Annotated in this window: 42 protein-coding genes and 5 pseudogenes; 18 read left to right on the top strand and 29 right to left on the bottom strand. The window is 59.7% G+C overall.

Going from position 1 to position 50155, the window contains the following annotated elements; genetic code table 11:
• On the bottom strand, window positions 1-344 hold a 344-nt coding region (locus tag FFR93_RS37825; RefSeq protein WP_171049331.1), incomplete at its 3' end, for a MobA/MobL family protein.
• Window positions 345-597: 253 nt separating this feature from the next.
• Here FFR93_RS37825 and traC point away from each other — a divergent pair.
• The 4 genes from traC to FFR93_RS37805 all read left to right on the top strand — a co-directional run bounded on the left by traC (window position 598) and on the right by FFR93_RS37805 (window position 3916).
• Window positions 598-891 (top strand): conjugal transfer protein TraC, encoded by a 294-nt coding sequence (gene traC, locus FFR93_RS37820; RefSeq protein ID WP_011654562.1) that lies wholly within the window; start codon window positions 598-600, stop codon window positions 889-891.
• A gap of 4 nt (window positions 892-895) precedes the next feature.
• Window positions 896-1111 carry a type IV conjugative transfer system coupling protein TraD gene (locus FFR93_RS37815; protein WP_011654561.1) on the top strand — a complete coding sequence of 72 codons (216 nt, stop codon included), beginning with the start codon at window positions 896-898 and terminating at the stop codon, window positions 1109-1111.
• Window positions 1098-3029 (top strand): Ti-type conjugative transfer system protein TraG, encoded by a 1932-nt coding sequence (traG, locus tag FFR93_RS37810; RefSeq protein WP_138396905.1) that lies wholly within the window; start codon window positions 1098-1100, stop codon window positions 3027-3029. The genes FFR93_RS37815 and traG overlap by 14 nt, the downstream gene beginning before the upstream one ends.
• Before the next feature lie 437 nt (window positions 3030-3466).
• Window positions 3467-3916: a thermonuclease family protein gene (locus tag FFR93_RS37805; protein WP_131714240.1), complete on the top strand. Its 450-nt coding sequence runs from the start codon at window positions 3467-3469 to the stop codon at window positions 3914-3916.
• Window positions 3917-4159: 243 nt separating this feature from the next.
• Here the strand turns inward: FFR93_RS37805 and FFR93_RS37800 are convergent, their stop codons facing one another.
• Entirely contained in the window at window positions 4160-4474 is a 315-nt protein-coding gene (locus FFR93_RS37800) for a hypothetical protein (RefSeq protein WP_131714241.1), read from the bottom strand.
• Window positions 4475-5255: 781 nt separating this feature from the next.
• On the opposite strand from FFR93_RS37800, the gene ltrA reads away from it, so the two are divergent.
• Both ltrA and FFR93_RS37790 read left to right on the top strand, forming a co-directional pair.
• The gene (gene ltrA / locus FFR93_RS37795) at window positions 5256-6749 is read left to right on the top strand and encodes a group II intron reverse transcriptase/maturase (RefSeq protein WP_138396904.1); all 1494 of its coding nucleotides are present in this window, start codon (window positions 5256-5258) and stop codon (window positions 6747-6749) included.
• A gap of 350 nt (window positions 6750-7099) precedes the next feature.
• The gene (locus FFR93_RS37790; RefSeq protein WP_018482047.1) at window positions 7100-7408 is read left to right on the top strand and encodes a WGR domain-containing protein; all 309 of its coding nucleotides are present in this window, start codon (window positions 7100-7102) and stop codon (window positions 7406-7408) included.
• A 62-nt stretch (window positions 7409-7470) separates the two neighbouring features.
• On the opposite strand, the gene FFR93_RS41195 is transcribed toward FFR93_RS37790, so the two are convergent.
• The 8 genes from FFR93_RS41195 to FFR93_RS37765 form a co-directional block, all read right to left on the bottom strand.
• On the bottom strand, window positions 7471-7644 hold the full coding sequence (locus FFR93_RS41195) for a hypothetical protein (RefSeq protein WP_018482048.1): 174 nt from the start codon (window positions 7642-7644) through the stop codon (window positions 7471-7473).
• Between the two features lie 292 nt (window positions 7645-7936).
• On the bottom strand, window positions 7937-8098 hold the full coding sequence (locus FFR93_RS41190) for a hypothetical protein (protein WP_018516739.1): 162 nt from the start codon (window positions 8096-8098) through the stop codon (window positions 7937-7939).
• A gap of 177 nt (window positions 8099-8275) precedes the next feature.
• Complete coding sequence (locus tag FFR93_RS41185; RefSeq protein ID WP_171049330.1) at window positions 8276-8449, bottom strand: hypothetical protein; 174 nt, start codon at window positions 8447-8449, stop codon at window positions 8276-8278.
• Between the two features lie 290 nt (window positions 8450-8739).
• Window positions 8740-9201, bottom strand: coding sequence for a hypothetical protein (locus FFR93_RS37785; RefSeq protein ID WP_138396903.1), 462 nt, complete (start codon window positions 9199-9201; stop codon window positions 8740-8742).
• A complete protein-coding gene (locus tag FFR93_RS41780; RefSeq protein ID WP_246661415.1) occupies window positions 9191-10330 on the bottom strand; it encodes a hypothetical protein in 1140 nt (379 codons plus the stop codon). Before FFR93_RS41780 ends, FFR93_RS37785 begins: the two co-directional genes overlap by 11 nt.
• Before the next feature lie 731 nt (window positions 10331-11061).
• Window positions 11062-12462 carry a site-specific integrase gene (locus FFR93_RS37775; protein ID WP_205910760.1) on the bottom strand — a complete coding sequence of 467 codons (1401 nt, stop codon included), beginning with the start codon at window positions 12460-12462 and terminating at the stop codon, window positions 11062-11064.
• A gap of 409 nt (window positions 12463-12871) precedes the next feature.
• Entirely contained in the window at window positions 12872-14029 is a 1158-nt protein-coding gene (locus tag FFR93_RS37770) for a tyrosine-type recombinase/integrase (RefSeq protein WP_138396901.1), read from the bottom strand.
• Between the two features lie 414 nt (window positions 14030-14443).
• A complete protein-coding gene (locus FFR93_RS37765) occupies window positions 14444-14755 on the bottom strand; it encodes a DUF736 domain-containing protein (RefSeq protein WP_018482050.1) in 312 nt (103 codons plus the stop codon).
• 452 nt (window positions 14756-15207) lie between these two features.
• Here FFR93_RS37765 and FFR93_RS41180 point away from each other — a divergent pair, with 452 nt between their 5' ends.
• Window positions 15208-15384 carry a hypothetical protein gene (locus FFR93_RS41180; protein ID WP_018482051.1) on the top strand — a complete coding sequence of 59 codons (177 nt, stop codon included), beginning with the start codon at window positions 15208-15210 and terminating at the stop codon, window positions 15382-15384.
• A 6-nt stretch (window positions 15385-15390) separates the two neighbouring features.
• Here FFR93_RS41180 and FFR93_RS37760 read toward each other — a convergent pair whose 3' ends face one another.
• From FFR93_RS37760 to FFR93_RS37725, 8 genes and pseudogenes are all read right to left on the bottom strand, one after another.
• Window positions 15391-16317 carry a zincin-like metallopeptidase domain-containing protein gene (locus FFR93_RS37760; protein WP_131714242.1) on the bottom strand — a complete coding sequence of 309 codons (927 nt, stop codon included), beginning with the start codon at window positions 16315-16317 and terminating at the stop codon, window positions 15391-15393.
• A gap of 291 nt (window positions 16318-16608) precedes the next feature.
• A complete protein-coding gene (locus FFR93_RS37755; protein WP_131714243.1) occupies window positions 16609-17193 on the bottom strand; it encodes a hypothetical protein in 585 nt (194 codons plus the stop codon).
• Between the two features lie 402 nt (window positions 17194-17595).
• Window positions 17596-17790, bottom strand: a pseudogene (locus FFR93_RS37750) (hypothetical protein); the annotation flags it as partial.
• A 135-nt stretch (window positions 17791-17925) separates the two neighbouring features.
• A complete protein-coding gene (locus FFR93_RS37745) occupies window positions 17926-19749 on the bottom strand; it encodes a ParB N-terminal domain-containing protein (protein ID WP_131714244.1) in 1824 nt (607 codons plus the stop codon).
• A 506-nt stretch (window positions 19750-20255) separates the two neighbouring features.
• Window positions 20256-25355, bottom strand: a complete 5100-nt coding sequence (locus FFR93_RS37740; RefSeq protein ID WP_138396900.1) for a DEAD/DEAH box helicase family protein — start codon at window positions 25353-25355, stop codon at window positions 20256-20258.
• A 116-nt stretch (window positions 25356-25471) separates the two neighbouring features.
• Window positions 25472-25852 (bottom strand): annotated as a pseudogene (locus FFR93_RS37735) (DUF3085 domain-containing protein).
• Window positions 25853-25862: 10 nt separating this feature from the next.
• Window positions 25863-26468 (bottom strand): DUF1419 domain-containing protein, encoded by a 606-nt coding sequence (locus FFR93_RS37730; protein WP_028755880.1) that lies wholly within the window; start codon window positions 26466-26468, stop codon window positions 25863-25865.
• A gap of 64 nt (window positions 26469-26532) precedes the next feature.
• Entirely contained in the window at window positions 26533-27561 is a 1029-nt protein-coding gene (locus FFR93_RS37725; RefSeq protein ID WP_245509809.1) for a DUF3991 and toprim domain-containing protein, read from the bottom strand.
• Between the two features lie 219 nt (window positions 27562-27780).
• Between FFR93_RS37725 and FFR93_RS41175 the strand changes: the two genes are divergently transcribed.
• Window positions 27781-27930, top strand: a complete 150-nt coding sequence (locus tag FFR93_RS41175) for a hypothetical protein (RefSeq protein ID WP_157633263.1) — start codon at window positions 27781-27783, stop codon at window positions 27928-27930.
• Window positions 27931-28281: 351 nt separating this feature from the next.
• Here FFR93_RS41175 and FFR93_RS37715 read toward each other — a convergent pair whose 3' ends face one another.
• The 4 genes and pseudogenes from FFR93_RS37715 to FFR93_RS37700 all read right to left on the bottom strand — a co-directional run bounded on the left by FFR93_RS37715 (window position 28282) and on the right by FFR93_RS37700 (window position 30705).
• Window positions 28282-28482 (bottom strand): hypothetical protein, encoded by a 201-nt coding sequence (locus FFR93_RS37715; RefSeq protein ID WP_138396899.1) that lies wholly within the window; start codon window positions 28480-28482, stop codon window positions 28282-28284.
• Between the two features lie 225 nt (window positions 28483-28707).
• Window positions 28708-29034 (bottom strand): annotated as a pseudogene (locus tag FFR93_RS37710) (aminotransferase); the annotation flags it as partial.
• Window positions 29035-29062: 28 nt separating this feature from the next.
• Window positions 29063-29827, bottom strand: coding sequence for a GntR family transcriptional regulator (locus FFR93_RS37705; protein ID WP_018482062.1), 765 nt, complete (start codon window positions 29825-29827; stop codon window positions 29063-29065).
• Window positions 29824-30705 carry an N-acetylglucosamine kinase gene (locus FFR93_RS37700; protein ID WP_138396898.1) on the bottom strand — a complete coding sequence of 294 codons (882 nt, stop codon included), beginning with the start codon at window positions 30703-30705 and terminating at the stop codon, window positions 29824-29826. The genes FFR93_RS37705 and FFR93_RS37700 overlap by 4 nt, the downstream gene beginning before the upstream one ends.
• Before the next feature lie 160 nt (window positions 30706-30865).
• Here FFR93_RS37700 and FFR93_RS37695 point away from each other — a divergent pair, with 160 nt between their 5' ends.
• Both FFR93_RS37695 and FFR93_RS37690 read left to right on the top strand, forming a co-directional pair.
• The gene (locus tag FFR93_RS37695) at window positions 30866-31066 is read left to right on the top strand and encodes a hypothetical protein (protein WP_018482064.1); all 201 of its coding nucleotides are present in this window, start codon (window positions 30866-30868) and stop codon (window positions 31064-31066) included.
• Window positions 31067-31223: 157 nt separating this feature from the next.
• Complete coding sequence (locus tag FFR93_RS37690; RefSeq protein ID WP_131613978.1) at window positions 31224-31946, top strand: Crp/Fnr family transcriptional regulator; 723 nt, start codon at window positions 31224-31226, stop codon at window positions 31944-31946.
• A 26-nt stretch (window positions 31947-31972) separates the two neighbouring features.
• Here the strand turns inward: FFR93_RS37690 and FFR93_RS37685 are convergent.
• From FFR93_RS37685 to FFR93_RS37665, 5 genes and pseudogenes are all read right to left on the bottom strand, one after another.
• A pseudogene (locus tag FFR93_RS37685) lies at window positions 31973-32127 on the bottom strand (L,D-transpeptidase); the annotation flags it as partial.
• A 322-nt stretch (window positions 32128-32449) separates the two neighbouring features.
• Complete coding sequence (locus FFR93_RS37680; RefSeq protein WP_138396897.1) at window positions 32450-33373, bottom strand: sugar phosphate isomerase/epimerase family protein; 924 nt, start codon at window positions 33371-33373, stop codon at window positions 32450-32452.
• Between the two features lie 17 nt (window positions 33374-33390).
• Complete coding sequence (locus FFR93_RS37675) at window positions 33391-35100, bottom strand: iron ABC transporter permease (RefSeq protein ID WP_138396896.1); 1710 nt, start codon at window positions 35098-35100, stop codon at window positions 33391-33393.
• Window positions 35097-36101 carry an ABC transporter ATP-binding protein gene (locus FFR93_RS37670; RefSeq protein WP_026236765.1) on the bottom strand — a complete coding sequence of 335 codons (1005 nt, stop codon included), beginning with the start codon at window positions 36099-36101 and terminating at the stop codon, window positions 35097-35099. The genes FFR93_RS37675 and FFR93_RS37670 overlap by 4 nt, the downstream gene beginning before the upstream one ends.
• A 50-nt stretch (window positions 36102-36151) precedes the next feature.
• A complete protein-coding gene (locus FFR93_RS37665) occupies window positions 36152-37156 on the bottom strand; it encodes an extracellular solute-binding protein (RefSeq protein WP_018482069.1) in 1005 nt (334 codons plus the stop codon).
• A 147-nt stretch (window positions 37157-37303) separates the two neighbouring features.
• On the opposite strand from FFR93_RS37665, the gene FFR93_RS37660 reads away from it, so the two are divergent.
• Complete coding sequence (locus FFR93_RS37660) at window positions 37304-38461, top strand: ROK family transcriptional regulator (RefSeq protein ID WP_018482070.1); 1158 nt, start codon at window positions 37304-37306, stop codon at window positions 38459-38461.
• Window positions 38462-38577: 116 nt separating this feature from the next.
• Here FFR93_RS37660 and FFR93_RS37655 read toward each other — a convergent pair whose 3' ends face one another.
• Entirely contained in the window at window positions 38578-39837 is a 1260-nt protein-coding gene (locus tag FFR93_RS37655) for an ROK family transcriptional regulator (RefSeq protein WP_018482071.1), read from the bottom strand.
• A 286-nt stretch (window positions 39838-40123) separates the two neighbouring features.
• Between FFR93_RS37655 and FFR93_RS37650 the strand changes: the two genes are divergently transcribed.
• The 6 genes from FFR93_RS37650 (at window position 40124) to FFR93_RS37625 (ending at window position 47827) form a co-directional block, all read left to right on the top strand.
• Entirely contained in the window at window positions 40124-41578 is a 1455-nt protein-coding gene (locus FFR93_RS37650) for a substrate-binding domain-containing protein (protein ID WP_131613974.1), read from the top strand.
• Between the two features lie 70 nt (window positions 41579-41648).
• Window positions 41649-42578 (top strand): sugar ABC transporter permease, encoded by a 930-nt coding sequence (locus FFR93_RS37645; protein ID WP_131613972.1) that lies wholly within the window; start codon window positions 41649-41651, stop codon window positions 42576-42578.
• Between the two features lies 1 nt (window position 42579).
• Window positions 42580-43413 carry a carbohydrate ABC transporter permease gene (locus tag FFR93_RS37640; protein WP_027681768.1) on the top strand — a complete coding sequence of 278 codons (834 nt, stop codon included), beginning with the start codon at window positions 42580-42582 and terminating at the stop codon, window positions 43411-43413.
• A 28-nt stretch (window positions 43414-43441) separates the two neighbouring features.
• On the top strand, window positions 43442-44467 hold the full coding sequence (locus FFR93_RS37635; protein ID WP_027667923.1) for a Gfo/Idh/MocA family oxidoreductase: 1026 nt from the start codon (window positions 43442-43444) through the stop codon (window positions 44465-44467).
• 79 nt (window positions 44468-44546) lie between these two features.
• A complete protein-coding gene (gene ugpC / locus FFR93_RS37630) occupies window positions 44547-45713 on the top strand; it encodes a sn-glycerol-3-phosphate ABC transporter ATP-binding protein UgpC (RefSeq protein ID WP_138396895.1) in 1167 nt (388 codons plus the stop codon).
• 182 nt (window positions 45714-45895) lie between these two features.
• On the top strand, window positions 45896-47827 hold the full coding sequence (locus FFR93_RS37625; RefSeq protein WP_138396894.1) for a HAMP domain-containing methyl-accepting chemotaxis protein: 1932 nt from the start codon (window positions 45896-45898) through the stop codon (window positions 47825-47827).
• Window positions 47828-47863: 36 nt separating this feature from the next.
• Here FFR93_RS37625 and FFR93_RS37620 read toward each other — a convergent pair whose 3' ends face one another.
• Window positions 47864-49138, bottom strand: a complete 1275-nt coding sequence (locus FFR93_RS37620) for an ROK family protein (protein ID WP_138396893.1) — start codon at window positions 49136-49138, stop codon at window positions 47864-47866.
• 458 nt (window positions 49139-49596) lie between these two features.
• On the opposite strand from FFR93_RS37620, the pseudogene FFR93_RS37615 reads away from it, so the two are divergent.
• A pseudogene (locus tag FFR93_RS37615) lies at window positions 49597-50076 on the top strand (DegT/DnrJ/EryC1/StrS family aminotransferase); the annotation flags it as partial.
• Between the last annotated feature and the right edge of the window lie 79 nt (window positions 50077-50155).

Raw genomic sequence — 50155 nt, 5'->3', positions numbered from 1 at the left:
ATGAGCGCGATGTTCTGCTCGGCCGTCAGCTCGAGCGGCAGGGCTATGGTGACGTCCTTGGCGAGCTGCGCGTCGGATCGCTTCTCGAAGCCCTCCACTTTGTTCCAGAAGGCCTCGGATGCGCCGGCGACCGACCGATCGGCGATCATTGCTCGCAGCCACGCCGGCGCATCGGCGGGGATGATGAACTCCTCGTGCAGAAGGCCTTGCTTTCGCGTGTAGTCGATCGTCCGGGCTTCTCGCTCAAACTCCATCTTGGTGCAGTGCCGGTAAGCGGCCGACAGGACGGCGCTGCGGCCGGAGCCACGGGCGACGACGCTGACGGAGAAGTGAGGGACGGCCACGGCGGAGTTCTCTCCCGGTTGCGAACGAAATCAAAGGGTTCGTGGGGAGCGGCGGCCACCAGGCTCTCTCAGCAACACGTCGCGCCAGCGACGTATAATTGCGCCCTTGGAAGCCGCTCCTTCGGAACGGCCGGGATCATTCCCGAAAGCATCGCCCTTGGCGATTGTAGGATTCACAGTAGTGCGTTCCGCACTCCGGTCCGAAAAACTGGGTTCGAAAGACAAGCTTTCGCACCCAGGGAGACAGACGGACATGAAGAAGCCATCCGCGAAACTTCGCGACGAAATCGCCAAGCTGCAGGAACAGCTCAAGATCGCCGAGACCCGGGAAGCGGAACGCATCGGACGGATCGCGCTCAAGGCGGGCCTTGGCGAGATCGAGATCGACGAGGCGGAGCTTCAGGCAGCGTTTGAGCAACTGACCAAGCGATTTCGCGGAGGGCAGGGCGCTACGGCCGGAAAAGAAAGGGGAGGGGCAGCCGTCGTCTCGCAGCAAACCGCGCCGGTCACGTCTGGCGCGGGCGCGGGCAGCGCTGGCGAGGCTTGAACGCATGGCGAGGACGATGACATCCGACGCCCGCAAGAAGGACACGCGAGAAAAGATCGAGCTCGGCGGACTGATCGTCAAGGCCGGTCTGCGCTACGAGAAGCGAGCACTGTTGCTGGGCGCGCTGGTCGATGCAGCGCGCCGCATCAAGAGTGACGATACCGAGCGGTCCAGGCTCACGGCAATCGGCGTGGAGGCCTTCGGCAATGACGATCAATAGGATTGCGCTCGTCGTCATGCCAGGGACGTTGATGATCCTGGTCGTCATCGGGATGACAGGGGTAGAGCAGTGGCTTTCCGGTTTTGGCAAGACCGAGGCCGCGCGACTGGCATGGGGGCGGGCGGGCATCGCATTGCCCTATGTGGCCAGTGCGGCGATCGGAATTCTGTTGCTGTTTTCGAGCGCCGGTTCGATCAATATCAAGCAGGCAGGTTGGGGCGTCGTCGCGGGATGCAGTGGGACGATCTTGATCGCAGCCATTCGCGAAACAATGCGCCTTTCCGCTTTCATGACAGTACCCGCCGACAAGACGGTCTGGGCCTTTCTCGATCCGGCGACGTCGATCGGCGCGAGTGCGGCGCTCTTATGTGCCGGCTTCGCGCTTCGCGTGGCGCTCATCGGCAATGCGGCATTCGCAAGGGCCGAGCCAAAACGCATTCAGGGCAAGCGGGCGCTCCATGGCGAAGCGGATTGGATGAAACTGACGGAGGCAGCAAAGCTGTTTCCCGATGCCGGTGGTATCGTCATCGGCGAGCGCTATCGGGTCGACAAGGACAGTGTCGGGAGCCAAGCGTTTCGCGCCGACAGCGCTGAGACGTGGGGCGCCGGCGGCAAGTCGCCGTTGCTGTGCTTCGATGGCTCGTTCGGCTCGTCGCACGGGATCGTCTTTGCCGGTTCCGGTGGCTTCAAGACGACGTCGGTGACGATCCCGACGGCACTGAAATGGGGCGGCACGCTGATCGTGCTCGATCCTTCGAACGAGGTCGCACCGATGGTCTCCGTGCATCGCGGCGGAGCCGGAAGGGATGTATTCGTCCTCGATCCAAGGAAGCCTGACATCGGTTTTAACGTGCTGGACTGGGTCGGTCGTTTCGGCGGGACGAAGGAAGAGGATATTGCCTCGGTCGCCTCCTGGATCATGAGCGACGGCGGAGGCGTGCGTGGTGTCCGTGACGACTTCTTTCGCGCATCGGCGCTGCAACTGCTGACGGCGCTGATCGCCGATGTCTGCCTGTCCGGCCGCACGGACGAGCACGACCAGACGCTTCGGCAGGTGCGCATGAACCTCTCGGAGCCGGAGCCGACATTGCGCAAACGGCTGCAAGACATCTACGACAATTCGGGCTCGGATTTTGTGAAGGAAAACGTCGCAGCCTTCGTCAACATGACGCCGGAAACTTTCTCCGGCGTCTACGCCAACGCGGTCAAGGAAACACACTGGCTTTCCTATCCGAACTACGCGGCGCTAGTATCGGGAAAGAAGTTCGCGACCAACGACATCGCGGCCGGCAATACGGACGTCTTCATCAACATAGACCTCAAGACCTTGGAGACCCATTCCGGTCTTGCCCGCGTCATCATCGGGTCCTTCCTGAACGCGATCTACAATCGTGATGGAGCGTTGAAGGGCAGGGCGCTGTTCCTTTTGGACGAGGTGGCACGCCTGGGCTACATGCGGATTCTCGAAACGGCTCGTGACGCCGGCCGAAAATACGGCATCACGCTGACAATGATCTACCAGTCGATCGGCCAGATGCGAGAAACCTATGGCGGCCGCGACGCGGCGAGCAAATGGTTTGAGAGTGCGAGCTGGATCTCGTTTGCTGCCATCAACGATCCGGAAACGGCCGACTACATCTCGCGACGCTGCGGCATGACAACGGTCGAGATCGACCAGGTGAGCCGGAGTTTCCAGGCAAAGGGATCATCGCGGACACGCTCGAAGCAGCTCGGCGCCAGACCACTCATCCAGCCGCATGAAGTTTTGCGCATGCGCGCCGACGAACAGATCGTCTTCACCGCAGGAAACGCGCCACTCCGATGCGGACGAGCCATCTGGTTCCGGCGCGACGACATGAAGGCATGCGTCGGCACAAACAGGTTTCACATGATCGGGGATACGCCAAAGCCTGCATGATCCAAGCCGGCGCGCGGTGCAACCGAGCAAGGCTGATCCAGGAAAAAGAAGAGTATCGGAGAAATCAGCATAGCGACGCCCGACGGGCGAGATTTCGGGAATTCTCGTTGCGTGACGGGAGGAAAACAGGGCAGCCGCAGGAGCCTCAACATAGTGGCCCGAAGGGGAGGCGGGATCGACTGCCCCCGCCCGTCGCGCACCATTTTGCCGGCCACACCGCAGCCCGGAGCCAAGCTCCTCCGTAAACGCAGATGAAACCGGGTCCGACATAGGTTGAGACGAAACGAGGGGATCGGAAAGTGGCGAAATCAAATGTGGTTCCGTTTAGAAAGCCGCCGAAGGCCGGAGGCGGTCGCGACCGGCAGCGCGCGGGTGGAGGACTGCTGAGATCTGGGCGGAACAGATGGCGTAAACGCTCGACGGCAGTTCTATGCACCGTGATCATTGCTGTTGGGGGTTGGCTTGCCTATGGCGGCGCCGACGTTCTCCCCGATCTCGCCACTTTGGCCAAGAAACCGATGACGGATTCATTGTCGACCGCATTTTCGATGTGCGACGGAAGCCATCGAGCGAACTGCGTCGTCGACGGCGACACATTCTGGTTCAACGGCGAGAAAATCCGCATCGCCGACATCGATACGCCTGAACTCAGCCCGCCCCGGTGCGAGGCGGAACGGATAAAGGGTGAGGCGGCAAAATCCCGCCTGCTGACGCTGCTCAACGCTGGAAAATTCTCGCTAGCGGCCGGGTTCCGTGACGAAGACAAATATGGACGCAAACTGCGAACCGTATTTCGTGCAGGCAATTCGCTGGGCAATGCCTTGATCAAGGAAGGGCTTGCCCGATCATGGGATGGTGCCCGACACGGCTGGTGCCAGGGCGGGTGACAGCCATCATCACCTTCCCTGCACGGGAGAGGGATAGGGGTTTGGGGAAAGGGAGGAGGGAACCGTCTCCCTTTCTCCCTGGGAGGAAGTTTGAAGGAGGGGCATTGCCCTTCCTTCATGGGGTGAGATCGAGAGGGGCGGCAGAGCCCCCCTTTCATAGCCGCTCCGCTCGGTCGATCCGGCTGGAGGGGCTCATGTGAATAGGCAAAGACCAGAGGCGACAAGCCGCCTCTGGTCTCGACCTCAGTCGCTCGGATCGAAAGGCTCTTTGTCCTCAAGGCCGGTGTGCCATCGTTTGTCGGACCACCGCGACGGGAGGTAGATCTCATCACCGCCGAAGTGCGCAATGATGATCTCGCTGGCCTCGTGGAACAAACCGAAATCGACCTTGTTGTCGACTGCCCAAAGCAGCGCTGCAGACAGAAACTCCCGCGAGATATCGGCGGGAAGATGCACTTCCGCATCGAAATTTCGGCGCAGCCGTTCAAGCCAATCCGGCTGTTGATCCGGCCGCTTCTGATCTTCTTCCACCACACGAGCGAATTGATGCTTTGTCATCAGAGTCTCCTTTTCGTTTTCTGACGAAAGGTGTCGGCACCGTAGTCCGTGAGGGGTCAGGGACCGCGGAACGCGGCCGCCCTGCGGCGAGCGGAGGAACCGATTTTCTCTGTGCCGCTTGCGGCGTTGGGAAAATTGGGGGGGCCGCGATGTCCTTGACGCCGGAGTGCGACCTGAAAGTCGCATGAATCTCTGTTTCGAGAGGAGAACACGTGATGTGAACTTTACGAAACCGACCGTTCCATCGGTCGTTCCCTACCCGAACATGCGAAGTTGGCAACGACTCCGTGTGGAGCTTCGGGGACAACGTAACCACCGGGTGACCGGTCCACCGAACCGTGAGGCGAAGTGGAAACTGCCAGCACAAAGGCGGTGAGGTGCAAGGGATGAGCAATGACGACCAACACAAGTGAACTTCCGATAAACGCCGTAACAAGGAACAAGCCAAATGTGCTGATAGGCTTGAACCAAAAGGTGTGCAGCAAGGTGTGGTCCTTTCCGGTTGGACCTCCATGGACGGAAAGCTGCCGGCGAAAAGGAAGGGTCCGACTGGCTCTGAGATTCATGCGGAACAGGGTAAGCCCATAGCGCTGCCGGTAACGGCAGGCGAACCGTAAGGAACGCTGTTGGTGTTGTGGGTAAAGGAAGGCGGAGAAAGCGAAGGCCCGGCTGTAATGGTCGGGATACGGGCTGCAACATCGCCCGACACGAAAGTGGGCAGACTTCCGCTCGGTCATTCATGGCGAGAGAACATGACTAATTGCTGGACGAGGAAAAGCAGATGACGGCAATCGGTGCGAAAGCAGCGAATGCTGGTGCGTCCTCGCACGGAGGGCAGATTTGGGATCAGACAGACTGGTCGCAGATTGAAGCAACCGTGAAGCGACTTCAAGTGCGTATCGCCAAGGCCACTCGCGAATGCCGATGGGGCAAGGTAAAAGCCTTGCAACGTCTGCTGACCCGCTCGCACAGCGGCAAGATGCTGGCTGTGAAGCGGGTGACGGAGAATCGCGGGAAGAAAACGCCGGGAGTGGACGGAGAAATCTGGACAACCCCGGTGGCCAGATGGAAGGGAGTAATGTCGCTGCGGCATCACGGCTACCGTACCATGCCGTTGCGACGCGTTTATATTCCCAAGAGTAACGGCAAGAAGCGCCCGCTCGGGATACCCCGTATGCTGTGCCGCGCAATGCAAGCCTTATGGAAGCTTGCGCTGGAACCAGTGACGGAGACCTTGGCGGACCCGAATTCCTATGGATTTCGGCCCAAACGCTCGACAGCCGACGCCATTGAGCAGTGCTTCATCACGTTGGCAAGACGGAAGTCCGCCACGTGGGTTCTAGAGGGCGATATCAAAAGCTGTTTCGATGAAATCAGCCATGATTACATCCTCGAGCATATGCCTATGGACAAGGCGATCCTGCGGAAGTGGCTTCAAGCCGGATATGTTGAAGAGGGAACTCTGTTCGAGACGCGGGCGGGAACCCCGCAAGGGGGCGTGATTTCGCCCACAATCGCTAACAGAGTGTTGGATGGGCTTGAGGCCGCAGTCGATGCAAGCGTGGGATCGTCGAAATCCACGTACCGAAAAGCCAAGCCCCACGTCATCCGTTATGCCGACGACTTTATCGTAACCAGTGCATCGAAAGAGGTGCTGGAACACAAGGTCTTGCCGGCGATCAGGAAATACCTGGCTGTTCGTGGACTGGAACTCTCGGACGAGAAAAGCAGAATCACGAACATTGCGGATGGTTTCGATTTTCTGGGCCAGAATGTGCGAAAGTACAACGGCAAACTTCTCATCACGCCGTCCAAACACAGCGTCAAGGCGCTGCTGGATAAGGTCCGGAGAATCATCAAAGGCAACGCCGCCATCGCGCAGGAAGGATTGATACAAATGCTGAACCCGATCATTCGGGGATGGGCGATGTATCACCGCCATGTCGTGGCGAAGGCGACCTTCTCTTCGATAGACTTCTACATCTGGCGCATGCTCTGGAGATGGGCGTGCCGACGACACCCTAACAAAGGAGCACGGTGGATCAGGAGAAGGTATTTCAGGGTCAACGGTAGCCAGTCATGGGATTTCAGCACGGAGGACGCCAAGTATGGGCTTGTCCGTGCAGCGGCTGTCCCAATCAAGAGACATGCCAAAATTCCGGCGCTGGCTAACCCGTTCGATCCCACATGGGATGACTACCTCGCCCGCCGTCAGGACGCGAAACATACCGCCGGGGAGCCCGGTGTCACAACGTGGCGCTGGAGAATGGCTTGAGCCGGGTGCGGAGTGATCCGCACGCCCGGTTCTTAGGGGGCGGCGGGGCAGCAATGCCCCGCTGCTACCCGACACGGCGGGTGCAAAATGGGACGTCAGAGAGAGATAGAACCGCGTCCTGAAGGGACGCGACCGCTTGCCATCTCCGATGGCGACGGGAGGCTCCGGCTGTCTCCGGACAATGAGATTTCGCAGAGGCATGCTTCTTGCTGCGAGAGGATCGTAACCCGGCGGGGCGGAGACCGCGTGCGGGCTCCGGTCGCGGTGCGACCACAGCCGTGCGCCATCGGCGCCTCGCCCAAGCCCCATTCTTCACGAAAATGAATCGGTCGCATCTGTAGGATTCACATATGTCGTTGGACGTAGCGGCGCCGTGTGACGATCATGCCGGCATGATTTCGCAACCATACCAGCTCTATGTCGAACGAACGGATCCAGCCAAGAACATGGCGCGGTATTATGCCATGGAGATCGAGCAGACGATGTTCGGAGAGGCCTGCCTGACCCGGCGATGGGGACGGATCGGCAAGCGTGGACAGGAAAAGCAGCATGTGTTCGAACGGGAGGAGGAAGCGGTTCGCTTGTTCCTTGAGCTGTTGAAGCAAAAACGTGGTCGCGGCTATCGGCCAAAAACAACCTGCCGATATTCGCCGAGCTGACGATGATTGTGTTCCGCGTTCCAGCTGGTAGAGGAGGGGCCGCTGAAGCGGCCCACGGCGTGTTATTCGCGCCGGTTCCAGTCGGTCTCGAACGACGCCTCGATCTCGACGAAGAACGGAATCTTGATGGCCAGTTTCAGGCCGAGTTTCCCCTTGCGGAAGTAGTGACAGATCACCTTGCCGAGGGTGCGGAGCCGACGGCCGGTGGCGGTGAGGAACTGAGCGAGCTGTTGCACGGTATTTTCTCCTTTCAAAATGCGGATATCGCGGGGATAGGCCGCATGGCGGACAAGGAGGGACGCACCTGAAAGGACGAAACGAGAGTGAAGGACCTGCCGGCGCCAAGAATTTGGCACGCGAGGAGCCGCAATACGGCGGGGAAAATTCTGGCGCCGGCAGGTTGCGGGCGACGGACGGGATGCAGCATCCCCGATGTCGATGACGGTAGATCGAAAGGAGAGTCGCAGCGGATCGCCCCTCTCGGGATCCTGGATGCCGCGGTCCCCCAATGCTGGTGGTATGCCGCCCTCAGAAGGGCGGCTCGGCGTCGATGGAACCATCCTGTTCGCCAAGCATCATGATCAGCTCGGCCTGGGCGATTTCGAGCTCGGCTTCGATCTCGCGACGCTCGGCGGGCTCGATGCAAGCGTTCAGCTCGGCGCGCAGTTCTTCGATTTGTTGTTCGATCATCGTCATCTCCTTGATGTTTGAGAAAGATGACGCCCGCCGGCGTGGCGGTGGGTCAGGGTCAAGGATCGCGCATGCGACCGCCAGCGGCGGTGAGTGGGGGAGCCGAAATGCGCCGGCATTTTGGGGGAACCGCTCTTAGGTCTTAGTCAAGTGTCCTGTTGAGAGAATAAGCGGCCCTCATTCGGGCGGCTCCTTCTCGGCGATCAGCGCGTCGAACTGGCGATCGATGACTGCCTGCTCTGCGAGAAGCTTTGCGAGCTCGGCTTGAGCTGCCTCGCGTTCGCTGGGCGAGAGGATGCAGGCGGCAAGCTCAATGCGCAGCTGCTGGATTTCGTCGTAGATAGTAAGCATGTGTCTCTCCTCTGTTTGAAGACGAGAGACGTGCACGATGCCGGAGCAGTTCGGGTCGAGGATCGCCACAGGCGACCGGCGGAGCCGGCGAGTGGGGGAGCCAAAATGCACAGCATTTTGGGGGTACCGCTCGTGCTCGAGGCGGGCTGTTCCGGCATGGTATGATGGTCCATCTGAAGTAACGGACTTTGGTTCCCACGGGCTCGGACATAAGAATGCCAACCGCGTGCTCAGAAGCAGAACGAGGGACTCGGTATTTCCGCATCGATCCCTCCCCCAGTACCCATTCCTCATGTCGAGCTTAGTCGATGAACCACGCGGATGTCCTGAACCAATTTCGCGTTCTGCTTTTCCAGTCGAGCCATGGCTCTCTCGGCGTCGATCGCCCGCTTGAGAAGCCCGGCATTCTCCGTTGCGAGCAAACGCTTTTGCTCCTGAAGCTGCCCGATCAACGCCCGGAGTTTGGCAGTCTCCGGCTTCGGAGCGGGCGAATGGGTTGCCGGACCAGGCGGATTTGCGGACGCCAATTCATCGAGGAACTCGCTGTGCTCGGCATAGATCGTGTTACGGCTGACTCGTGCCTCGCGTGCGAGCGCAGCGACGGTCAGCCGAGAGGGCCGCCCTTGTCGCGAGGAATCTTGCGGGTTTCCAGCGACAAGCCGATCAAATGCCTGTCGAAGACGCCGCGCCGTATTCCGACGACGCGTTTCATGCGATTTCGACTTCGCTGGGTTCGCGGGCTTATCCGTCATCGCTCTTCCGATCTTGCTGAAGTTCACCAAGAATGCGGTCGCACTCTTCGATCCGGGCTGCCGCCAGCGTACGGCTTTCGCCATCGAGCATCGGATGCGCGAGAAGCTCGGCATTTTGCTTCCGACGCTCTGCCCATACGGGTCGATGCCTTTGCGTCGCAGCAAAATTGCTGCAGGTGGCGCAAATGCTCTGTGTCCTGAACACCGGGTTCGGACCTCGATCATCACCCAGACAAGATGCGGTTTCGCGGCGATAGACGCAGTATCCCCAATCGCAACGACCGAGCCGCATGTCGGTCTCCTCCAGGATGTAGTCCACATATTCCGCGACGTCACCGTCGCGGGTACGACCGCGGAAACGACTGTGCGCGGCGATCATTCGCCCAGCTTTGCCGCCCACATTTACGGAGGTCAGCAGATCTTCAAGCGCCGCTCGCGTGTCGCGCGTCGCTTCCGCGTCAATCAGGTCCGTCAAGTCATGGTCCGTGCCGACATAACCGACATCAGTCATCGCCCGTGTGACGTGACCGAGATGGGCGGCAAGCGCATCCAGGCCGGTGCGATCTCGCCGACCAATAAACCGTGCAAAAGTCTTCCGTCCCTGATGAGTGCTCAGATGCCACGGAAGACCATCATGAAGCGGCAGGCCGATGAAGGAGGCAAACGGACCATTGAGGCGGTCGGTGAGACCCGCTGACCGCAGGATGCCTGTTCCATCGCGGTCAGCCGCCGGGGTCAGCCACAGTTCGTCCCGCAGCATCTGCTGACGGAGCGGTACCGAAAGCTGTTCCAACACAGCCACGGCCCGCACGACAGGCTCCGGCGCGCTCCATCGGTGCGGTTGGCCGCCTGGACCGATGGCTGTTTTGTAAATGCGGCCGTTTAGATAGGAGAAGGTCTCCGTCCCATCGGCTGAACCATGCCTCTCTATGCATCCGCTTCGCAGGCCGAGGATCTCCGACACCCGCGCGCCGACGAGATAGGCGATGACCACAAAGCAAGCGTCGTAAAGACGGCTAACCAGGAATTGAACGGCCTTCATGGTAAGAACAGGCTCCGTACGCCACGGGTCATCTTCGCCTGGTGGCGTCGAGAAGCGGAAGTTACCGAGCGCAGCGCGAAAGCGCATTCTGCGGGCTCGATGCCCGAGTCTGTTCGCGATGGCTTCCTTATGAGCATCCTGAGCACGGTCGCGGAGAGCGATTATGTCGTCGGCGGGGTTGCCGATCAGCCGCAACGCGGCGCAAACCAAGTGGACTGCGACCGCGTCCGGCGTGGCCGGAAGCGCGCCACGCACCTGTCGATGCCCCGATGGTCGATATCTTGTCGCCGACTCCACAAGACTCTCGGCAGGCATATCTGGCAGATGGTCCCCGTGCGATGACAGAATGTTCAAGAGGCCAGCATAGTTAGCGGCCGTGGTCTCAGCCAAGACACGGCCCTTTCGACCAGGACGCTTATCAATCTCACGGAGGAATCGCTGTGCTGCATCGCGATCAAGGTCTGCAAAGCGGTCATACCCTTCGGCGGCCATCCATCGGATCAACACCTTTAGGGTGCGGAATCTCTTTACGAGCGTGGCGTCCCCGGCGCGGCGTCGGCCGGGCGGCGGCGCCACGCGCAGTGACCAAAGAAAGCGCCGCGCTGACTCGCGCCAGGACGCCCATTTGGCATCGGTAAAGGAGCTCCCGTCCGCGAGAGCTATGCCCCAATCTATAGCGAGATCGCTTCGCACCGTGCCCGGCACGCTGACGTCCAACTGCCAGATACGATCCGACCAGACTGACCTCGTCGAGACGCGTATCTCGTGCTCAGAAGAAGCAATTGGCACCGGCGTTGCTGTTCCAACCGCCATCAGTATCACTCCGGATCAGGCAGGGGTGGAAGTGTTGCGACAATGTGCTCCGCTCTCGCATGCAGTTCTGCGGGAAAGTCCGGCAATATCTCTTCGCTCAGAATTCGATAGCTCGGCGCGTAGATTGATTGCCAGCGGTTCGCGTCGAGCCGTTCGCGCGCTGCTTCAAGCTTGCGCATAACCTGGAGAATCCGCGCCAAGTGCCTGTCGTCTATCGGGATAACGAGGCCAGGGCAGCTGAGGCAGCTCATAAAACTTGGACACAGACGACCTTGGATAGCCCCGAGCGCTTTGCCTTCCAACGGATTGATGCAGATATGACTGAAGGCTTCCGCTGGACCTGTCTTCGCGCGCTCAATCTGTCCATTACTACCGATAGCATCGTCAGCGGAATCCTGACGCGCCGTAATCCAACCAATCATCCGATGCTGGAGGCCAGCTATGGTCCTTTCAAACATTCGTTGCGTCTCAGGTCCTCGCACATAGAGGTCGGTCGTGCTGGCCCGGGCATGATTGAGCACCGCTTGCGCCGCGCGGATATCACCACCAGCGACATGATAGTGCTGGGTTGCCACACTGCCGCGGAACAGGACTGGGGCGAATGCAGGCATCGGCGAGCGAGGTTGCTCTGGATGCGCCGCATTCCAGGCAGCAATGCGTTGATTGGCTCGGGTGATGAAGCGACGGATGCCGGCATCCAGCGTTTGATTGCCGATCACCCCCACACCCGCCGGGCGATTGCCGCGGATTAGGAAGAGATGGTCGCGCTCACTCGGCGGCGCATGCGCAATGAGCGGCGCGGTCATCGCCAACACCTTCTCCACGAGGTTAGGCACGGCATATCGCCGCCGCTTATCGTAGGTTCGGCGTTGCGCACGTCGCACCGTGTTCCCGGCCCGTGGCTTTTCCCAATCGACTATGATGCGGTGCGGATCAAGCGGGTGCGGCGCCAGGCAATTGCGCATGATCAGTCGGAGCGAGTCCGGATTTGCAGCCGTCTGAACGGCGATGGCCAGGAAGAATGGCACCAATGTATCCACGGTCAGATGGAGATGTTGCGCGAGTATGCGGGCGCCACCATGTCGCTTGAGCAGGCGATCCACCGATCCTCGCGCCATGCCGGATCGGCCCCATGGCATCATGCCTTTGCCCGAGCGATGTATCTCATGAAGCAGTTGCTCAAGCTCGGAAAGACAGGGGTCGACAGCGTCAGATTGGCGAGCGAGGATTATTCGCCCCTCCTCGAAACGGGCCCAGGCTACGTCGATCTCTGCATAACAGGCACGGAGGATTCCTTTGAGTTCCGCCGCCGAAAGCCGCCGCGGCACAGGTGTGCGATGGCGGCCCGAGAAGGGATTACTCGGGAACTTCAGTTGCCTTGGCATTTGATCGGCGCGGTTCCGCATCGCCCACCCAAGCATGATCTTGATAGGAAGGTAGCGCCCGTGCCGGGTTGATATTGACCACGGCTTGCCCGTCGGCGACCGCTGTCGGTCGAGCCACACGAGATATCGACCGACGGTCTCGGTGGTGAGATCCGCAGGATCAGCGATCGCACGGTCCTCGAAGGCGAAGCGGGCAAAGGTGCGAAGCGCCTTCCAGCACATCTTTTGGGTCGCCTTAGCAGTGCCGGCATAAGACATACGAAAGGCGTCGGCGAGCAAAATGGTAAGCGAACTGGGAAGGCCAAGTCGGCCGAGGTCGAAGGTCTGTGCTATGCCACCCCATTCGTCACGGAAGGTGATTACCGCGCCGCCGGGCGACGGCAGCTCTGCAACCTGTGGAACCGAAAGGCGTCGGTCGATGCGTGCCCGCTCAGACCGCATCGGGAACCACCTCGCCGTAGAGATATTCGATGCTTTCGGCGATCTCCCGAGGATGCAACTCCATGCAGCGCAGATAAATGGCAGTGGTGTGGATCGAGCTGTGACCGAGGAGAACCTGCAGCACCTTGAGAGGGTTGATCTCCGGCTTCTCAACAGCGAGCGCCTGAAGTCGCGCGAGCATAGTCATGGCGAATGTGTGCCGGAGCCAGTGTAGGGTTCCATCCAGCTCCGCGGCAGCAAAAGCTGCAGCGAATACGGCGCTGAGGTGGGCGCGCGTCACAGCAGCGCCGTTCCTGTTAAGGAACAGTGTCGACGGTGACCGGTAATCCGAGCGCGTGCGATGCATACGCCGGACCAGTGCCGCTCTCTCCTCTCCGACATACCAGTGCGTGCGATCCACAAGCCGGATCGGAGGATAGACTGTCCGGGGCCGGTCGCCCTTGGTGATGGCAAGCGGGAGGCCGATGAGTGGATGATCCGCTGCATCGAGACCGACTGTCTCCGGCAATTGGGCAACCGTCAGCGCACACAGCTCCATCCGCCGCATACCGGTCGCGATCGCCCATTCGGCCGTCAGCCGATAAGGCATCGCGAGATGCGCGAACAGCCGCGCGAGTTGATCGACACGAAGCGGGCGAGGAAGCCTTTCGAATTCGGCGACGGTCAATACGTTGGCAGTGGTCACCATCGCGCGCGCATCCGCATGGGCGAGCAGGGACTGCTTACGGCCAGAGGTAATCCGTACATCGATCATATGGAATGAAAGCTCTGTCACCCAGCCACGCCGATGTGCCCAGTCATAAAAGCGACAGACGGAGCGGACACGATCGTTGATCGTGGAGCGCGCATAGGGTCGACCGGTGTGGGCGCTCGGCTGCTCCAGCATGCGGTTACGATAGGCCGCGACCATCGCCTCATCGGCGGCTTGCCAATCGAGATCCGACTGCTCCAAGCTGTCGAACCAATCGTATAGATGTTCCGCGTAAGTCCGCAGCGTCTCCAAGGAATGCGACCGGCCGGGGATCGTGGCCAGTTCCAGGAGAAAGGCGAAGGCCGGCTCGATAATCTCCATACGGTCTGTCAGCAAGATCGGAAAGCCGGCGGGGATACCAGGCTGCCCATCGGCCGCACGAATGATGCTTGCCATGCTCCTCTCCATTGCCGGCTCGGTTCATCCCTGTCTTCGAGTTGAAGGGAACTTTCCGTCGATTGTGCCAGCGGATGCCCACAGGGACCTCCCGCGCATCGCTGCGTCAGACTCGTGTGGTCACTCCGCGATGCGCGGGTCCCTCCTGTGGACACCGTGCAAGCGCAACGGCCATGGCGATATGGTGAACGATGAATGCAAAGGTAACGAGACAATCAGTACACTTCTTGGAAATGCATTCTAACCGCTCGTCCTTGAGGCTGTCCCGGCTCCACGGCACGATAGGCCCGATATGAGCAGACCCCCACTTCTCCGTATGGCACCCTAAAAGTCGGCCGCGGGCTCGACGCCCGTTGCCGGCTTTCTTAAAGCGGCCAGTTGGCCCCGCCTCGGTGGCGGGGCCTTGTTGGGATCTCAATCCCGATTGGGGCGGGACCAGATCAGCTGGTAGCCGTCCTCGCCTTCGACCTCGGAGAGCGTTGCGTAGATCGGGGCGGGGAAGCTCGGGTCGTCCAGCTTGACCGAGAGATAGTCGCGGTCGCTCTCGCCGGAGCGCTTCTGCCAAGCCGCACCCAGCTCGACATTGCCGGCGTAGATGCGGAAGTGCGGGCCCTTGTCGGAGGGGCTGTCGACGCGGGCGATGCGGGCCTTGACGTTGAGTGCGAGGGTGCGGATCGAGCCGGTGAAGCCGTTTTCGTTTGCGGTGAAAGTGCCGATGGTAGCCATTGTCTGTTCCTTTCGGTTGTTTCGGGCCGCGCCCTTCGCGGCCTCGATGGCTGTCGCAAGGATCGGGGACGATCGGACCGCACCTGGAAGGCCGTAATGAAATGGAGGGCGGTCGGGAGAAACTTTGTTGTCGCGCGAGGAATGCGAACGCAGTTCGCTGGGGAAGAAAATTGCGGACGGCCGTTGCGGGAGAACGATCGAGGCGAAGCCGGTCTCCGATCAGACATGCCTCATCGAGCCCGCGGAGGGCGTGGCCTATGACAGCGGTGGAAGGAACTTGGTCATGGCCCTCGCCGTGCGTTGCCCCGGCAGAACAGCCCGGCCGCGAAGCCGTTCCCCAGGTCTCTAAAGCATAGCGTCGGCTTCGGATGCGACAAACTCGGCCGTCCGGGCAGTTGTCTCCTCTCATCAACGCAATATTGTCGGGCCGCGATTCGTCGCCTGGAGGATCTATGCGTCAGCAGACAAAGCCGTTTACCGTCGAAATCAAGCAGTCCCGAAAGCTGAAAGCCAACGATCGGAAACCATCGATCTGGGGGAGGCTGGACCTCACGTCCGATGAGCACGCGCTCGCGGAGAGAGCGCCGAAAGAGCTGTCGGCCGTTGCGGGTGACAATGACCGACCTTGACGTCTCCTACGCGGCCGCTCTCTCGTCGGCCTGAATGGGCTGGAGACCGTGCAGGAAGCTGACAGCACGCTGGGCATGCGCCGCAGCTTGGAAGATAGCCCGCTTGTCGTCAGATAGAACCTTCAGCCACGAGTCCAGGTAAGACGCATGGTCCGGCCGTGGCTCCAGCTCCGGTGCGATCCCGAGATCGGCGCATAGGAAGCAACTCCCGAGCTCCGCAATCAGCTCTTCGCGAGCCCGCTCGGTCTTGTCCTTCGCATAGCGGCTAAGATCGCGATCGACGCGATCGGGGCGCGCAGTCCAATGGCAACTTTCGTGACTGAGCGTGGCCACGTAGGACGCCGCGTCGCGGAACGTTTCGAACGGCGGCATCTGGATGTGGTCCGTGATAGGGGAATAATAGGCCTGCGCTCCACCATGGCGGATGACAGCGCCCGTGTTGCGGAAAAAGCAATCGGCGTGCTCGATGTGCTCGATCGCATCGAGCACCGGGGTCGGTGGGTGACGATAGTGTTCGGGCAGTCCGTCGATCTGCTCGATGTTGAACACTGTGTAAGCCTTCAAGAATGGGATTTCTCGATCGACTTCTCCACCACTGCCGTCCGCCTCGGACTTGGTGAACCGGCTGGCGAAGACGACCGTCGAACCGGTCTCGCCCTTTCGCACCGCCGCCCCCAGTTCAAGCGCCTGCTTGAAGGTCATCCACATGGGTGAAGTGAAGCCGCGCGCCATCCCCTCCGACCATAACAAGAGAATGTTCATGCCCGAATAGGGCTGACCGTTGTGGCGCAGCGGCCGGGTAATCCGGCCATTGGTGTTGGCCGCATGCCATGGCTTCATCCAGGGTTTTACGCCCTTTTCAAGGTCGGCTATGATTCTATCCGTGATCCGCGCATAGATGTCGGCGCGTTCGCCTTCGGCTTTCTTGCTCATGTCGTGATCCTCCGTTTGGAGGCCGCCCCGATCGCGACCCCGTCGCGGAGGTCCGAAGGCAGGAGCGATCAGGTGGTCGGCCGCACCGGAACGGCCGGAACGGAGTGAAGGACGGCAAAGCCGTTGTGGCAGACCGGCGGCTCCTGCAGGACCGCCAACAAGGACGAGGCCGCGTGACGGGCAGGGCTCTTGTTTTTCCTTCCGTTGACATGGAAAAGGCCGGTCCCAAAGGAACCGGCCCAAGGATCAGTGAGAGGGAGATGGCGGAGCCGAAGCTCCGCCGGAAGCGCCTCAACCGAGAGCCGCCATCTGTGCCTCGGCCGCCTTGCGGTCGAGCGACTGGCCTGGATTGTCGACCGGGCGGTCGAAAGGCTTCCAGGCTTCGCCGATGACGTGGCGATAGGCTGCGACTGCGCCCTCGGCGGCCATCCGCAGCGCGTGGGACTGTATGCCCATGTCGGCAGCGAATTCGCGTTTGCGCTGGGCGGCGCTGTCGTAACCCACCGGGCCATCGAGATCCTCGTCGCGGGGATCGTTTGCCGATTTGGCGGTCGCGTCTCGGGCTTCGGAGACTGCTCGACTGTAGAACTGGCCGGCGCCGTGCGCCGAGCCGACATACGCACCGACGATACGCTGGAGATGGATCTGCATCGCCTTCTCACCGAGACCGTCCGAGAGGCTGTCGGCGGTCTCAATGATCAGGCGCTCGTGGAGTTCACGGATGCCATCGCTGTCGACTACAGCGGTTCCGAAACTCTCAGCGATCAGCATTGCCTGCGCAGTGTCCGGGCATGTGAGCCTGACCATTTCGAGGGTGGTACCCTTGCGGAGCGGCACGACGCGGGCGGCAGGTCGAGTGGTTGCGGGCTTGGCCATGGGATCTTCCTTTCGTGGTTTCACCGAAGCGGCTTCGGCCCCTGCCGGTCTGCCCTTCGATGCGGTCGACAGGAACCGGCTAAGGACGGGCGCTTTCACAGGTCCGGGACGGCCGGGCGAGCGAAACGGGTTTGCGGACAAGCGGGGTAAAGCCCTGCGAAGGACGCGAACCCGTTTTGCGAGGGAGGCTGCACCGGCCGCTTCGCGGCGCGCCAGCGGCCTTTAAACGACCGGCCGCCGGTTCAGACCGCAGCGAAAACGAAGGGCAGACCGGCGGGGGCGGGCTATGGCTCCGAACCCCCGGAGGAGAGAACCTCTTGCGAGCGACAGCCCGCATCCCTTCCTCCAGCTCGGACCGGCCGCCACGAAAGCCCCCATACGGTCGGACTCACGCCGCCGCACGCCCTGCGACGGTCCCCATGGCGTCGAGCAGTTCATCCGAACAGTCTGCCGGTGAAGTGCCCGGAGCTCGCGGCTGTGCTCGGCCTGTTCGAACATCCGTCCTTGAAATTCCGTCTCATCCGCAACGGCGCCATGATGCGAGTAGAAGTCGTCGCGCTTAAGCTCGGAAAGCGGCCGTGACACGCGCCAGGCGCTGATAGAGCCGATTGGGGCGAGGTCGTAAATCAAAGACGCGGACATGCGTATTCTCCTGTTTTGAGGTGAGGAAACAAAGCCGCCGCCGGTGATGGCCGGCGGCGGTATCGATCAGTACGGAGTTGTGGGGCAGGGTTACTCGGCCGCAATTCCGTAAGCGGTATCGGGATCCTCAGTGCCGGTGTCAGCGTCGGCTTCATCCAGCTCTTCGAGCTCGGTGTCGGCTGCGTTGCCTCCGACCTCGCCTTCCGGATCATGGGGTTTGTCGACCAATTCGGCTTCGATCGAGGGATCAGACTCACCGTCGGCACCGTCCTCGATGCCGCCCATCGGCCCGTCGGCGGGTGCATCGTCGTCATCGCCCCCATGCTCCATGTTCTTGGCCAACCATTCGCCCATCTTCACGTCATCGGGTGCGAAGAGGCCAGACGGATGCACGAAACCCTCTTCCTTGAAGTGCTCGACAAGGGCAGCCCGGGTGTCCCTGACGCGCGGGCGGGGAGCGACACTCCTACCGCCGCAGGACGCTTCCAGTGCCGGACGCGATAGGCACGCGAGGAATTGCTCCGTGCCCATGTTCGGAAGATAGGTGTCGGCGCCTATGGCATCGCCGGCGATCCGGGCGACAATGCCGCTGTCCGTGCGGTTGGTCCGCGCCGACAGTGCGTCGATCAGGGTCGACCTGGCCACGACACGAAGCGTATCTGTATCGAACTGCAGCTTGCCGCTTTCACCGATCAGCCGGACGGCGTGCCGGGCGAAACGCTTGGAGCCGTAGAGATGGTTGGAGGTTTCGGAGCCGGAATCGACCGAGACGTTCTGCCCGGCGAATGCGAGGACGAGCAGCGCCAAGAGGGTATCGTCTTCGATCGGCGCTCGTGCCAGTGCCTCGTGCAGAGCGTCTGTGCGGAAATCGCCGATCATGTCGAGGCCGTTTCGGGTCACGTCGGGACGGGTCTTCCCTGCAACGTCGATGGCCTCGTTCGTGTCCTCGCCGCCGGGCGCGGTCGGATCGCCCTTTCGCTTCGCCTTCTTGATCTCCGGCAACCGGAAATGGGCGGACTGCACCTTGCCCTCACGATCGAGATACATGGCGGTGCAATCGCCTTTGCCGGGCTTGCCGTAGATACGCTCCGCCTTCGGCGGCAATTGGGGTTGGCCCCAATTGTTGAGCTCGACGATGGAGCCCTCCTTGGGAAGATTGCTACTCATCCATTCCTGCTGCGCACCGAGGAATGCTTCGACGTTGGTGGTGTAGCGGTTATCCTCGTCAGCCGGTCCGAACAGGTCTTCTGCCCACTCGATGCCGTAGGCCCGGCGGAGATCATCGCCGAAACTCGCATCGCGCGCGAACATGCGGGTCTTGGTGAGGCCGTTGGCGATCGCCCACCAGGATGCTGTCTCACCCTTCTTCGGCTTGTGTGCCTTCCAGACTTCCTTCTGCTCGTCGAGTGACGCTGCGGAAATCGGGCGAAGCTGCTGCTCGCTCGGCATGTCGCCCTTGGCCATGTGATCTAGCATCGCAGGCAGCACATTGGCGAGCAGACGAAGCTTGCGGATCTGTCTGACCGGCAGGGCCAGCGCAATCGCAATAGCTTCCTCGGTCCAGCCGAGAGCAACGAGGCGCTCGATGCCGCGCCATTGATCGACGGGGTTGAGCGGTTCGCGCGCGATGTTTTCGATCATCGAACGCATCGCGCCATTATCGTTGGCCGCCTCGACGACGATAACATCGATTTCCTCGATGCCGGCGGCGATGGCCATGCGGGTGCGCCGGTGACCGGCTTCGATGACATAGCCGTTGCCGCCGGCTTCGGCGAAAATGACGGGCGGCTGGATGACGCCGACGGCCTTGATGGTCGCAAGCAGCAGCGCGTCGGCCTGGGGCGTCGACTGCGACTGGCGCGTATTGTCGGGATTGTCCTTCAGCGCACGCGGATCGACCTTCATGAGTTGCATGGGAGTGTTCCTTTCCGGGGATGCGGACGCGGCCTCCTGCCGGTCCTTCCTGTCTTCATTTTTTCCTGAAGACATCTCCCGGAGCGCAAAGCGGCCTGACCGGCGCAACTGCGGGCGAGCTGCCCTGCCGCGAAGGACAAGCGGGGCTAACAGCCTTGCGAAGTACGAGTGGCCGGGCTGCGTAGGCCGCGGTTGAGCGCCAGCGGCGACGGGAGGACCGATCTGCGACCGGTTTTTCTTTCACCCTCTTTCCTGTTTTTTCAGACGGGCGATCCCATGCGAAGGTCAGAATTCGGGTTGAGCGGGAACAAAAAAATGGGCCGTCGGAAGAACCGAGGCCCATGAAGTGTGAAGGTTATTTAACCTCCAGAGGGGAACAGCCGTTGCGGCGGCACTGGGAGGAGACCGCCATGTGCATCAGCTGTGTGCACTATGATGATATTTTGATCAGATGGAAAACATTTATTGTGCAATGCACCTATGCACATGCTGCACTGCTTCCAAAATCAGGCTGACTCCCTGGCAGAGGCCCCTGCCTCGCGCGCCTCGGCCGCGAGTTCCGCCTCAACCTCCCGGAGCTGGCGACGCTTTTCGGCCAGCTCACTCGCGAAGGTAAAATCGCCACCCTGACGGGACTGGTAGGAAGCAAGACGCCGGCGCGCTTCCTCCAGCCGCTGGCGATAGCGTTCCCGCTCCCCGTCGAAATCATCCAGCGCATGCTCGAGGCGGAAGACGGCGCCGATCGGCGTCACCGTGACGGCGAGATCGATCTCGTAGTCCGCGCCCGTGCGCTGAAGCATGGTGGTGTAGCGATAACCGTCAGACTTGCCGAAGCGCTCGCCATCGTAGACGAGATCGAAGCCACCAATGGAGGCGACGACGATCTCGCTCTCCTGTTGAAGCTGGACGAGGGTGAGGATTTCCTTCATCAGCGCGCGGCCGGCTTCCTTTCGCTCGTCGTATGAAACGCCTGTGACGGTCATCGTAAAGGCATCTCCCGCAGTCGGAACCAGCCGCGCGATGTCCTTGCCGATCTCGCCGATCCGCCGGAGCGATACCTCGATGTCGCGTTCGGCGTCCCGGACCTGGCGGCGCACCGCGAACAGGTCGTCATCATGGGCGGCGCGCAGCCGTTCGAGCCGAGCGATATCGGCTTCGAGCCCGGCCTTCTGCATCAGGCGCTCGTCGCCCGAGGCAATCGCCTTGGCCATGGCAAACTGGTTGGCCTGGCCCTCCCCAAGGTCGTCCAACCTGCGGATCGAGATGTCGCCGGAAAGGGCGGCGGCGATGAAGCGAGCCTTGCGCTCGTTGTTCTGCCACATCGCAGCATCAAGTGACCCTCGCGTGGCGTAGGCGAAGACGTCGACGACATCGTGCTGATTGCCCTGGCGTACGATCCTGCCCTCGCGCTGCTCGATCTGCGATGGGAGCCACGGCACGTCGAGGTGATGCAGCGCCTTCAACCTGAGCTGGGCGTTGACGCCAGTGCCCATGGTCTCAGACGAGCCGATCAGGAAGCGAACCTTGCCCGAACGGACGTCACCGAACAGTCGCTGCTTGGCCTCGGTCTTCTTGAAGTCCTGCATAAAGGCGATTTCCGACGCGGGCACGCCTAGGCGGATCAGTTCGTCACGAATCCAGCGGTAAGCGGAGAAGCCGCGCGTCTTCTCGACATTGATGGTGCCGAGATCGGAGAAGATCATCTGCGCCGCGCCTGGAAGTTCATAGGGCTTGCCGTCCGGACGAAGATAGGTGTTTTCGCTCGTTTCCGTCCAGATGCGAAAGGCGTTCTCGATGAGGAGATTGAGCTTGTTGTCCGGCTCGTCGTCGTTTGCCGGAATGACCAGGCGCAGGTCGATCGCCGCGTGTCGGCCGTCGGTGATGACGGACAGCAGGATATCGTCGCCGGGCTGCGCTGGCCCCTCTCGCATCTCAATCGCCTTGATGCGGCTGTCGAGGATCTGCTGATAGAGTTTGAAGGCCGGCGTCGGTTGCGCCGTCAGGATCTGCCGCCGTCCGGTCGAGACGTCCGGAACCTTGACATATTGCTTCAGGTCCTCCGGCATCACGACGTCGGCGAACGAGCGGAACATCGCGATCAGCTCCGGCACGTTGACGAAGCTCGCGAACCGGCTCACCGGCTTGTATTTGCCCGACGGCTGGATTTCGAGTTCGGTCGTCGTGTCGCCGAAGGTCGAGGCCCAGGCGTCGAATTCGTGAAGCCCGCGTTCGCGCAGCGCCTCGTGGCCGAGCAGGCGCTGGATCGAGAACATCTCACCGAGAGTGTTGGTGATTGGCGTGCCGGAGGCCAGCACGAGCGCGCGGCCGGGATTCTTGGTCTCGATATAGCGGGACTTGATATAAAGGTCCCAGGCCCGCTGCGATCCGTTCGGGTCGATGCCTTTCAGTGTCGACATATTGGTCGCAAAAGAGAGTTTGCGGACTTCCTGCGCCTCGTCGACAATGATCTGATCGACGCCAATTTCCGAGATCGTGAGAAAGTCGTCCTTGCGGGTTGAGAGCGCTTCCAACCGCTCTTGCAAGCCTTCCTTCAGGCGCTCGAGCCGCTTGCGCGACACCCGATCCTCGCTGTCCACCTTGGTCAAAAGCTCCTCGTAGAGCTCCAACTCTTCTTGGATCATGTGGCTTTCGAACGCCGACGGCACGGCGATGAACCTGAAGGCCGAATGGGTGATGATAACAGCATCCCAGTTGGCCGTGGCGGCTCGCGACAGGAAACGTGCCCGCTTGTCTTTGGTGAAGTTGGTTTCGTCGGCGACGAGGATACGAGCGTTCGGATACAGCGCCAGGAACTCGCGCGCCGCCTGTGCGAGGCAATGGCTTGGCACGACCAGCATCGCCTTGGCGATTAGGCCGAGCCGGCGCTGGTCCATGATCGCGGCTGCCATCGTCATCGTCTTGCCGGCGCCGACAGCATGGGCGAGATAGGTCGAGCCGGAGGAGATGATCCTCCAGATTCCACGCTTCTGGTGCCCATACAAAACAAAGGCGCCGGAGGCGCCGGGAAGCTTTAGATGGGAGCCGTCGAATTTTCGAGGCGCGAGGTTGTTGAAGCGGTCATTATAGACCCGCGCAAGCCGGTCGGTGCGGTCTGGGTCAGTCCAGACCCAGTTCTGAAAAGCCTCCTTGATCTTTTGCAGCTTGTCGCGCACTGCTTCCGTGTCGACGACATTCAGAACGCGGCGTTCACCGCCAACATCCTTGAACACGTCGAAGATCTGCGAAATCCGGCTGTTCAGCGCGTCGGCCAGCAGTTCGCCCGCATGACGGCGGCTTGTGCCCCATTCGGAGGTGCCGCCGGCGCTATAGGCAAACTGGCGTGCCTCGACGGTCCATGACCCGAGTTCCGGCATATGGTGAATCCTGATGTCCACATCCATCGTTTGCTTGACGAAGGCGACGACATCGGCAGCCGGAATCCAGGGTGCGCCGAGACGGGCGGTGATATCCGACGGTCGGAGGTCGGCAGGCTGGACGTCCTGCAGCGCTCGGACATTGCGCTCAAACGCCGGATCGAGCGCAGCCGCCGCTTCGGCGACCGTGAGCTTCGTGCGGACCGGGCCGGAGAGATAGGCGTCGGAGGTCTGCCAGGAGCCATCCGCGGGATCGCGGAAGATGGCGTCACCGAGTTCGTCGATCACAGCATCCGGATCACGGTGCAGCAGCTCGGCAATATGCTCGGGATCGACGCAGCCACGCTCGTTGAGAACGACGGCGAGCGCGTCGGCAGCCGAAGTTATGACCGGCGGCGCGGGAGGAGAAATCACCCGCTCGGTGAAGATCGGACCAGGCTTCGCCGTATCGGTTTCGAGGTCGTAGTCCTCGATCGAGGCCACCAGCCAGCAATCGGGATCGTCCAGGAACGGCTGGAGATTCGGCCGACGATGGGTTTCGCGGACCTCGCCGCTTTCCTCGTCCTCAGAGATCGAGACCGTTGTGTGGTTGATCGGCCCGAAGTCGCGGATGAAACTCGACCAGGCGATACGCAGCCGAACCTGCAGATCGCGCCACGGCTGGTCGCGTTCCTGCGCTTTCAGCACCTCGCGGACGGCGTCGCGGATCGGAATCAGCTTCTTGATGATCCGGACATGTTTTTCGGACAGGCCTTCGCCTGACCTGCCTTTTCGCACCGAAACCGCGAGCGGGGCTCCGTCGATCATTTGCATGAGACCGTGGCGGTTATTGAGGAAGAAGCTGCCCTCGCGGACCTTGTCGTTGGCGGGGCGGAGGTCGACGATCTCGCCCAACTCCTCTTCCAGATCAATGTCGACCGACGTCGGCTCGCCGTCATACCGATCCTCAGGGAGAAGAGCGATCACGGCCTTCATTGCCGTTTGCAGGTCTTCACCGGCGCGTGGCCGGCATGTATAGGTCTCGCCGAACGGGCCAGACGTTGAGGCGTGCTCGCCGAGCACGAAATCCGGGTGCCGCGCGAACCAGCGGTTTACGCGGATCGCCCCCTCGTCGGATGTCGCAGGACGAACCTCTTCGAGTTCGAGCCATGACAGATCACCCTCCGGCTCGCCGGCCTTGCGCTTGCGAAAAAACAGGATGTCCACGACCACATCCGTGCCAGCGTCGCGGCGGAAGCTGCCCTCGGGGAGGCGGGCCGCTGCGATCAGATCGGCAGACCTGGCGATATGCTCTCGCGCTGTGCTGTCCACCTTGTCCATCGTGCCGCTGCTTGTCACGAACGCGGCGAGTGCACCGGGCTTCAAGAGATCGATCGACCGGGCAATGAAGTAGTCGTGCAGCCGCAGACCGAGCGGACGGTACTGCCGGTCCGACCGAACTGTTCGATCGGAGAAGGGCGGATTGCCGATCGCGAGATCATAGATCGCGTTGAGATCGGTGCGCGCGAAGTCGGCGTTGATGATGCGTGCCTTCGGCTGAAGAAGCCGGACAATGCGCGCTGTTACCGGATCGAGTTCGACCCCGGTGACATAGCTTGTGTCACGGAGCGCCGTTGGCATCAGCGCCGGAAAAAGGCCCGTGCCGATTCCCGGCTCCAGCACGCGGCCCCCGCGCCATCCGAGCCGCCGCAAGCCCGCCCAGATCGAGCGGACGATGAACTCGGGAGTGAAGTGAGCATATTGGATGCCACGCGCGAGCGAAGCATAATCGGCGTCGGTGACGGCGCTTTCCAGCGAACTGCCGAGGTCACCCCAGCCTTCCTGGAAATCGACGTCGCCTGGACGCCGGAACATGCCGTTTGCGAGTTCCGATGCGCCAAAACCGGTAAAGCGGATCAGTTTTGCCTGTTCGTCACTGGTGGCGGGTCGATCCTGCTTTTCGATTTCGTTGGCGGTCAGGATGGCCACAAGGTTCGCCTTCGCCCTTTGCTTCCAGTCGATCGCAAGTCCACGATCGCCATTGTCGAGATAGAAGTTACCCCGCAGGCCGTGTGTCCGCGGCGCCGGCTGCTTCGCAACTGGTGGAGGCAATGCCGGCGCAGGGGAGGGCGGCGGCGGATCGGGATCGTCGTCGTTGGCGGCGAAACCGCCAAACGCGGTGACGCCCAAGCCAAGGCCGGACGACAACGCGCTGCTTACAAACATATCGAGGGTGAAGGGATCGTTGGACATTGAAGACTCCTTTTCGAGGATATGCGCCATCGCCCGCAGGACAGGTCCCGCGGGCGATGGCGGATGAATGAGGTGAGGAATTTGGATCTGGTTCGTCCGGCTGCAGCGATCGCCAGCTACGAGCGCGTGACTACGGAGAACTGCATGGTTTCCGACGTAAACTGCGCCCGCAGATGCGTGGGTTCCGGGGTTGTGGAAAGCATGGCTTCCAGGCTCGCGCCGGCGATGAAGACTATCCCGTCGTCTCCCTCGAAATACCGACGCTTGTAATGCCAGCAGTCCGGATCGGTCTGCGGATCGCACTCAGCGTCCTTTGACCTTCTGCCGGTTTGCCATTGGACAGCAGATAGACGCCTTCGTCGCCGACGATCCACAGACCTGGCCGTTCGACCCGGGAGTAGACCATAGTGGGGGTTGCGGAAGCCGCCATTGGCTTCCGCGTCGGTACGTCCGTGCACGATCACCGCACTGACCTCGACCACGCTGAAAGTGAACATGGCCTCCCCCTCACGCGGCGATCTGGGAGGGAAGGTGGCGAAGATGCACCGGCAGCTTCGCAGCAGTCTCCCCGTCCGTGAGTTCGTCGAGCAGCTTCAGCAAGGTGCCTTCGTTGCCGCCATAGAGTATGACGGTGCGCTTGCCGCGAGCGGACTGCGGCCACTCGTCTCCGGCATAGCCGCGGTAATCGCCGGCAGTGATGCTCCAGATATGCTCGAGCCGCTCTTGCCGCGTCATCGCCCGGACCGCTCGGCTTTCGCGCTCGATGATGGCGACGCGCATCGTTTCGACGGATGCCTTACCGGAAAGATCGCAGTAGCCATGGAAATATCGGATGGACGCCTCGATCCTGAGCGCGAAGAATACTGATGTCACCGAGCCAGTCATGAACTCGCGCATCGCAAACGTGGATCCTCGGATCCACAATGGTGGAAGGACCTCGAACATGTAGTCATGTTCGGTCTCGCCGATCTCGAACCATTCGCCCGAGTAGAACGGCGCGGCATCACCATCCCAACGCTTTGGGCGCTCCGCGTGGCGGTCAAACATGCGGAACATCTGTTGGCGGCTTGCGACGCCCTGGAAAACCTTGGTGGTTGCGGGAGAGGGGATCATCTGCGGCTCCTTGCGCGTTTTCGGACCGAAGTGCGGCGCCGTCCTATCGACCTCGCCATCCCCTTCAGTCCTTCATGACCCCTTGCCTGGCGCCGGCATCGCGACTGGCTGGGTCAAGGGCCGGCTCAGCCGGGCGAAGCCTCCCTTGACGCGGGCGGTGCGAATGCGGCACGCTTCCTGCCTTTCTTTCCCCCTTTTCTTTCTCCCTGACCTTCAGGGTTTCGTTCCAGTCCTCCTCGGCCGGGCGCAACCGGGTCCACTCGCAACCGGCATCCTCGGCAAGCGACCGCAATCGCGTGGCAAACAGATCCCCTTGTGCATTGGCGTCCGTCGCAGCGACCAGCCGGGCGTCCGGTCGGGAGGCCAATTCCCGCAGCGCGGCTTGCGTGGCCGGCGACCACCCGCCGCCGGTGCTGAGATAAAGCGTGCCGTCATGCAACCCTTCGATTGCCGCAAGGCTCATGGCATCGATCGCAGCTTCCGTGACGGCCAGGCGCAACGCAGTATCCAACCCTAGACGGAAGAGAACCTTCGCTCCTCCAGAGGCGAAGCCACGGTATTGCGGTCCGCGCGCCTCCCATCCGGTCACCACGCCGGCATTATCCGTATGCGCTGCCCATATGCTGCCACGCGGGCCTTCCCGAAGAAGCCCCGCTTTGATCGCCTCACAGAGTATAGGTGGTGGCAGCCGGCGCTCGCCGTTGAGGTAGCGCCACGTCGATGAACCGGGCCATGGGCTGCGGCGCGCTTGCCAGCGCTCGACAAGAGAGAGGTTGCATCCTCTATCGCGGCTCGCAGGCTGCCACTCCGGTTCCGTGATCTCGAAACCAACGAGATCCGCAACCCTATCGGCGCCTTCGAGAAAACCGACATGATCGAGATGCTCGACAAGCCCGAAGACATCGCCTTTCGCATCGCTGAGCGGATCAAACCATCCGCGCCCCTCATGCGCGACGATGACGATTTCACCACCACGGCGAAACTTGACTGCCCGCCGGGTGCTTTCCTTGATGTCGATGGCGAACCTCGCCTGTTCAAGAACGGCCGCGCAGCTCACCTGCTCACGCAGCTCCTCTATCTCTCTTCTTTTCATTTTGCTCCCGATCGCACTGCGATCGGCCTCCATTGCCTTTCCTTGCCCGTCGCTTCGTGGGCACCGTTCGGCCCACCGCGAAGAGCAAAGACTGCAAGGGCGCGGCTGGCAATTGTCGGATCATGCAATGCACGGCCGCGGCGAAGCCTCCCTTGCGGCCTGCTGCTCGCAAGCGGCACGCCAAAGGCCGGCTCGATGCGCCGGCCAGGGGAAAAATTCATGAGCGATCTCAAGGTCGTCGTCGGCATCGATCTCGTCAGAGGGAAAGACGCTGTATTCACCCTCGACTTCAAGGACGGTGACCGGACCATCAGGTCATGGGAGCTGGAAGGCGCGGGACTGTGCGAGGAAATGATCGAGCGAGTTTAGAAGGGCTCCAGTGGGAGCGGGCCAATTCCCGCTCGATGGCTCCTCAAAGGCTCGGGACGGGCGCGATCACCGCGCCGCGGAGCGGCAGCGGCCGCAGCTTGCGAGCGGACCTTTCAGCGTGTTGTTCGTGGAATCCGGAACTCGGCAAGGACCCATCACAAACGCGCGGATTGGCTTGCTTTCGTGGTCACCTCGGTTCGGCTGCGTTCCGCCGAACGCAGGAGCCATTCTCTCCGTGTTTTCAAACCGATGGCGCGATCTTGCTGCGGGCCTGACGTTGCCAGAACGATGCATTTGCAGGCAGCATGCAAGGCAAGGTGAAAGCGTCCGGCGCCCGCAACCACACTGCGATCAGCCTGATCGCGCAAGCTTCACTTTCTCAAGCGCCTGTTCCACTGATTCGGCGTTGAGCGATTTAACCGCACGCTCCACGCACGCCTGAATTTCAGCGGTATCCTTTCCCTCGATCAACGCGATATTAGCCACAGTCCAGCCTCTCGATATCCAATGGAGACAGGTTCGTTCAAACGGCGAGAGCATTGCTATCTTCATGGGGCGCTGGTTCCACTCAGCTAAAGCCCAGCAGGTTTGCGGAAAACATCGACCTTACCATTGGAGAACCTGTGCAAATTTGATCCGAAATCGCCATGACCGCTTGCCTCAACTTCAACTCAAACTCGGGAGTCAACACCACGAGATCTGCGTCGTCTTCAGGTACAAGCCGACCTTTGTGCTCAGCATGCTCATAGCCTTTGCGGGTTCCGCAAGCGGAGGCTTATTCGTCAGAGCGATCGAGGCTGCGATGACGCGCGTGGCTGCCTCGGCAAGGCAGCGCCGCGACCAAAGCTGAGCTCGATATCGTAGATTGAGGGGAGTGACCCTCGAATCGAAGCGGCGGGCAATTTCGCCCTCAGCTCGATGGACTATTTCAGGGACATAGTCGGACAAGCCGCACGCGACTGTGACGACGAATTCGGAGTCCTCGGCGCGCAAAGCCGCACCGGTGGCAGCGAAGTCTTTCGCTAAGCGATCGAGCAATCTGGCCGCAGCTTCTGGAATTTCGTCGATCTCACGGCGCATGTTCGTTTGCACGGTGGCCTGCATGATAGGATCCTGTCTTGTAAGAGAGCGGTCAGTTTTCGAGAAAGGTGAGCTCGCTGACAAAACCTTCGGCATCGCCTCGAAAAAGTGAGCGGGTGAATTCGATTGCACGGCCCGAAGCAAGATAGGCGACGCGCTTTGTCAAAAGACCAGCCGTTCCAATCGCGACGCCAAGCAAGGTGGCGTCCGGACCTTCGATGTTGGATGCGAAAGTGCGCTGGATCGCACGAACGGGTCTGAAGTTTGCGTCCGCGAGTGTGTTGCAGATAGAAGAGGTAACGGCACGAGCGTGGGGCAGGAACTCCGAGGAAATGCATGTGCGTTCGATCGCAAGCGGCTGGCCCGCCGAGCTCCGCAAGTGGGTGATGCGCACGACGTGACTGTCGCCTGACAAGCCGAGTGTCATCATCTCCTCTGGTGCGGGATGAGACGTGCTGCGCCCGATGCACTCGACTTTCGTGTCCGATCCACGCCAGGAAATGTCACCCGTCAAAGAGTTAGCGCATAACGGAGGCCGATCTGCGCGCACCGCCGATCCGGCAACGAAGGTTCCTGAGCCGCGCCGGCGGACCAGAAAGCCGTCTTGGACGAGATGGTCGATTGCTTTGCGGACCGTTACACGGCTAACGCGGACATGTTCAGCGAGGTCTCGTTCGGGATAAAGAACGTCGCCCTCTTTGAGTTTACCCGACAGGATCGCCTTTTCAAGCGCCAGGCGAAGTCTATGGTAGAGCGGGCCGGCGCCCTTGATGTCTATGCCCCATCCTGGAAGCATGGCCGCAAGCCTGTCGCTCATTCGATCGCTTTCAGATGCCCGAAGCGCGACACAGCCAGGGCCACGGCCCCGCTCAGTGCATCGCCTTCGGGCGTTACCAATAGACTTTGATGCCGTGCAGCGATCCAGGACGAATACAGCGGCCCCAATCCCCCGAGCAGGCAAATCTTCTGCGTTCCTCGCGCGACTAGACGATCAAGTGCTTCGTCAACTGAAACAGCAGCTTCTTGCAACAGGCGCGCGGCGACGGCATCGCCCTGTTTCATGTGCTCGAATACGCGCGGCGCATAGCGGCCGAAGGCGCCGGGCTTTGCCTGCCGCGCAAACTCGACGATATTGCGTGGGTCATTTTTGAATTCGGCAAGGACGGAGGCGGTCATCGCGGACATGTCGTGAATGCCGTCACATGCGAGCAGCGTTTCTTGCAAAAGCGCATGTCCAATACGAGCGCCGCTGCCGAGGTCGCCCACAGTAAAGCCCCATCCGCCGACGTAGGTCACCGTTTCGCAGTGGCGGGAAATGTAGATCGTGCCTGTTCCTAAAATGGCGACGGCTCCGTCTTTATCACCAAGCGCGCCTTGTAGCGCGATCAGCCCGTCTGACTCGATGTCCGCCTGGGCGAAGGGTAGCCTGTTTTTCACGTAGTGAACGGCCTCGCCGACATTATTGCCCGCGACCCCAAGTACTGCACGCGCCGAGGCGATGCTACGCGCATTGATGCCAGCTGCGTAGAAAGCCGCGTGGGTCGCACTGGCAATGTTGTCGAGGGCCGTATCCGGATCGGAGAGAATGTTGGCTGGCCCGGCTTGAGCCCGCGCAAGGATACTCCCGTTCGCACCGGCGACTGCAGCACGGCAGCTGGTGCCACCGCCGTCGATTCCGATTAGGTAGACAGTCATCCGCGCTTTCCTTCAGGAGGTCATCTGACACAGCGTCGATCGCCTTCGGGCCGCACCAGCTGCGCGCATCTTGTTCGTACGTACGTCGCACAAACATACCGGATTGTCAACTGGAAACCGGCTAGAGAGAGTATGGGCGACCCAGCTGAAGGAACCCGTAATGCCTTTCGACCTGAATCCTTTCCCCGTCGCGAGTAACCGGCATGCAATTTGGGAAATGCTCGTGCGCAAAGACGTCGGCGGCTTCGTCGCCCAGGATTGGAAGATCTTTGCTCCGTCGTTCAAGTTTGAAGGATTGTGCGGGACGGCCTCGTGTCGAGGCAGGCGCTATCCAAAAACAGCCATGGCACCGAAACTTTGATCTGGATCAACTCGCGGTCCCGGCGAAATTGGTAATCATCAAGCCGCGCCGGAAGAAATCGGGATAGCCGAACCCGCAATCGCGGCGTAATCGTCTGGGGTATGCCCAGCATGCGCAGCCACATCATGGCACACGCGGATTTTGAAGGGATCAGGAAATGGACGTTGCACGCAGTAAGGTTTCCGACGCCGGCGCTCCCGTCGCTTGCGCTTCCTGCCAAGCGCGGCACGGCGTCGTCTGCGGCGCGCTGTGGAGCGGCCAACTCCGAGAGCTCGGCCGCCAGTCGCTGCGCCGCACGGTCGATGCTGGCTGCGAGATAATCGCTCAAGGGTCGGAAAGCTCTTTCTATTCGAACATCATGCGCGGGGTAGTAAAGCTCTGCAAGGTGATGCCGGACGGGCGCCAGCAGATCGTCGGCCTGCAATTCGCCCCCGATTTCGTCGGCAGGCCCTTCGTGCCCGAAAGCATGCTGTCGGCTCAGGCTGCGACCGACGCCGAAATCTGCGTCTTCCCCCGCGACCTGCTCGACCGCATGATATCGGAGACGCCGAAGCTGCAGCGCAGCCTGTACGATCAGGCGCTGAAGGAGCTGGATGCGGCGCGCGAATGGATGCTGACGCTCGGCCGGCGCACCGCCGAGGAGAAGGTCGCAAGCCTGCTCCACCTCATCGCCACCCACGCCGAACCGCAGACCGCCACGACCACCTCTTTCGACCTGCCGCTGTCCCGCGCCGAGATCGCCGATTTTCTCGGTCTGACCATTGAAACCGTCAGCCGCCAGTTGACCAAGCTGCGCAAGAGCGGTGTCATTCGCATCGAGAACTTTCGACATATCATCGTCCCCGACATGGATGAGTTGGAGCGGATGATCAGCGCATAGAACGGGATCAGCTGCCGAATTCGGGGTCAGCGCGTGATCACGACGCGGGTATTGGCGAGGCCAGCCTGTGCGCCAGCGAGAAGAACTGGGCGGCATTGTCGGAGTGCAGGCGAACGCAGGCATGCGAGGCCGGCCGGCCCAAGCGCTTAAGGTCGAAGGTGGCATGAACGGCGTAACCGCCGTAGGCGATCGAAATTGGCTGAATGGGTATCCTGCTGGTGAAATTTGCAGTACCGTTCACCAGATCGATCAGCCGTTAGATGACTGTCGCGCTACCACCTTGCCAACTACAAGGTGGTCTGAAACGTCGTTGGCCAACAGTCGCCGGCGAGGATTTCTGCCTGTTGGAGGATCTCCGCCTATTGATTGACGGCACCGACGTAGCCGACAGATTCTTTCGTCTCGACTGTCCATCCATCTGGACCGCGGAACTGTTCAGGGGTCAACGCTGCTACCTTTGTCACGACGTAGTGGAGGATTGTCGAGGGTAAGCGCATTCGCCATCATGCGCTTTTCCTCTCGCGCGCCTCGGCGACCATCTCCTCGAGCCTAACAGCAACACTGTGAGCGCGGCGATAGTAGGCGGATTCTGGAATCCCATACCGGTCCATTGGCGTCTCGATGTTGAGCGGAGTCTGATAAGGAGTTGCGGCGATCGCCGAGGTGATCGTGTGCCAATCTAATCGTCCGTCGAATGGCAAGAGATGGTTATCCATTGCTCCGAAATTGTCGTGAATGTGAGTAGCGATGAGGCGATCCGCGAAACGCTCTAGCACGCTGAGCTTGCCTGGCTCGATCAGTTCCCAGTGGCCACAATCGAAGCAGACGCCGATGAACTCCTTGCCGTATCGAACGAACAGCCGATCATAGAGGTTGAGGAAATTCTGAGCGTTGGCGCAAAGAAGAGTTTCCGCGGCAATCTGGATGCCCTTTTCGACGCAGTAAGGCCTGATCTCGTCGAGAGACTGGAAAAGGGGGTCGAAGAACGCTCGTTCGGCGGCTTCGCTGCCGAAGACGTTGTCGTTGATATCGATGTGCAGAACAATATTGGGGGACTGGAACGCGGCCGCCAGGTCGACACGGTTACGCAACAGCTCGACTCCGCTGCGGCGCTGCCATTCATGCGGCGACAGGAAGTCCTTGCGCGTCTCCATCGCGAAAGGGCCAGGGTTTTTGTGGCCGATCTCGGTGATAGGATTGCGGCCATTGCTGCCATGAACCGAGTGCACTTTCAGCCCAGCATCGGCCACGATCCTGCTTGTAAACTCAATCTCGGCGTCGGCCAGCCAGTACGAACTGCCGGAGTCGGGATTCCAGTTGATGTGTGTGAAGCCAGCTTCCTTGATGAGGGTCAGCGAGTTGCGAATGCCTTCGTCGTACCAACGCTCCTGGTGCGGCCAATGCCAGACGGTGATGCAGGTATCCAATGGATCAGTCTCCGGTTCTACAATGTTGTGGTTTCTGGACCTTTGCCAAGGCCGATGCGCTCGGCCAACAGAATGATCGCCAGTGAAAACGCCATGATCAGAGTGACATAGACAAGATTGAGCGCGGCCTGCTCAGGATCGACAGACAGCGAGCTGTCTACGATTGCAATCGGCAGCGGTTTGTTGTTGACGTTGTATAGAAACGCCGACAGGGGGTATTCCGACAGGAGATCGTTGAAGGCCATCCCGGCGACGAGGATTACAGTCGGCGCCACAATCGGCAGAATGATGCGGCGATAGCGATAAAGACCAGTGGCGCCCATCGAGCGGGCCGCCTCGTTATAGGCCGGATCGATTCCTACGAAGGCTGCCCGCAGGAACCTCACCATAAGCGGCAAGGCGACGATGGCGTAGCCAATCGGCAGGAGCCAGTAGCCGCCGAGGAGGACTGCGTTTCCAACGAGCGGGTTTGGCGTGTCGAAGGTGACGATCAGCCCGACAGCGAGCAGAATACTAGGAACTACCCATGGCAGGAAGAAAGTGATGTCTAGAAGGCGCGTCAGCCAACTGCGCCGGCCAAGAATAACCGGGACAGCAAACAGCGTAACGACCAGCGCCGCCGATACCGCGGCAAGGCTCATCACTATGGAGTTGAAGAACGGAAGAAAGGCAGTGCCTTCGGTAAAGACGCGGGCATAGTTCTTCAGGGTCAGGCTGGATGGGATCACTTCGATGCCGATGCTCGCGGCCGGGGCGAAGGAGAAGAGTACGACAAGAGCGATCGGCACCGCATAAATAGCCACAAGAAGATAGGCAAAAAAATGTAGCACTGTATTGCCGATCGGGCTGCAAATTTTGCGTAGCTGGATGGGCGCAGTCGCTTTCGCGCCGCCGACATAGGAGCCGCGCGCTTCGTAATATTGAGACAGCAGGATAAGCGCCATGAGACACAGTCCCATCATAAGCGCCAGTAAGGCGGCCATGTCGGGACGGCGCAGGCTGTTCAGAGTCAGCACCATCTGGCTCAGCATGTGGAAATCGCGACCGCCCAGCACCTGAGGGGCGGCGAAAGAGCTGATCGCGGTGTAAAGGGTGAGAAAGGTGACAGCGAGGAGCGTCGGCATGATTGCGGGCAGTACCACACGCCACAGGATCGTATATTCCCAGGCACCCATACTGCGCGCGGCTTCGATGGTTGCGTAGTCGACGCGGCGCATCGCAGCACGCAGAAAAAGATAGTAAAAGTTGGTCATCAGAAAGGTATGCGTGAAGAGCACGCCAAACCAGCCGATGAACCAGTCTTGCGGGAGGCTGGAAACGATCGCCTTCACCAGATGTGTCACCGCACCGCCGGGACCATAGGTGAAGTTATAGCCCGCCGCCGCAACGACACCGCCGAAGACCAGCGGCGTTGCATAGGCGATTTTCAAGAGTGCGCGACCGCGTACGTGAAAATATTCAAGGACGACCACCTGGAAAATCCCGACAATGGTCACCGTGACCATGGTCGCTGACGTCATCCAAACCGTGTTCCAAAGGGCAGCGCGCACTCTTCGTGATCTTGAAAGTTCGCTTAGGGTCTGACCGACCACCAGGCTGCCGTCCCTGAAAAATGCCGTTTGAAGTGACGCGACGAGCGGCAGTATCAGGAAGGTGACGACGATCCAGATCAGGGCCGCCAACCCGATCCAATAGACTACGCGCTCGACGGCAGCCGCGCGGTTCATCTGTCCGCTTCCTCGAAGATATGCACCGAGCCCGGCCGGATCGTCCAGGACACGGTCTCACCGATTTCGGGTAACTCGTGCCCCATCCTGGCGGCCGAAATGAAGTATCCGCCGGTATCCAGGTCGATACGGCTGTGGGCGCCAAGGAATTCCACATGACGGACGGTCGCCGGCAACCCGGCTGGTATCACTTTCCCAACGAGTACATCTTCGTGGCGAACAAAAATGCGCCCCCGAACGTCGCTGCCCAGGATTTGCCCGGCAAGCGGCGTGGGCAGTTCGTTGGCGGTGCCGATGAACTCGCAGATAAACGGCGTCGCCGGCTCTCGATAAAGAGTACGTCCGTCACCGATCTGTTCAACGCCACCGTTCGCCAGCACGACGATCGTGTCGGACATCGTGAGTGCATCTTCCTGATCATGCGTGACAAAGACTGCCGTGAAGCCAAATTCCTGCTGGAGCCTCTTGATCTCGCGGCGCATCGTCACTCGCACCTTGGCGTCGAGATTGGACAATGGTTCGTCGAACAAAAGCACCTTGGAGCCCGCGACAAGCGCGCGCGCAATCGCGACCCGCTGTTGTTGCCCGCCTGACATGGTCGCTGGCTTCTTGTGCAGCTGCTCCGTAATCCCGGATGTTTCGGCGATCTGGGCGACGCGCTTGCCGATCTCGCTCTGCGGCATCTTCGCCACACGCAAAGCAAAGGCGATGTTTTCGAACGCCGTCATCGTTGGAAACAGCGCATAGTTCTGGAATACCATACCGACATTACGGCGCTCCGGCGGCTCGTTGGTGATATCTTTTCCTTCAAGAATAATCCGCCCGCTCATGACCGGATGAAAGCCGGCGAGGGTCCTTAGAACGCTGGATTTGCCGCTGCCGGAGGCCCCGAGCAGAGCAACGAACTCTCCTTCGTGAACCTCAAGCGAGAGGTCGCGGATGACCACCTTGTCGCCATAGCCAATATGCAGTTTATCGATGATGAGGATCGGGGTCGGCATGATCATACTCCTGTGAAGCCTGGCGATCTGTGTCGCCCGGTCCTGCATCCTCACCGGATTTCAAGCTCGATCTTCTGCAACCAGCCGTCCAGTTTGGGCGCGACGGCATCCCAGTCGATAGGCTGCGCCTTGACTAGTTCCGCATTCGCCTGCACCTCTGGCGGTGATTTCGCCAGCGCCGCCGGTAGCACCGGAACCTGACCGAACTTTTTGGCGTAGCCGGCCATGACATCGGCAGAGCCGAACCAGTCGACGAATGCCTTTGCCTGCTCCAGCTGATCGGTTCCCGCCATGATCGCCACGCCTTCGGAGATGACGGGCGTGCCACCTTCCGGGTCAATGACCTTGACTTGCATGCCGAGCTCCTTGGCGTCTTTGATGACGCCGCCGAACCAGTTCAGATTGATGATCGCACCGCCCGATTTGAAGGCTTCTTTGCGCGCATCGGCGTCATCGACAACGATGGCGTTCGCATAGAATGCGCCAAGAAAATCCCATCCAGCCTGAGTGACTTCGCCCTTGTCGTCGAGGAACCGGGCCAAGATGCCGGCAAGATAGACCCTTGTCGTCTGCCAGGCGGTGTTGCCGATGACGTATTTGCCTTTGTATTCGCCCCTTGTCAGGTCCAGCCAGCTTTTCGGCGCCCGCTCAGCGGCAAGCTTGTCGGAATCATAGGCGATGACAACCGGTGTGCTCCAGAATTTGTAGACAATGCCTTCTTTGTCCTTGTATTGCGCAGGGAGGTCCGCTGCCCAGGCTGGTGTGTATGGTTGGAACAGGCCGTTCTTTTTGAGCAGAGCCATAGACGTGTCGACCATGCCGAGTACGACATCGGCCTGGGGGTTGTTCTTCTCGGCGACCAGCCGATCAAAAAGTTCTCCTCCGGGTGCGCGCAGAAACTGCACATCGTGACCGGCGGCTTTAGCCTGGTCGATTATCCACTGAACGTTCTCTTCTCCCTGAGGTGAATAGACGACAAGACTATTGGCCAAGGCCGGAGAGGTGACCGCGATCAGGACGGCTGCGAGGGTCAATAAACGTTTGATCTGATGCATGGTGTTCCTCTCGTTTCAGTTTGGCCGGTCATCCCCGGCTTGGCGCCTTATTACCGGAGCTACATGACAGTTTAATTACATTGCGTAATTTAATATATATTGCAATAGCTCTTTGGCTACTAACGATTTGAGGCACTCTTGGAACCAATGGACCTTTCACGGAACGAACGACGACTGGTCGAACTGATTTTCGTGGGCAAGAAGATTGCGCGCGTCGACCTGGCCGAACGGTCCGGCATGACAGGCGCTTCTGTCACTCGGCTGATAGGTCGCTTACTTGAGATCGGACTTCTCATCGAGGTGGTCGAGCGGACCGGCGCCCAAGGCCAGCCTCGGCGCTTGCTGAGCTTGCGGGCTGACCGGTATCTTTCCGCGGGGATAACATTCTCGGTCTCCCGAATGGAGGTAGCAATTGTTGATCTAGCAGGTAAGATTCTTACCTCCCGATCAGTCGACATCGAGACCAGCACGGCTTTGTCTGTGGCAGGCGCCGCGCAGGCTGCTATCGCGGCGATGCTGACCGACCTGGGTACGCCTAAGGATCGCCTTCTCGGGGTCGGCTGCTCTGTGCCCGGCAATTTCGGCACGATGTCGAACATCCTCAAGGCCCACAGCTTCTTCCCGGCTTTCGATGATGGTGAGGTGGACCAAGCTTTTAAAGCGACTTTCGAAGCGCCCTATTACATCGAGAATGATGGAACAGCTGCAGCGCTCGGAGAGTATGTGTTCGGCGGACGCATCCCGCAGCCTGATCCGATGTTCTTCATTCACATTGGACACGGTGTCGGGGGAGGGGCGGTTATCGACGGACGGCCGTACCGCGGTGTCAATGGAAACGCCTGCCTGCCCGGAGTTCTCTACCCGTACGACCAGCCGCGCCCATCCGGCCAAGACCTTTTTGCCACCCTCAACGGTGCCGGCTTCGCCATCCACGACTTCATCGACCTCGATCGGTTGCCAGATAGCGCCGAAGCGGCGTTAGAAATCTGGGTTGAACGCGCCGGAAAGCAGCTCAGCGAGACGGTACGTGTAGCAACGGCGATGTTCGACCCCGCGCTGATTGTCCTTGGGGGACGGCTGCCAGAACTCGTGACAGACAGGCTGGTACGCGCAATTTCCAGTCAGCCAATCCTTGGCCCGTCGCGCGGTTTGGAGGCTGCCGCAGTCGAGGCCTCTCGACTTGGCCCTCGCGCCGGCGCGATCGGGGCGGCCTGCATTCCGTTCTTTGCCTCTCTCTTTTCCGCCGCCGTCGCAGACGATGGCAGTCCTTACCTTAACGGTCGCAAGCCCAAATCCCGACCTTAGAAAATTTGATTGCGCGCCTGAGTCTCTTTAAGAAGTCAACCGGGGCAGGCCCAGGCGCGAACCGCACCTTGCAGGTCCGCAAGCCCTTCCTTGCAGATCGGTGCCGCTACAAAGCCTCAAATGACCAGCTTGAGGTGGCTGGATAAAACCAGACCCGCGGCGCCGCGCAGAGCCGTATGGCCTTCGCCGATACCATTCACCGTGATCGATATCTCCTGACCAGGTCTCTTCACCACCAGTTGCTCGACATGCTGCCTGATCAGCTCTGCTGCCTTCAATCCGCCTCCGGCGACGTCTCCATGAAGGACATAGGAGTTGAGGGAGAGTGTTTGCTGCAGATTGACGATGCCGAAGGCTACGTTCCGCGTATAACGGTCGAGAAGCTCCTCTGCCGCCTTCGAGCCTTCGTCTGCTTCCTTGACAAGCCTGGCACAGGTGACGCTCTTGGGATGCGGAAAGCTCAATCGGGCGGCTTGTTTTCGTAACCAAGGAAGGGCAGCGACGGTCTCCCAGCAGCCGTGCTTTCCGCAATTGCAAAGGGCACCATCGATCTGCACCACGCTGTGACCGAGCTCGCCGCCGGATCCGGCGAGTCCACGATAGACCTTGCCGTCGATGAAGAAGGCGCCGCCGAGAACCTCGCCAGTATAGACTGCTGCGAAATTTTGTTGGCCGCGACCGGGTCCGAACCATCTGTCCCCAACAAGCAAGGCACGGGGGTGGTGATCGATGACAACCGGAAGAGAGAAGCGTTCTTGTAGTATTGCTACGAGGGGAAGTCCCGTTAGAACGGGAGCAAGGTTGACGGTAAGAATGGTTCCATTGTCACTGTCGATCATTCCAGCCGAGGCCACGCCAATGCCGAAAGGCGCCTGTTGGGCCTGAGACAGTGTGGCAGTAAGCGTCTCCGTCATGACCGCGATGAATGCTTCTGTGTCGCCATGCGTATCAAACTCAGCTTTCGCAACGGCCTTGATCTCACCGGTTAGCGCCACGAGGCATGTTTGTATCGTGCCGGGCAGAAGGAGGACTGCGCCAAGCATCGGTGCATCGGGGTTAAAATAAAGCGGACGAGCCGGCTTGCCGCCTTTGACGTCGGAAGGTGACGCATCTCCCTCAACAAGAAGCTGGTCTTCGATCATCGGCTGCACAATACCGGTTATCGTGGTCCGGTTGACACCTGCAAGTCGAGCGAGATCTGCCCGGCTTTTGGGTCCGTTATCATATAAGGCCTGAAGGACGCGACCGCGGTTTATCGCGCCAAGTGCCGATTGGGAGACAAGTGTCACGTTGCCGCCGTTCTCGCCGGCGGCGACTTCTCTGCTTGCAGGGGTGCGCTGGCCCAACGAATAGGACGGCTGGCTCTCAAACTTCAATTCTCTTCTCCAATCTACCGGATCCTTTTAGCCCGTACATTATCGAACGGCCATACAACATAAGGCCCTTTCCGGTGATGCAAGCAGGACGTCGATGACAACCGCGGTACAGCGCAGAAATTTTCGCCGCGACAACTTCTTGACACTAACATAAGTTTGTGCGAGGTACAAACTAACTGCTTACAAAAAGCACATTAGGGGTAACAATCTCAGTATCGACAAGCGGAAGCCCAGGGCTGCGCTGAAGGGCCGGGGTTGGGATACGAAGCAACTGAGGAGGCTGTTTATGACAATCGATATCGGAAATATGTCGCGACGTGACCTGCTGAAAAGCGCTTCCGTCGCAGCTCTTGTGGCTGGCGCGGGATCATTGGCCGTGCCACGGCGAGGGGCGGCACAGGATGCGAACACGGTGCGCGTCCTGTCCGTTGAAGACCCATTCTTTTTCTCAATGAAGGCGCTGGTGCCAGAATACGAGAAGGAAACCGGCATCAAGGTGGAACTGGAAAGCCTCTCGTATGACGCCCTTCAGTCGCGCCTCGTCTCTGCCTTTGTCGCCAAGACCTCCGACGCCGATGTCATCGTTGTCGACCAGATGTGGCTCGGGCAGTACCTCGACAATGGCTGGATCATCTCGCTGAATGATTTTATTGCCAAGGACAACGAATTCGACCTCTCAGACTTCATCCCGGAGGTCCTTTATTCCTCGAATATGTGGCGCGGCCAGGTCGGCACATTGCCGGTCGCCGCCTATGCCCAGGGGGTTATGTACCGCAAGGACGTCTTTGACGAACTCGGCATTGCAGCGCCGCCGACCGAGACGTCGGAAGACTGGACCTGGACGAAATACGTCGACACCCTGAAGTCGATGGAAGGCAAATCATTTGGCGGCAAGCCGCTCTTCCCAACCGTCGTTTGCGGTTCCCAGCCGTCGCCGATCGTCCACATGTTTACGCAGGTCTCAGCAAGCCACGGGGCGAACTGGTTCAAATCGTTCCCGACCGCCCCGTGGGATTTCTCCCCGCAGTTGACAAGCCCGGCCTGGATCAAGTCTGTCGAAGTCTACAGGCAGCTCTACAAGCTGTCTCCGCCTGAAGCCATCAATTATGTCTGGTTCGACGCCGGCACCCGTTTCGCCAAGGGCGACATCGGCATGTTCTATTGGTGGACCCCGTACTTCTATCTGATCAAGAATTCCGGTTACATGACCGGTAAGAAATCGGACGTCATGGAGAAGTATGCAACCGCAGCCTTGCCGAAAGCTGAGGGCGTGCCTCAGACGGTCAGCCTCGGTGGCTGGAGCCTTGGCATCCCGTCCAGTTCCGAAAGGCAAGAGGCAGGCTACGCCTTCATCAAATGGGCGACCTCGAAGGCCACGCAGAAGAAAATGGCTCTTTGGCCGGACCTCAACTACCAGTTCTCCGACTTTGCGCGCGTTTCGCTCTATCAAGACGAGGAAGTCAAGGCGATCTATCCCTACCTCGATGTGCAGTATGCGATGATGAAGCAGGGCAACGGCAAGGTCACACGCCCGCCGGTCCCGGGTTACACGGCTGTCGAAAGTGTGCTGGGCCTGACCTTGAACCAGCTATTGACCGGAACCGAAGAGCCGAAGACCGGCCTCGAGCGCGCCAACAGCCTGTTCGAGAGCATCCTGAAGGGCAATCTCATGATCCCTTATCAAAGGGACAGCTACGCGGATTCTCTTGACGGGGCCAAAGCCCTGATCGCCAAGAAGTAACAGAGTTCTCCTCGGGCCGGCGCGACAGCGATCGCGCCGGCATCCACTTGAAGAAGAACTGGATCTGGCAATGCACACGACAACTGTTCGCTCTCCGCGAGCCTTCGGGCCTGCCCGGAAGAGCTTTATCCGACGAAACCTGCCATACTTGCTGATTGCGCCTTCGGTGGTGATGCTGCTCGCTCTGATCGCCTACCCCTTGCTGTTTGCCCTAAGATCGAGCTTCTACTTCTGGAACCTGCAAATCGGCCCGGAGCCGCTCCAGTTCGTTGGCTTCGAAAATTATGTGCAGGCCTTCAACGCATTCGACTTTCGCGCCGCGCTCACCAATACCCTGATCCTGTCGATCCTTGGCACGGCACTTGAATTCATATTCGGCCTGGCGATTGCACTCATTCTGCTCAAGGCACTGCCTGGCATGAACATCGTTCGGGCCCTGCTGATCTTGCCCACCACGATCGCGCCCATCGTCGTCGGCTTTTTGTTCCGCTACCTCTATGATCCCGGCGGTGGACTGTTGAGCTGGCTGTTGCAGTCGCTCTGGCTCCCCGTTCCCGCTCAGGGAATTCTTGGCTCGCCATCGACAGCACTCGCGGCCATCCTCTTCGTCGACATCTGGCAGTGGACGCCGTTCTTTGCAATCGTTCTCTATGCGAGCCTTTTGGCCGTGCCCGACGAGATTTTGGAGGCCGCACGCCTGGATCGCGCGTCTGCATGGACGATCCTGATGCGGATCAAGCTGCCGCTGATCAAGCGCACCGCAATCATTATCGTCATGCTGCGCTTCATGCAGATCTTCAACACCTTCGACACAGTGCTTGTGCTCACCCGCGGCGGACCGGGCACGTCGACGCGCACCCTTGGATACTCTCTCTACGAACAGGGCCTTGTCAACTTCAACATCGGCCTGGTCAGCGCCATGACCTGGATCACCGTGCTGATCGTCAACGTCATCGTTGCCCTCTACGTCTTCTTCGCGTTCCGAAACGAGGAGTGGTAAAATGTCCCGCCGCCACACGAGCTTCAACACGGCACTCACCTACGCCGCCGGCCTCCTCTTCCTGGCAATCTTTGTCGGTCCGATTCTGTGGTTCATCGCTCTTGCGATCCGGCCGGCCGAGACGGCATTCACCATGCCGCCGCAACTTACCTTCGAACCCAATCTCGATGCTTTCCGGCACATCCTCGTCGATCCGGGTACCAACGCGCCGCAACTGGTCAACAGCCTCATCGTCGCAATCGGTGCTGTGCTACTCAATCTGCCCTTTTCGGTTCCTGCGGCCTATGCGTTGTCCCGTTTCAAGCTCCGCGGCAAGAAGAACATCATGTTGTGGTATCTCGGGCTGTTGATGGCCCCGCCGGTCGCGTTCCTGATCCCGTATTTCATCCTCATCACGCGCATCGGTCTGCAGGGTTCCTATTTCTCCATGATCCTGGTCCTGCAGACGCTGACGATCCCGTTTTCCGTCTGGTTGATGAAGAGTTTCATCGATGAAGTGCCGGTGGAACTGGAGGAGGCTGCCCGGGTCGACGGCGCCCGCTGGTACACGATCATGTTGCGGATCACGCTGCCGATCGTTCGTCCCGGCATCATTGTCACCTCGATGTTCGCCTTCGTGTTCGCATGGAACAATGCCGCTTTTCCGCTGGTGCTGAGCTCACGCTCGACCGCCACTCTTCCGATCGGAACACTTGGATATTTCGCAACGAGCGGAGTGACCTGGAACTACATCGCCGCCGCAGCAGTGCTCGCGATGATACCTCCGATGATCATCTTCCTTGTTTTCGATCGATACGTCGTACGAGGCCTCACCTTTGGTTCGGTGAAGGGCTGAGCTTTCCCTTTATGAATGGAGTAATGAAATGAGCAGACTGCGAATGGGCGTCATTGGCGCCGGTCTTTGGGGCGGCAATCACGCCCACACCTTTAATGTCTTGCCGGAGACCGAGCTGGTCGGCGTCTGCGACCTCGATGAGGGCAGGGCGCTGAAGATGAAGGAAACCTACGGCGCAACGCGGGCCTTCACCGATTATCAGAAGCTGATCTCCAGCGATCAGATCGATGCGATCTCGGTTGCGACACCCGACTTTACCCACACGCCGATAATCCTCGCCGCTCTGAAAGCTGACAAACACGTGTTGAGCGAAAAGCCGCTTGCGACGACGGTGAGTGAAGCCGAGGAAATTGCGGCGGCTGCCGCAAAATCCAAGGGCAAGCTGATGATTGATTTCCACAACCGTGTGAATCCGATCCTCGCCCAGGTTCGCGACATGATTCAGGACGGTCAGATCGGCTTGGCAAAGCACGGGACCGCGCGTCTTTCGAATACGACATTCGTTCCATTCGAAATGCTGAGCTGGGCTGCAAAGTCTTCGGCACTCTGGTTCCTGGGAAGCCACCTCGTCGATGTCCTGCGTTTCATTCTCGCAGACGAGGTCGTGCGTGTTTATTCCGTCGCCCGCTCTGGGACACTGTCTGCCGGCGGCGTGGATACGAAAGACTTCCATGCGTCGATCCTTGAATTTTCCAAGGGCACGGTCGTGACCATGGAGAACAGCTGGATCCTGTCGCGCGACAATCCCTCGCTCGTCGATTTCAAGGTCGAGTTCGTTGGTGAAAAGGGCCAGATCCAGGCAGACCCGACCCATAGCGGCGGCCTGCGCCGTATCGTCGACGGCGGACTGAAATACAATGACTACATCGGCATAACGCCAACCGGCGCGACGCGTATCGGTGGCTTCGTGTTGGAATCCATCGCTCGCTTCGTCGATAGCGTGGTGCGTGATGCTCCTCTGCTGGCAGATGCACAGGACGGTCTGGAAAACACCAAGATCCTGGCGGCGATCGAACAATCGGTCGCAAGCGGCAAGGCTGTGAACATCGGCTAATGCCGCACCCAAAAGCTCGGGGCAAATCCGTGCGAACAGTTCGGCTTGCCTCGCCCAAAAATACTGGGAGTAGATAAAAATGGCGTCCATGACCTTTGATGGGATAGGCAAGACCTTTCCGGACGGAACCGTTGCTGTTGCGAATGTAAGTTTTTCGGTCGCGGACGGAGAATTCGTCGTTTTGGTCGGCCCGTCGGGTTGTGGCAAGTCAACTTTATTGCGGATGGCTGCGGGTCTTGAAACGCTCAACAGCGGTCGGCTGCTCATGGATGACGCCGATGTCACCGAGACCGAGCCACAGGACCGGGATATTGCGATGGTTTTTCAGAACTACGCGCTTTACCCTCATATGACCGTTTACGACAACATGGCTTTTGGCTTGCAGCAGCGCAAAATGCCCAAGGACAAGATTGACAAGCTGGTGCGCGATGCAGCCGAAATGCTTGATCTCGCGCGCTATCTCGAGCGCAAACCGGGGGCATTGTCTGGTGGTCAACGCCAACGCGTGGCGATGGGTCGAGCGATCGTTCGCCATCCCATGGCCTTCTTGATGGACGAACCTCTTTCCAACCTGGATGCCAAGCTCCGCGTGCAGATGCGCGGTGAACTGAAGCTGCTTAATCAGCGGCTCGGCGTCACAACCCTTTATGTGACCCACGATCAGGTCGAGGCTATGACCATGGGCGATCGCGTGGCTGTGCTGAAGCCGGTGTTTAACGGACAGCAGAGTAATCTTCAGCAGATCGACACGCCGCAGAAGCTTTACGACAAGCCGTCCAATCTGTTCGTCGCGGGGTTCATCGGTTCGCCCGCCATGAATTTCGTACGCATCGAGCTGACAGCGGAAGCCGGGACGCTGAAAGCTGCGATTACCGGGACGAATATATCCTTCGCCATCCCCGCCCAGCCAGCATTGTCGGTCTTTGCCGGGCGACAAGTCATTGTTGGAATTCGCCCGGAGATGTTCAAGGTTTGTCCCGAGGCCGAGGCGTTGTTCAATGAGCAGATCCCGGTTGCCGAAGCGCTTGGAGCCGACACTTTCGTGTTTTTCGACATCGCCTCACCGCCGGTCAATATCAACGATGCTGAGGATACTGAAGACTTTCCCAACAAGGGTAAGAACCGGCTTGTGGCGCGTATACCACCGGCGCTGACACCTCGACCCCATCAGGTGCTGCCATTGACAGTCGACCTGGAGAAATTGCACTGGTTCGACCCAGTAACGGGGGCTGCGATCCGCGACTGACAGAACGTGCACGAAATATCGCCAGCTGGGGTTTCAACTCTTTTCTCCTGCCCTCCCAGGCAACTTGGCTGTCGTCGATTACGAGGTCGGCGGCAGCCATTTTTTTAAAACTCGAGACATCAAACCATCAGAATCTGAACATCCATCCGCCGTAAGTGACACCGAGCTTAGAGGAGTGGCCCGTGAAACACATTTCCATTGTCGGTAAGTTCTTTATCATCATGGCCGTCTTTGGCGTCATGGCACTCGGTCTGACGTTCTATCAGAGCCGGCAAATGTTGAAAGTTAACGACAGCTATCAGGAGCTTCTCGACAAAGATGCATCTGCAGCACTTCGCTTGACCCAGTCGAACCGAAGTCTGGAAATAGCGCGTGCCAGCATCAGCGACATGGTGATGACGCGGTCGAAAGAGGCGAGGGCGCGCGCAGAATTTGGCTTGAATGACGCACGAGAAAACTTCGTCAGGTTCATGGATATGGCGATTGCCGCAGTTCCTGAGCAGAGCGAACTGCCGAAGTTGAAGGCGGATGGATTCTCCGTCCTGACCGATACGTGTGGTGCAGCCATCGCTGTTGGTCGCGGCGCAACTAGTGAAGCCGAGCTTGCCATGGTGCAGCAACTCTATCTCACTCTTTGCCAACCCGCCTTTGCTGCCATCTCACCGAGATTCACATTCGTCACGGAAAAACTCGCTTCGGACGCAGAGCAAAAGCGTGCTGACGTTTCAAGCGTTGTCCGTGACACGTCTGTGCTGAGTTTGGGAACAGCTATTGTGGCCCTCTTCGCTGTCTCGTGTTTCGGCCTTCTCGCAATTCGCTCCTGGTTGGTCAAACCGATCAAGCAGATGGTTACGACGATGAAGGTCATAGCCGACGGCGATCTTACTTCGACTGTTGAGGGAACGATTCGCCGCGACGAGATCGGATCGATGGCCCGGGCAGTACAGATCTTCAAGGACAACGAGTTAAGGGCGCGCGATCTCGGAAAGGATGCAGAAACAAGTCGTGGCGCAAATGAGATTGAACGTGCGCGTCTCGCCGAGACCGAGCGTCAGCGAGCGCGGGATATGGCGGAGGCAACGTCCGGGCTTGCAGAGGGCCTAAGGCATCTCGCCGACGGGAACCTCGTGTTCAGCCTCGACGACAAGTTCGCCGAGGACTTCGAACCGTTGCGGGCGAACTTCAATGCTGCTGTTGCTCAACTCGCTGAGAGCTTGAGAGCTGTGTCGAACGCAACCGAATCGATAGATGATGGCGCGCAGGAAATCAGTTTGAGCGCGCAGGACCTGTCACGCCGCACAGAGCACCAGGCTGCTTCACTGGAGCAAACCGCCGCCGCGCTGGATCAAATTACCCAGAACGTCGCCAGTTCCTCAAAGCGCACAGCGGAGGCGCGACATGTTGCGATCGAGGCAAACAAGTCGGCGCGCCACTCCGGGGGAGTGGTCTCCAGCGCTGTCGCGGCAATGCAACGCATCGAACGGTCATCCTCGCAGATCTCCAGTATTGTCGGGGTCATCGACGAAATCGCGTTTCAGACCAATCTTCTGGCGCTCAACGCAGGCGTCGAGGCGGCACGATCCGGCGAGGCAGGAAAAGGTTTCGCAGTGGTTGCCCAGGAGGTGAGGGAGCTTGCTCAACGCTCTGCGCATGCAGCAAAAGAGATCAAGGATCTTATCCTCAAATCGGTTGATGAGGTCAGCAGTGGCGTCAAGCTGGTCCGCGATACCGGCGAGGCGCTCAAGATCATCGTGGACCAGATAGTGCTGATTAACACTCAGCTTGATGCCGTCACGGCCGCTTCCAACGAGCAGTCCGCAACCCTTTTTGAGGTCAACCGGACAGTCAATCGAATGGATCAGGTTACGCAGCAAAATGCAGCCATGGCCGAGGAATCCACGGCTGCAAGCACGGCACTTGCCCTTGAGGCAAAACAGTTGCGCGGGATTGTGGCGGAGTTTCAGATTGAGAATGCACTCTCTGAGCAGCAGACCAGTCAAAGCAACCGTGAAACAGCGTCAATATCTTTGCCAGCACGCCGGATGCTGGCAAAGGTCGCGAACGAACTCGGCAAAGTGAGTGACGGTCGAGTTGCAGATAGATCCCGGCAATGACCGCGGACCTCCCGCAGGAACGTATTGCGGATGTCCTTAGATGACGAAATTCAGCAATTCAGAAAGAAGCAGACTGGCGGCACCGCGTAAAGCCGCCAGGCATTCGCTATCTTCGAAAGCAAGGGCAATTTCATCGCCCGGGCGATGGAATACCAATTCCCGGAAGCTTTCCTGGATTAAATGAAGCATGGGGTTTCCCCCTCGTACGATGTCGCCGTGAATAACGATAAAATTGGGCGCCATGAACTGCTGGAGGTTCGCCAGGCCGACCGAAATGTTGAACGCGTAGTCGCGAAGTAATTCTCGTGCGCCTGGGACGTCGTCGTTGGCCAGAGTCAATAATCGGCTCACATCCAGGGAGTGCGGTTGTGGCAACCGCCTAACCTTGGCCTCGTCCGTTAACCACTTCGAGCCGGCGATTGTTTCCCAGCATCCACGTCGGCCGCACTGGCATATCCGACCTTTGATGTCTACGGTCGTATGACCGATTTCGCCGCCTGCACCTGCGGGTCCCCGATAGAGATGCCCATCAAGGTAAAGCGCTCCACCCAAAGTCTCGCCGATATGGACGGAGGCGAAGTTTCTCCGGCCGCGGCCTTGTCCAAACCATCGGTCCCCAACCAGCAAGGCTCTGGTATCCTGATCGACACACACGGTAACGCCGAACCTTTTGTGCAATTCGGCTTCGAGCGGTAAGCCGTCCAGGAATGGCCCGAGACTGGCGGTCACAATTGTGCCCGTCTCCGTATTGATCATTCCTGCAACTGCTACACCTATCCCTAAGATCGGTTTGCCAGATGCGATGGTTTCTTCGACACAGGTGCTTATAATTCGGAATGCGTCGGTGGGGTGTGTAAGGTTCTTCGGAAAATCGGCGGCGTGTTGAGCATAGACCTTGCCCTCCAAAGAGACCAAACAAGCACTCACGCGGTCGTGCATCAGGAGCACCGCGCATATTGGCCTTGCATCCTTGGAAAACCACAACTTGGTAGCCGGCTTGCCGCCTGCTTCGTTGGGAGGTATCACCTCTCCTTCCGCAAGAACACCCTGATCGATCAGGGGCTGCACAATCCCTCCGATAGTCCCTCGAGTCACACCCGCAAGGCGGGCCAGGTCCGCCCTGCTGGATGGCCCTATGTCGTACAAGGCTTGCAGCAATCGGCCCCGATTCGCAGGGCCCAAGGTTCGCGTTGGAATCAGTTTTTGGGCCGGGACTATACCCTTAGCGCTCTCATCTTTATGGCGATCGTCAGAACTGCCCTCACTTTCTCCCAGTCGGTGAGCTTCGAGTCTTCTTATCAAAGAGTCCATAGCATCCAATCCTGTTGGCCGAACCAATTGCGCCGCCAACGGCCAGCACTATCAGGGGGCTAACCGCTTCTTCGCAATCTGGTGAGGCTCGGGTTATGATCTGGGGGCCATGTGCTGTTCTTCCAACGCATCTTATGATCGGCACCTGGCGTTTACGGGAAACTTTGGCCGGTTCCCGTCCCAAGCCTTCATTCAGTGATCTTAGTGTCCGCCCAATCGTTAAAAACTATTGAAATATCCCAAGCGCTCCGTGCAGAAGCTGACCAAGGTGACGCCCAAGCGGCTGCCTGACCATACACGACAGAATCGAATATTATACTTATTTTATCTCGCGTATCTTGAATATAATTTAGCATATACTTTTTTATATACTTAGTTTGAGCTATCATACCGGGGAAAGCAGTGCTAGCGTTTGTGTGGGCTGATCAGCATTCTAATGAGCATGATTGGAGATCGAGATGAACGGATTCGGTGCACTACGGCTCATAACTCGCAACGCAACTGGTGCTTTCTCAGTCGAGAAGCTCGCCGTTTTCGGTGGGAAGCCTGTGGTCCCCCAGGGACGTGTTACACCTTGGCCCGCCGCGGAGAAGAAGCACTCGGATGCCCTGCGTGGAGTTGTGGATGGTGGAAGATATCACCGCGTTAATCATCCAATTGTGAGCGGTTTGGAGGAAAGCCTTGCAAGGTGGACCGGGAAGTGGCAAGTGCGCGCTGTCGGCAGCGGAACGGCAGCCATTCACATCGAACTCGACTACGTCAAAGAGCGAGGCGAGCAAGTTGTTACCGCAGCATTGAATTGGCCGGGAGCGGTAGGGCCAATCACGATCAGCGGTCTTCAACCCGTCTTCGTTGATGTCGACATGAACTTGGCCGGGATTGATCAGCGCGCCGCCGCTGAAGAGTTCGGCCCCAACGTGGCTGCAGTTTTAGTCACTCAGATCGTGTCCCATGGAGTGGTGTAGCTGGATTTCATAGCCATCGGTGATTTCCGGTAGGGTCGGGTTGCTTAGAGCC

The sequence above is a fragment of the Rhizobium sp. MHM7A genome (genome assembly GCF_005862215.1).
Lineage (GTDB): Bacteria > Pseudomonadota > Alphaproteobacteria > Rhizobiales > Rhizobiaceae > Rhizobium > Rhizobium bangladeshense.
The sequence above is the reverse complement of the archived record's forward strand: the minus strand, read 5'-3'. Positions and strand labels throughout refer to the sequence as shown.

What these genes read in the sequence shown, in the direction of transcription:
- FFR93_RS37745 (WP_131714244.1), bottom strand. Translation starts at nt 19,749, where the DNA reads ATGCAACTCATGAAGGTCGATCCGCGTGCGCTGAAGGACAATCCCGAC.
- FFR93_RS37665 (WP_018482069.1), bottom strand. Translation starts at nt 37,156, where the DNA reads ATGCATCAGATCAAACGTTTATTGACCCTCGCAGCCGTCCTGATCGCG.
- FFR93_RS37725 (WP_245509809.1), bottom strand. Translation starts at nt 27,561, where the DNA reads ATGAAAAGAAGAGAGATAGAGGAGCTGCGTGAGCAGGTGAGCTGCGCG.
- FFR93_RS37715 (WP_138396899.1), bottom strand. Translation starts at nt 28,482, where the DNA reads ATGAAGATAGCAATGCTCTCGCCGTTTGAACGAACCTGTCTCCATTGG.
- FFR93_RS41190 (WP_018516739.1), bottom strand. Translation starts at nt 8,098, where the DNA reads ATGATCGAACAACAAATCGAAGAACTGCGCGCCGAGCTGAACGCTTGC.
- FFR93_RS41180 (WP_018482051.1), top strand. Translation starts at nt 15,208, where the DNA reads ATGCGTCAGCAGACAAAGCCGTTTACCGTCGAAATCAAGCAGTCCCGA.
- FFR93_RS37695 (WP_018482064.1), top strand. Translation starts at nt 30,866, where the DNA reads ATGCCTTTCGACCTGAATCCTTTCCCCGTCGCGAGTAACCGGCATGCA.
- FFR93_RS37705 (WP_018482062.1), bottom strand. Translation starts at nt 29,827, where the DNA reads ATGAGCGACAGGCTTGCGGCCATGCTTCCAGGATGGGGCATAGACATC.
- FFR93_RS37785 (WP_138396903.1), bottom strand. Translation starts at nt 9,201, where the DNA reads ATGACGGATAAGCCCGCGAACCCAGCGAAGTCGAAATCGCATGAAACG.
- traG (WP_138396905.1), top strand. Translation starts at nt 1,098, where the DNA reads ATGACGATCAATAGGATTGCGCTCGTCGTCATGCCAGGGACGTTGATG.
- FFR93_RS37670 (WP_026236765.1), bottom strand. Translation starts at nt 36,101, where the DNA reads ATGCCGACCCCGATCCTCATCATCGATAAACTGCATATTGGCTATGGC.
- FFR93_RS37660 (WP_018482070.1), top strand. Translation starts at nt 37,304, where the DNA reads ATGGACCTTTCACGGAACGAACGACGACTGGTCGAACTGATTTTCGTG.
- FFR93_RS37690 (WP_131613978.1), top strand. Translation starts at nt 31,224, where the DNA reads ATGGACGTTGCACGCAGTAAGGTTTCCGACGCCGGCGCTCCCGTCGCT.
- ltrA (WP_138396904.1), top strand. Translation starts at nt 5,256, where the DNA reads ATGACGGCAATCGGTGCGAAAGCAGCGAATGCTGGTGCGTCCTCGCAC.
- FFR93_RS37640 (WP_027681768.1), top strand. Translation starts at nt 42,580, where the DNA reads ATGTCCCGCCGCCACACGAGCTTCAACACGGCACTCACCTACGCCGCC.
- FFR93_RS37700 (WP_138396898.1), bottom strand. Translation starts at nt 30,705, where the DNA reads ATGACTGTCTACCTAATCGGAATCGACGGCGGTGGCACCAGCTGCCGT.
- ugpC (WP_138396895.1), top strand. Translation starts at nt 44,547, where the DNA reads ATGGCGTCCATGACCTTTGATGGGATAGGCAAGACCTTTCCGGACGGA.
- FFR93_RS37645 (WP_131613972.1), top strand. Translation starts at nt 41,649, where the DNA reads ATGCACACGACAACTGTTCGCTCTCCGCGAGCCTTCGGGCCTGCCCGG.
- FFR93_RS37765 (WP_018482050.1), bottom strand. Translation starts at nt 14,755, where the DNA reads ATGGCTACCATCGGCACTTTCACCGCAAACGAAAACGGCTTCACCGGC.
- FFR93_RS41780 (WP_246661415.1), bottom strand. Translation starts at nt 10,330, where the DNA reads ATGCGCTTTCGCGCTGCGCTCGGTAACTTCCGCTTCTCGACGCCACCA.
- FFR93_RS37730 (WP_028755880.1), bottom strand. Translation starts at nt 26,468, where the DNA reads ATGATCCCCTCTCCCGCAACCACCAAGGTTTTCCAGGGCGTCGCAAGC.
- FFR93_RS37675 (WP_138396896.1), bottom strand. Translation starts at nt 35,100, where the DNA reads ATGAACCGCGCGGCTGCCGTCGAGCGCGTAGTCTATTGGATCGGGTTG.
- FFR93_RS37760 (WP_131714242.1), bottom strand. Translation starts at nt 16,317, where the DNA reads ATGAGCAAGAAAGCCGAAGGCGAACGCGCCGACATCTATGCGCGGATC.
- FFR93_RS37815 (WP_011654561.1), top strand. Translation starts at nt 896, where the DNA reads ATGGCGAGGACGATGACATCCGACGCCCGCAAGAAGGACACGCGAGAA.
- FFR93_RS37635 (WP_027667923.1), top strand. Translation starts at nt 43,442, where the DNA reads ATGAGCAGACTGCGAATGGGCGTCATTGGCGCCGGTCTTTGGGGCGGC.
- FFR93_RS41175 (WP_157633263.1), top strand. Translation starts at nt 27,781, where the DNA reads ATGAGCGATCTCAAGGTCGTCGTCGGCATCGATCTCGTCAGAGGGAAA.
- FFR93_RS37775 (WP_205910760.1), bottom strand. Translation starts at nt 12,462, where the DNA reads ATGCGGAACCGCGCCGATCAAATGCCAAGGCAACTGAAGTTCCCGAGT.
- FFR93_RS37650 (WP_131613974.1), top strand. Translation starts at nt 40,124, where the DNA reads ATGACAATCGATATCGGAAATATGTCGCGACGTGACCTGCTGAAAAGC.
- FFR93_RS37620 (WP_138396893.1), bottom strand. Translation starts at nt 49,138, where the DNA reads ATGGACTCTTTGATAAGAAGACTCGAAGCTCACCGACTGGGAGAAAGT.
- FFR93_RS41185 (WP_171049330.1), bottom strand. Translation starts at nt 8,449, where the DNA reads ATGCTTACTATCTACGACGAAATCCAGCAGCTGCGCATTGAGCTTGCC.
- FFR93_RS37770 (WP_138396901.1), bottom strand. Translation starts at nt 14,029, where the DNA reads ATGGCAAGCATCATTCGTGCGGCCGATGGGCAGCCTGGTATCCCCGCC.
- FFR93_RS37740 (WP_138396900.1), bottom strand. Translation starts at nt 25,355, where the DNA reads ATGTCCAACGATCCCTTCACCCTCGATATGTTTGTAAGCAGCGCGTTG.
- FFR93_RS37755 (WP_131714243.1), bottom strand. Translation starts at nt 17,193, where the DNA reads ATGGCCAAGCCCGCAACCACTCGACCTGCCGCCCGCGTCGTGCCGCTC.
- FFR93_RS37800 (WP_131714241.1), bottom strand. Translation starts at nt 4,474, where the DNA reads ATGACAAAGCATCAATTCGCTCGTGTGGTGGAAGAAGATCAGAAGCGG.
- FFR93_RS37790 (WP_018482047.1), top strand. Translation starts at nt 7,100, where the DNA reads ATGTCGTTGGACGTAGCGGCGCCGTGTGACGATCATGCCGGCATGATT.
- traC (WP_011654562.1), top strand. Translation starts at nt 598, where the DNA reads ATGAAGAAGCCATCCGCGAAACTTCGCGACGAAATCGCCAAGCTGCAG.